Origin of the sequence: Anatilimnocola aggregata, from assembly GCF_007747655.1 — a bacterium.
GTDB classification, from domain to species: domain Bacteria; phylum Planctomycetota; class Planctomycetia; order Pirellulales; family Pirellulaceae; genus Anatilimnocola; species Anatilimnocola aggregata.
The window spans coordinates 5,592,561-5,650,231 of the sequence record NZ_CP036274.1; the positions used below are offsets into that span (position 1 = coordinate 5,592,561).

Annotated in this window: 54 protein-coding genes (2 of these 54 cut by a window edge); 38 read left to right on the top strand and 16 right to left on the bottom strand. The window is 56.7% G+C overall.

The genetic code is table 11. The annotated features are described in order from the left end of the window. Together ETAA8_RS20875 and ETAA8_RS20880 are read right to left on the bottom strand one after the other, a co-directional pair. Nucleotides 1-191, bottom strand: partial view of a PSD1 and planctomycete cytochrome C domain-containing protein gene (locus tag ETAA8_RS20875; protein WP_145092807.1) — the 5' end (the start) only. It extends 2,254 nt beyond the left edge of the window; only the first 191 of its 2,445 coding nucleotides appear in the window; the start codon lies at nt 189-191; its stop codon lies beyond the left edge, outside the window. A 69-nt stretch (nt 192-260) separates the two neighbouring features. After that, complete coding sequence (locus tag ETAA8_RS20880; protein WP_145092810.1) at nt 261-731, bottom strand: hypothetical protein; 471 nt, start codon at nt 729-731, stop codon at nt 261-263. A 371-nt stretch (nt 732-1,102) separates the two neighbouring features. Between ETAA8_RS20880 and ETAA8_RS20885 the strand changes: the two genes are divergently transcribed. Both ETAA8_RS20885 and ETAA8_RS20890 read left to right on the top strand, forming a co-directional pair. Continuing rightward, a complete protein-coding gene (locus ETAA8_RS20885) occupies nt 1,103-1,660 on the top strand; it encodes a sigma-70 family RNA polymerase sigma factor (protein ID WP_238397447.1) in 558 nt (185 codons plus the stop codon). Beyond that, complete coding sequence (locus ETAA8_RS20890) at nt 1,661-3,280, top strand: FecR domain-containing protein (RefSeq protein WP_145092813.1); 1,620 nt, start codon at nt 1,661-1,663, stop codon at nt 3,278-3,280. It abuts the gene before it with no gap. 439 nt (nt 3,281-3,719) lie between these two features. Here the strand turns inward: ETAA8_RS20890 and ETAA8_RS20895 are convergent, their stop codons facing one another. From ETAA8_RS20895 to ETAA8_RS20910, 4 genes are all read right to left on the bottom strand, one after another. After that, on the bottom strand, nt 3,720-4,784 hold the full coding sequence (locus ETAA8_RS20895) for a non-reducing end alpha-L-arabinofuranosidase family hydrolase (protein WP_145092816.1): 1,065 nt from the start codon (nt 4,782-4,784) through the stop codon (nt 3,720-3,722). A gap of 38 nt (nt 4,785-4,822) precedes the next feature. Continuing rightward, nucleotides 4,823-5,659, bottom strand: a complete 837-nt coding sequence (locus ETAA8_RS20900; RefSeq protein ID WP_145092819.1) for a linear amide C-N hydrolase — start codon at nt 5,657-5,659, stop codon at nt 4,823-4,825. A 450-nt stretch (nt 5,660-6,109) separates the two neighbouring features. Then, a complete protein-coding gene (locus ETAA8_RS20905) occupies nt 6,110-6,769 on the bottom strand; it encodes a response regulator transcription factor (RefSeq protein WP_202921139.1) in 660 nt (219 codons plus the stop codon). Continuing rightward, nucleotides 6,766-8,691: a sensor histidine kinase gene (locus tag ETAA8_RS20910; protein WP_145092825.1), complete on the bottom strand. Its 1,926-nt coding sequence runs from the start codon at nt 8,689-8,691 to the stop codon at nt 6,766-6,768. The genes ETAA8_RS20905 and ETAA8_RS20910 overlap by 4 nt, the downstream gene beginning before the upstream one ends. Nucleotides 8,692-8,960: 269 nt before the next feature. Between ETAA8_RS20910 and ETAA8_RS20915 the strand changes: the two genes are divergently transcribed. The 14 genes from ETAA8_RS20915 (at nt 8,961) to ETAA8_RS20980 (ending at nt 24,869) form a co-directional block, all read left to right on the top strand. After that, on the top strand, nt 8,961-9,380 hold the full coding sequence (locus tag ETAA8_RS20915; protein WP_145092828.1) for a response regulator: 420 nt from the start codon (nt 8,961-8,963) through the stop codon (nt 9,378-9,380). A gap of 363 nt (nt 9,381-9,743) precedes the next feature. After that, nucleotides 9,744-12,518, top strand: coding sequence for a cation-transporting P-type ATPase (locus tag ETAA8_RS20920; RefSeq protein WP_145092831.1), 2,775 nt, complete (start codon nt 9,744-9,746; stop codon nt 12,516-12,518). Continuing rightward, nucleotides 12,515-12,952: a cytochrome c gene (locus ETAA8_RS20925; protein WP_145092833.1), complete on the top strand. Its 438-nt coding sequence runs from the start codon at nt 12,515-12,517 to the stop codon at nt 12,950-12,952. The genes ETAA8_RS20920 and ETAA8_RS20925 overlap by 4 nt, the downstream gene beginning before the upstream one ends. 140 nt (nt 12,953-13,092) lie before the next feature. Beyond that, on the top strand, nt 13,093-13,899 hold the full coding sequence (locus tag ETAA8_RS20930; RefSeq protein ID WP_145092836.1) for a universal stress protein: 807 nt from the start codon (nt 13,093-13,095) through the stop codon (nt 13,897-13,899). Nucleotides 13,900-13,963: 64 nt separating this feature from the next. Next, a complete protein-coding gene (locus ETAA8_RS20935) occupies nt 13,964-14,899 on the top strand; it encodes a universal stress protein (RefSeq protein ID WP_145092839.1) in 936 nt (311 codons plus the stop codon). Between the two features lie 191 nt (nt 14,900-15,090). Next, nucleotides 15,091-15,264, top strand: coding sequence for a DUF2934 domain-containing protein (locus ETAA8_RS35955; protein WP_145100797.1), 174 nt, complete (start codon nt 15,091-15,093; stop codon nt 15,262-15,264). A 66-nt stretch (nt 15,265-15,330) separates the two neighbouring features. Next, nucleotides 15,331-15,735 carry a BON domain-containing protein gene (locus tag ETAA8_RS20945; RefSeq protein ID WP_202921141.1) on the top strand — a complete coding sequence of 135 codons (405 nt, stop codon included), beginning with the start codon at nt 15,331-15,333 and terminating at the stop codon, nt 15,733-15,735. 3 nt (nt 15,736-15,738) lie between these two features. Next, nucleotides 15,739-16,764 carry a sodium:calcium antiporter gene (locus ETAA8_RS20950; protein WP_145092844.1) on the top strand — a complete coding sequence of 342 codons (1,026 nt, stop codon included), beginning with the start codon at nt 15,739-15,741 and terminating at the stop codon, nt 16,762-16,764. A 24-nt stretch (nt 16,765-16,788) separates the two neighbouring features. Beyond that, nucleotides 16,789-17,787, top strand: coding sequence for a 2-hydroxyacid dehydrogenase (locus ETAA8_RS20955; protein ID WP_145092847.1), 999 nt, complete (start codon nt 16,789-16,791; stop codon nt 17,785-17,787). Between the two features lie 55 nt (nt 17,788-17,842). Then, nucleotides 17,843-18,841, top strand: coding sequence for an NAD(P)H-dependent glycerol-3-phosphate dehydrogenase (locus tag ETAA8_RS20960; RefSeq protein WP_202921142.1), 999 nt, complete (start codon nt 17,843-17,845; stop codon nt 18,839-18,841). Further along, nucleotides 18,838-20,427: an L-lactate permease gene (locus ETAA8_RS20965; protein WP_145092854.1), complete on the top strand. Its 1,590-nt coding sequence runs from the start codon at nt 18,838-18,840 to the stop codon at nt 20,425-20,427. The genes ETAA8_RS20960 and ETAA8_RS20965 overlap by 4 nt, the downstream gene beginning before the upstream one ends. An 88-nt stretch (nt 20,428-20,515) precedes the next feature. Further along, nucleotides 20,516-22,954 (top strand): phosphoenolpyruvate synthase, encoded by a 2,439-nt coding sequence (gene ppsA / locus ETAA8_RS20970; RefSeq protein ID WP_145092857.1) that lies wholly within the window; start codon nt 20,516-20,518, stop codon nt 22,952-22,954. Between the two features lie 49 nt (nt 22,955-23,003). Then, on the top strand, nt 23,004-23,831 hold the full coding sequence (locus tag ETAA8_RS20975) for a universal stress protein (protein ID WP_145092861.1): 828 nt from the start codon (nt 23,004-23,006) through the stop codon (nt 23,829-23,831). A gap of 60 nt (nt 23,832-23,891) precedes the next feature. After that, nucleotides 23,892-24,869, top strand: coding sequence for a universal stress protein (locus ETAA8_RS20980; RefSeq protein ID WP_202921143.1), 978 nt, complete (start codon nt 23,892-23,894; stop codon nt 24,867-24,869). A gap of 102 nt (nt 24,870-24,971) precedes the next feature. Here ETAA8_RS20980 and ETAA8_RS35730 read toward each other — a convergent pair whose 3' ends face one another. The 5 genes from ETAA8_RS35730 to ETAA8_RS21005 form a co-directional block, all read right to left on the bottom strand. Beyond that, nucleotides 24,972-25,259 (bottom strand): transposase, encoded by a 288-nt coding sequence (locus tag ETAA8_RS35730; protein ID WP_202921144.1) that lies wholly within the window; start codon nt 25,257-25,259, stop codon nt 24,972-24,974. A 1,171-nt stretch (nt 25,260-26,430) separates the two neighbouring features. After that, entirely contained in the window at nt 26,431-28,101 is a 1,671-nt protein-coding gene (locus ETAA8_RS20990; protein WP_145092871.1) for a TolC family protein, read from the bottom strand. Next, a complete protein-coding gene (locus ETAA8_RS20995; RefSeq protein ID WP_202921145.1) occupies nt 28,098-29,318 on the bottom strand; it encodes an HlyD family secretion protein in 1,221 nt (406 codons plus the stop codon). Before ETAA8_RS20995 ends, ETAA8_RS20990 begins: the two co-directional genes overlap by 4 nt. A 143-nt stretch (nt 29,319-29,461) precedes the next feature. Continuing rightward, a complete protein-coding gene (locus tag ETAA8_RS21000; RefSeq protein ID WP_238397449.1) occupies nt 29,462-31,165 on the bottom strand; it encodes a peptidase domain-containing ABC transporter in 1,704 nt (567 codons plus the stop codon). A gap of 438 nt (nt 31,166-31,603) precedes the next feature. Further along, on the bottom strand, nt 31,604-32,236 hold the full coding sequence (locus tag ETAA8_RS21005) for a response regulator (protein ID WP_145092880.1): 633 nt from the start codon (nt 32,234-32,236) through the stop codon (nt 31,604-31,606). A gap of 226 nt (nt 32,237-32,462) precedes the next feature. Here ETAA8_RS21005 and nhaR (ETAA8_RS21010) point away from each other — a divergent pair, with 226 nt between their 5' ends. Beyond that, nucleotides 32,463-33,374, top strand: a complete 912-nt coding sequence (nhaR, locus tag ETAA8_RS21010; protein WP_145092883.1) for a transcriptional activator NhaR — start codon at nt 32,463-32,465, stop codon at nt 33,372-33,374. 220 nt (nt 33,375-33,594) lie between these two features. On the opposite strand, the gene ETAA8_RS21015 is transcribed toward nhaR (ETAA8_RS21010), so the two are convergent. Then, complete coding sequence (locus ETAA8_RS21015) at nt 33,595-33,939, bottom strand: helix-turn-helix transcriptional regulator (protein ID WP_145092886.1); 345 nt, start codon at nt 33,937-33,939, stop codon at nt 33,595-33,597. A 23-nt stretch (nt 33,940-33,962) separates the two neighbouring features. Between ETAA8_RS21015 and ETAA8_RS21020 the strand changes: the two genes are divergently transcribed. The 6 genes from ETAA8_RS21020 (at nt 33,963) to cysC (ending at nt 39,235) form a co-directional block, all read left to right on the top strand. Beyond that, nucleotides 33,963-35,078 (top strand): sodium-dependent bicarbonate transport family permease, encoded by a 1,116-nt coding sequence (locus ETAA8_RS21020; protein ID WP_261343647.1) that lies wholly within the window; start codon nt 33,963-33,965, stop codon nt 35,076-35,078. 16 nt (nt 35,079-35,094) lie between these two features. After that, nucleotides 35,095-35,397, top strand: coding sequence for a P-II family nitrogen regulator (locus ETAA8_RS21025; RefSeq protein WP_145092892.1), 303 nt, complete (start codon nt 35,095-35,097; stop codon nt 35,395-35,397). After that, nucleotides 35,390-36,124 (top strand): carbonic anhydrase, encoded by a 735-nt coding sequence (locus ETAA8_RS21030; RefSeq protein WP_202921146.1) that lies wholly within the window; start codon nt 35,390-35,392, stop codon nt 36,122-36,124. The genes ETAA8_RS21025 and ETAA8_RS21030 overlap by 8 nt, the downstream gene beginning before the upstream one ends. 153 nt (nt 36,125-36,277) lie before the next feature. Continuing rightward, complete coding sequence (gene cysD, locus ETAA8_RS21035; RefSeq protein WP_145092895.1) at nt 36,278-37,237, top strand: sulfate adenylyltransferase subunit CysD; 960 nt, start codon at nt 36,278-36,280, stop codon at nt 37,235-37,237. A 24-nt stretch (nt 37,238-37,261) separates the two neighbouring features. After that, nucleotides 37,262-37,918 carry a GTP-binding protein gene (locus ETAA8_RS35370; protein WP_238397453.1) on the top strand — a complete coding sequence of 219 codons (657 nt, stop codon included), beginning with the start codon at nt 37,262-37,264 and terminating at the stop codon, nt 37,916-37,918. A 198-nt stretch (nt 37,919-38,116) separates the two neighbouring features. Next, nucleotides 38,117-39,235: an adenylyl-sulfate kinase gene (cysC, locus tag ETAA8_RS35375; protein WP_238397455.1), complete on the top strand. Its 1,119-nt coding sequence runs from the start codon at nt 38,117-38,119 to the stop codon at nt 39,233-39,235. Nucleotides 39,236-39,874: 639 nt separating this feature from the next. Here cysC and nhaR (ETAA8_RS21045) read toward each other — a convergent pair. After that, the gene (gene nhaR, locus ETAA8_RS21045; protein ID WP_145092898.1) at nt 39,875-40,771 is read right to left on the bottom strand and encodes a transcriptional activator NhaR; all 897 of its coding nucleotides are present in this window, start codon (nt 40,769-40,771) and stop codon (nt 39,875-39,877) included. A gap of 135 nt (nt 40,772-40,906) precedes the next feature. Between nhaR (ETAA8_RS21045) and ETAA8_RS21050 the strand changes: the two genes are divergently transcribed. The 9 genes from ETAA8_RS21050 (at nt 40,907) to ETAA8_RS21080 (ending at nt 48,034) form a co-directional block, all read left to right on the top strand. Then, entirely contained in the window at nt 40,907-41,242 is a 336-nt protein-coding gene (locus ETAA8_RS21050) for a hypothetical protein (protein ID WP_145092901.1), read from the top strand. A 47-nt stretch (nt 41,243-41,289) separates the two neighbouring features. Beyond that, nucleotides 41,290-42,192, top strand: coding sequence for a zinc metalloprotease HtpX (locus ETAA8_RS21055; protein WP_145092904.1), 903 nt, complete (start codon nt 41,290-41,292; stop codon nt 42,190-42,192). Nucleotides 42,193-42,196: 4 nt separating this feature from the next. After that, nucleotides 42,197-42,322, top strand: coding sequence for a hypothetical protein (locus tag ETAA8_RS35660; protein ID WP_261343576.1), 126 nt, complete (start codon nt 42,197-42,199; stop codon nt 42,320-42,322). Continuing rightward, nucleotides 42,319-42,594: a hypothetical protein gene (locus ETAA8_RS21060; RefSeq protein ID WP_145092907.1), complete on the top strand. Its 276-nt coding sequence runs from the start codon at nt 42,319-42,321 to the stop codon at nt 42,592-42,594. Before ETAA8_RS35660 ends, ETAA8_RS21060 begins: the two co-directional genes overlap by 4 nt. 55 nt (nt 42,595-42,649) lie before the next feature. Then, nucleotides 42,650-42,793: a hypothetical protein gene (locus tag ETAA8_RS34815; protein WP_202921147.1), complete on the top strand. Its 144-nt coding sequence runs from the start codon at nt 42,650-42,652 to the stop codon at nt 42,791-42,793. A gap of 98 nt (nt 42,794-42,891) precedes the next feature. Then, complete coding sequence (locus ETAA8_RS35960; RefSeq protein ID WP_145092910.1) at nt 42,892-43,173, top strand: TFIIB-type zinc ribbon-containing protein; 282 nt, start codon at nt 42,892-42,894, stop codon at nt 43,171-43,173. A gap of 63 nt (nt 43,174-43,236) precedes the next feature. After that, nucleotides 43,237-46,083 carry a cation-translocating P-type ATPase gene (locus ETAA8_RS21070; RefSeq protein WP_145092913.1) on the top strand — a complete coding sequence of 949 codons (2,847 nt, stop codon included), beginning with the start codon at nt 43,237-43,239 and terminating at the stop codon, nt 46,081-46,083. A gap of 232 nt (nt 46,084-46,315) precedes the next feature. Beyond that, nucleotides 46,316-47,569: a serine/threonine-protein kinase gene (locus ETAA8_RS21075; RefSeq protein ID WP_261343648.1), complete on the top strand. Its 1,254-nt coding sequence runs from the start codon at nt 46,316-46,318 to the stop codon at nt 47,567-47,569. Between the two features lie 132 nt (nt 47,570-47,701). Further along, nucleotides 47,702-48,034 carry a hypothetical protein gene (locus ETAA8_RS21080; protein ID WP_145092917.1) on the top strand — a complete coding sequence of 111 codons (333 nt, stop codon included), beginning with the start codon at nt 47,702-47,704 and terminating at the stop codon, nt 48,032-48,034. 50 nt (nt 48,035-48,084) lie between these two features. Here the strand turns inward: ETAA8_RS21080 and istB are convergent, their stop codons facing one another. Both istB and istA read right to left on the bottom strand, forming a co-directional pair. Then, entirely contained in the window at nt 48,085-48,906 is an 822-nt protein-coding gene (gene istB / locus ETAA8_RS21085) for an IS21-like element helper ATPase IstB (protein ID WP_145086466.1), read from the bottom strand. After that, on the bottom strand, nt 48,903-50,417 hold the full coding sequence (istA, locus tag ETAA8_RS21090; protein ID WP_145086469.1) for an IS21 family transposase: 1,515 nt from the start codon (nt 50,415-50,417) through the stop codon (nt 48,903-48,905). The genes istB and istA overlap by 4 nt, the downstream gene beginning before the upstream one ends. Nucleotides 50,418-50,563: 146 nt before the next feature. Between istA and ETAA8_RS21095 the strand changes: the two genes are divergently transcribed. Then, a complete protein-coding gene (locus tag ETAA8_RS21095; protein WP_145092920.1) occupies nt 50,564-52,372 on the top strand; it encodes a pyruvate kinase in 1,809 nt (602 codons plus the stop codon). A gap of 184 nt (nt 52,373-52,556) precedes the next feature. On the opposite strand, the gene ETAA8_RS21100 is transcribed toward ETAA8_RS21095, so the two are convergent. Further along, nucleotides 52,557-53,360, bottom strand: a complete 804-nt coding sequence (locus ETAA8_RS21100) for a heme-binding protein (RefSeq protein ID WP_202921150.1) — start codon at nt 53,358-53,360, stop codon at nt 52,557-52,559. A 525-nt stretch (nt 53,361-53,885) separates the two neighbouring features. Here ETAA8_RS21100 and ETAA8_RS21105 point away from each other — a divergent pair. The 5 genes from ETAA8_RS21105 to ETAA8_RS21125 all read left to right on the top strand — a co-directional run. After that, the gene (locus ETAA8_RS21105; protein ID WP_145092925.1) at nt 53,886-54,371 is read left to right on the top strand and encodes a fasciclin domain-containing protein; all 486 of its coding nucleotides are present in this window, start codon (nt 53,886-53,888) and stop codon (nt 54,369-54,371) included. Between the two features lie 88 nt (nt 54,372-54,459). After that, nucleotides 54,460-55,026: an RNA polymerase sigma factor gene (locus ETAA8_RS21110; protein WP_145092928.1), complete on the top strand. Its 567-nt coding sequence runs from the start codon at nt 54,460-54,462 to the stop codon at nt 55,024-55,026. After that, entirely contained in the window at nt 55,023-55,817 is a 795-nt protein-coding gene (locus tag ETAA8_RS21115) for an anti-sigma factor (protein WP_145092930.1), read from the top strand. The genes ETAA8_RS21110 and ETAA8_RS21115 overlap by 4 nt, the downstream gene beginning before the upstream one ends. 210 nt (nt 55,818-56,027) lie before the next feature. Further along, nucleotides 56,028-56,759 (top strand): SDR family NAD(P)-dependent oxidoreductase, encoded by a 732-nt coding sequence (locus tag ETAA8_RS21120; protein WP_145092933.1) that lies wholly within the window; start codon nt 56,028-56,030, stop codon nt 56,757-56,759. Between the two features lie 8 nt (nt 56,760-56,767). Next, nucleotides 56,768-57,671 carry the 5' portion of a hypothetical protein gene (locus tag ETAA8_RS21125; protein WP_145092936.1) on the top strand. Its footprint extends 17 nt past the window's final position, so 904 of the gene's 921 nt are visible here — the first part of the coding sequence; the start codon lies at nt 56,768-56,770; its stop codon lies off the right edge, out of view.

Below are 57,671 nucleotides of genomic sequence, written 5' to 3' on the forward strand. Positions count from 1 at the left end.
CGTGAGTCGACTTTCAGGCTACCCCGCGACTTGCCAGACTTTGTCGAATGGCATTCGTAACAATGAGCTACCAATGCGGGACGGATCTTTGCTTCAAAGAATTCGGTCTTTGCGCGATCGGTCTCCTGCGCACGCACGAGCGTCGGAAAAAGCAAGCAGAATGCGATGAGTATCGAGAACTTATGTTGCATGGTTTTCACCTCGTGGCGCAAACGTTCAGAATGCGAATTGCTTAAAGCAGACAGCAATGCTCGCTTCTGTTATTTCTTCTTTACCGGAGGGCGTTTCGGGCGGACTGCAATGACCGTCTGACCGCTCGCATTCGTCTGTGACTGGTTGATGTCAATCTGCGGCGTAATGACGTTGATCTCGGTGATACGGCTACTTTCCGTTACGATGCGGGCGGAAAGGGGCCCTTTCATTTCTCGGAAAATGCCGTGTTGCAAGCCGCCGGCCAACTCACCGCCGACACGAAACTCGGATGTCCGTCGCTCGCGCATCGCTGTTGTTATCTTCGCATCGGCTGGAACAGTGAGAACCGTGGTTTGGTTTGCCGCCGCGCCAGCGCCACGCCCAGCCATCGCCGCTCCCCCGCCTCGACGACCTGTTCCGCCGACATCCTTGACGACCACAATTTGATTGCCGCGCACTTGCTGGATGGTCAAGAACGTCTCTTCGGCCCAGGTGGCTCCGGGCAGGAGCAGCAGAGCGATACACAGGATGGAACGCATTTCAAATTGCCTCTGGTGGACAGGGACGATTCGCTTCAGGGCTTGACACCAGGTTTACTTACGGCGATTGCCGGATTGCCCGAAGATTTCCGTGAAATTCTTCGCGACACGTCCGTTTCGGAGGTGCGTCGCGGTTTTCTGCGGGAATCGCGAAGAATCCGATTTTTTGCCGTCTAATTTGCTGCTGAGCGTAAGAGAATGAATTGGGAAGCGGTAAACCCGGTATTCGAGGGAGTTCCGAGAGCCCGTTCGGTGACTAATGCAGAGAAGAGTCTCTGCGGGACGATAGCCGACCATCAGAATGCCAAGGCCGTCGCGCCGAAAGAAGTAGTCACGGATCGAGTCGAGAACCTCGCGGATAACATATAGGCATGCCAGACTCTCCCAACAATCGCGAATCAACGGCAAGCGACAACGCCAGCGATCTGTTTGTCGCTCAGCTCATGGAGCATCGACACCGCATCTACTCCTTCATCGCCAAGCAACTTGTTAATCCGGCCGACGCAGAGGACGTGTTTCAGAAGACGAGTATCGTGCTCTGGAAAAAGATGCAGGATTTCGACGCCGAGGGTAGTTTCTTCCACTGGGCGTGCGGCATCGCTTTCAACGAAGTGCGAAACTTTTTGACTGTGCAGCGCCGCAGCCGGCTGCACTTTGACGTGGAATTGGTCGAATTACTGGCCGAAGAAGCCAAATGCGAAGGTGAGCTAAGTGAGTCGCGGTTGTCGGCACTTCGCCATTGCATGGAAAATCTTGCGGCGCGGCAGCAGGAGATTCTTCGCCGCAGTTATATGGGAACGTCAACCATTACTGAGGTCGCAGAGGAACTCGGTCGCGAACGTGGGGCACTCTATAAACAACTCGCGAGACTGAAAGAGAAGCTGATTGACTGTATCCGTGTTCGGCTTGCCCAAGAGGGGGTCGGATAGATGAACGAAACAGAACTTCGAAAACTGATTGACCTTTGTGTTACCGGCGACATCACGCCGGAGCAGCACGAGCTCTTGCAGGTGGAACTGAAATCGAATCCCCAAGCTCGCGCCGCTTTCCGCGAGCAGCTCGACGTGGAAGCTGCGCTGCGCACCTGGGCGGCGGAGGACGAGAGTGCAGGCACCGTAACTAAGCGCCAGCATAGTGCTGCGAGCCGAAGTCTTTTGGCGCGAGTCATGCTCGCCATTGCGGCATCGGTCGCATTTATCGCTGTCGGCTGGTGGATGTGGGGACTTCGTGATGGCAATCAACCGCAGCCGATCGTCGAAGTGCCCGGCGATGCCGGTGTCAATCGCGTGGTTTATGTTGGAACCATCGGGGCACAGCACGATTGCGTCTGGCAAGACGATTCGACCGTGATTACTGGCGGCAGGTTTTCGTCGCGGAAGTTATCGCTTAACTCCGGTGTTGCGGAATTGAAGTTCGATTCCGGCACGAACGTGATTTTGGAAGGCCCGTGTGAATTTGAAATCCTTGACGTTGGCACCGCCAAGTTGTTGGCAGGAAACGTTGTCGTGCATGTCACCGAACTGTCGGATGGCTTTGTGCTCAGCACTCCCGAGGCAACCATCATCGATGAGGGAACGGAATACGCAGTATCGTTGGGTGACGAGTCCACGGAGGTTCACGTCTTCGATGGGGCCATCTTGTGGGAGCCCATATCTAACGATGATGCGACTGCGACTGAGCGAATTGAATCCGGTGAATCCCGACGTTATTCAAGATCGCAGCCCGGTCGCGGCGCAGGGATTCCTATTGGACAAAGGCTCTTTGTGCGGCAAATCGAAGCCGAGGTGCGCAATGAAGCCGGGCAGGCATTGCTCGCTTACGACGGGTTTGAAAACCTTGCCGGCCGCATCCAGCGAGATCGCAGCGGCTTCGGTTGGTCCGGCGGTTGGCAATCAGGCCGCCGCGGGCGCGGACAGCTCGGCGAGATCATTAACACCCCCAGCGACACCGTCTTCGGAATCGAGCGATCCGGGCGAAGGCTGTTGCGACTTTCCGCGGGGGAGGCGATTGTTCGCGATTTCGAGAAGCCGTTGCCACTGGACACGGGAAATGCCTATTACGTTAGCTTTCTTTTGAGGCGTTCGGCCGTCAATGAGTTGTCAGAAAGCGCAGCCAATGAATTCTTCGAATTGGCGTTGATCAACGACGGTGAGCGAACTGGTCATCGATCCCGAAAGTGGTTCACGTTTGGAATCACGTCAGCTCGGCAGCCGTTTATCAAGAGTGTTGGCACAATCGCGTCTGCTGCGCGCGTGATCGATGTTGATGAGCACTACTTTTGTATTGGCAAGATACTTGTGACTCACGATCAAGTGACAACGTCGTTTCGAATCTACGACTCATCCGAATCGCTCGACACTCACGAGCCACCGGCGTGGACAGTCGTAGGTAGCACGGGACCATGCGACTTTCGCCTAGCTGGAGTCCGGATCGGCACGGCTCAAGATGCCAAATACGACATCGACGAGTTAAAGATCGGAACGACATGGATGTCAGTAGTCGCAACTCCTTCTGATGGCAAAAAGCCGTCTGAGAATGGAATTGATTAAAAAAGCAGGAATCCCGTGAAGTTGACCACAGGCTGAGCAGGACGCTGTTCGCAAGCAACCCCAGGGCCAAGCGGCGTAAGACAACGAGACAGCAGAGACTTTGGACGAGATTTGCAGAGCGAGATGCGTCGCACTTTATTGGCCGAGATTGGCGGGGCTTGTGCTCGAAGTCTTTGATGCGACGGCCACATTGGCCGCCGCATGGTCTGATATTCGACACTCTTTTCACCTGCCTTCCACCTACAACCCGTTATGTGACTGGGTGCGAGCGATTATCAAAAGACCGAAGGCCTAAGTGAACGGCATAATTCGTTGCAGGCACGTGAATTACGGAACCACGTAGCGAGTTTACATCGTTCGTTCCGTAGCCTCTCAGCGTCATTTAATGATTTCCAGACTACCGGCGTTATTCCATGCCGTTTCAAGTGTTCGAAAAGAGCTATTGCCCCCTGCGTTGAAGAATGCCGAGACAGTCAATTGTGGCAGCCGTCTCGGAATCCTGTAGCTTGGCTTTGGCGTGGAACACAAACATCGCTGGTTCGGTTTCCAGCCTCATTCGTTCATCGCTTTCGTGACGTAACGGCTCGCCGTGAATGATTTCGCGATTCCATCGTGGGTCTGCAATGATGCAATTGCCGAATCCGACGTAGGGGATGTCCTTCTTGTCCTTTTCGGGTGTCCAAGGTCCGTCAAGTTTCTCCGCGATGTAACTCACCTGAAGCTGCTTGTGCTTTTTCGATTCCGGATCTTGAGCACTTGACGTGATCGTGGCGAAAAAGCGGGGACCCTTATCTGAGTCTTGCCGATATGTGTGGCTCGCAAGGCCGATATTGCCTTTCAGCGCCAACACCGGCGTCGACCAGCCCTGCGGAAAGCCTGCGGTCTTCGTTTCCGTCCGCCACAGCCGGCCGCCCGATGTGCCAAAAAGGTGAACCTTCTCGCTTTCGAAGATGACGTAAAAGTCCATCCACCCCGCAGCTCTCTTGTTTTCCTCGAGTGGCAGCGCGACTTGCATCGGTATGGGCTTCGACCAGCCGGCAGGGTCGCCCACCGTGTCGTTGACTGACAGCACTGGAGTGAACCACATTTTCCCGTCACCGTCCTTGTACGACTGCTGGCCGACCATGTGCCACTTCTTGCTTGCGCGGTGGTAGTAGACCTGCGGCACGCCCAGCCCAGCGGCGGAGGTCTTCCGACCGCGGATGACCGCGCCGTCGGGCTTGAAGTCGTCCAGCGGATAGTACATCACGCCGCCCGGGCCACCCGCGAACACGTGCCACTGGCCGCCGTGCTTGACTGCGCACGGGTCGAGCAGCGTCGCGGGTGCATCGGAGTCGGACTTCGCCAGCCGGAATAGCGGCGGCGACATCGTCCACTCGGGTTCCGCGTCTTCGGCCCCGGCCGCAACGGAAATCGCGAGGAGAAGCAGCACCGAAATGCCCGTGGTGCGGTTTCGGCACATAAGAAGGACTCCAGGCTGGTTGTGGCCGCCGTACCAAGCCATAGGGCTTTAACATTTCCACGACAGGATCGACTGGAGTTTTAACGCTTGTTCATGCCGAATACGAACGGCTTCGCCTTCTCCAGTTTGTCAGTCACGTCGCCACTGAGTTTGAGAATCTCTTTCTCGACCTTCAATTCCGTTTCGGGCAGACCTTTGCTGAAGTCGAGCTTGGTAATGTCGATCCAGACCACGTTGGGCGCGTACGTGCTCTCGAAGTAGTAGCGGCCGCCGGTCAGATCCTGCACGGTCCGGAAAATAGTGCTGGAGACGTTCGGCTTCTTGGGGTCAGGTTTGCCGAAGGGAACCGACACATTCCTGATGACGCTGAACGTATAGGCCGCCCCTTCGTCGCGGTTGGCGGGCTTCGGCAGGTTTTCGGCGTAGTATGCCGCCCGCACGAAACGGTCCGTCGGTGTCCGCTCGCCGGGCAGCGGCTTGTCCCCGCCGAAGGTGCGGTACTGTTTCAGGTTCTCGATCTGCTTGTCGTAGGTCGGCTCGTTGGTCATCACGGTGAACCGCTTGTCGTGGTACACCTTGGCCTTGCCGTCGATGTACTCGATCACCGCCGAGTCGCCCGACGTGTCGGCAATCGACATGTGAATCAACGTCGGGAAACCGTTCGGCAGCACCAGCGTTTCGATCTGGAACGGGATGGTCTTCGCCGCTTCGACGGCCTTGGCCACGGTCGCGTAGTTGTCCAGGTAGTACTGAGCCCACTGCATCACGCCGATCCCTTCCACCTTGGGATCGCGTTTGCCGTAGTCACACACGCCGGCGAGGTAAAGGACGTGGGCGCATAGCCCCTTCTCATTGACTCCCTCGTGGTGCCGATGTTGTAGCCGGTGACGACCAGGCTGCCGTACTTCGAAGTCCACTTGTGCGGGTTCTCGGCCACCGCGCCGGTTCGCTCAATCCCCCGCGGGTAGACGCGGAAGGCAGAGCCGGCCTTCTCCGTCCAGTCCTGGGTCCGCCCGACGAACACCTGTCCGTCCGCCGCGACCCAAAGGACGCGGGAGCACGGTAGGGCGGGAGAGGCAGTCAACAGACCGATCAGCAAAACAGACATGGGGACCATGAATTGAGGCACATCGATTCCTCAAAATTTGAGATTGTCAGCCGAACTTGTCTTCAGGCTGCATCGTTGCAGCCTTACTCGCAGAGAGCCGATCTGCGTAAACCCAATTTTAGCAATTTCCTACTTTTGTTTCGACGGGATATCCCACACGATAGGCCGTTTCAGCCTATCGCTCAGCAGTCCACTACGAGCCGACCATTAGGCTCATACGTAGGCCTGCGACTCGTGGAATGCACCGGGTCAGAAATGCTCAACCGTTCTCCAGCAACCATTGGACGGCGGCCCGAGATAGCTCGGCGGCAGTGTTGACGGCGAGTTTGCGTTTGATGTTTTCACGGTGCGTGTCGATTGTGTGCGTGCTGAGGAACAGCCGGTTAGCTATCGCGCTGGTGGTCAGGCCTTCGCCGATCATACGGAAGATTTCGAGTTCGCGGTCGGTGAGGTGTTCGATGGGCGTTTTGGTCACGTCGGACGCGCCCAACGCTTGGTTGATGAGCCGACGACTGATCTCCGGGCTGAGGAAGCGTTCACCGGCGAGTACGGTGCGGATGGCTTCAATCATCTTTTCATTGGATTCTTGTTTATTGAGATATCCCAGTGCGCCAGCTCGGAAGGCGCGCTCGGCGTAAAGTGACTCCTGAAAGCCTGAGACGACCAGCATTTTGACGGCGGGATCGAGCGACCTGATGCGTTTAATCAGCTCGATGCCGTGGCCGCTCTTCAGAGAGATATCCACCAAGACTAGGTCGGGGCCGGTTTGCTTTACAAATGCGAGTGCCTGATCTTCGGAGTCCGCTTCGCCGCACACCTCCAGATCTGAATGGAGGGAAATGCGCAACGACAGCCCATCTCGGACGGAAGGGTGGTCATCGACGATTAAGATTCTGGCAGGCGAAAGGCGTTTAGTCACTGAATCACCCTGGGGAAAAGCGAAACACATCTTACCAGCGTTCCCCCTGACTCGCGGCGTTCGATATGCAACGTGCCGCCAATCATTCCAGCGCGGTATTGCATGGTTCGCAGTCCCATGCCTCGGTCTTTGCGAACGGTGGCGACGCGGCTGTCAACGGCGTCGATGCCAACGCCGTTGTCACTAACTTCCAAGACAATCTGGTCGTCGTTTTGCCGCAGCGAAATGCAAATCTCGTCAGCCTGGCTGTGACGGAGGGCATTGTTCACCGCTTCCTGGGCGATGCGGTACAAGTGTGTCGCCGTCGTATTGTTCGCGGCCATAACCGGCAGAGGACACTCGAAACGGCAACTGACAGTTGGCGGTGTATTGGTCGATGCAGCAAGCTCATCCAGTGCCGAGCGCAACGCCTCCGCGTCGATCTGCACGGGCATGATGCCATGGGAGAGCTGATGAATGTCGCGATTTGTCTCGGAGAGTTTCCGATTGAGCTTGTTGGCGATGTCGCAAATCCGGACGAAGCCGGCTTCATCGAGTTGCCGCACTACATGGCCTTCAGTTTCCTTCGCCGGCACGGCTGCAATGAGCTTCAGTAGCGATCCGGCAATTAATGAAAGAGCGGTGAGTTCCTGTCCCGTTCCGTCGTGCAGTTCTCGGCCGATGCGGCGTTGTTCCTCGGCGGCACTTTCCAGAACATGTGCCTGCAATTCCTTGCGTTCCGAGATGTCGCGGATGATCCCGGTGAAGTATCCCGAGTGGTCGACTTGGGTTACCGACAGGTCGATCGGAAACGTCGAGCCATCTTTGCGACGTGCGACGAGTTCGCGAGGAATGTTGAGAATTCTCGCCTCACCCGTTTCGAGATAATGCCGGAGATAGCCGTCGTGCTCCTCTCGGAACGGAGATGGCATCAATATCTTAACGTTCTGACCGATCATCTCGACATTCGAGTAGCCGAACATCTTCTCGGCAGCCCGGTTGGCGGTCTCGATCCGGCCCTGGCTGTCTATCGTAATGATCGCGTCAAACGCGGAATTCCAGATGGCTTCGAGATGTTCGTGCTTCTCACGCAAAGCCTGCGTGCGGTGCGATACGACTTCTTCCAGCTCTGCATTACGGCGTTGCATCCGCGTCGTGGCCAGTTTGGAGACTGTATCGTCGAAAACATATCCCTTGATTCGCAGGAGTTCGCCCTGAGCGTTGAACGTTCCCAGTACGGTTTCGATGACATGGCGGATCGTTCCGTCACTGTGTCGGCTGGTCCTTTCGTATCGCTCTAAGGCTTTATTGTCCAAGAGGAGTTGGATAAAGCGTGGCCACGACAGGGGGGCGACATAGAGGTTCGCCAGGCTGCTCCCAACAGCTTCTTCCCGACTGTTAAAGCCGAAAATCTCCACGAAGGCCTGGTTGCAAAGCAAAATCGTTCCATCCGGCGCGGCGAGATAATCTCCTGTGAAGTCATCCTCGAATAACAGCCTAAAACGCTCTTCGCTCTCCCGAAGTGATTCAGCAGCCTGTTTGCCTGAGGTGATGTCGCGGAGAAGGCTGTCGTAGGCAATCACCTGGCCTTGAGCATCCCGGTAAGGAACGACCGTTTTCAGGATCCAGCGGAGTTGGCCGTCCTTTCGCCGGATGCGGTATTCGACCGCAGACGCCTGTTGATCCGAAAGAACTTGCGCCGTTTGCCGCTCGACGACGGAACGGTCATCCTCCAAAACAATTTCAAACCACAGTAAGGGATTGGCGATATATTCTTCCGGCTTGTATCCGGTGATGGCCTCGCAGTTCGGTCCGTGGATCTTCTCCACGACCCGCCCACCCTCGATCCGAACGTGGTACTGGTAATCGGCTACCGCAGCACGCAGGCAGCGGTAGCGACACTCCGCTTCGGCAGGTTCTTGTTTCGGTGGTTGTTTTTCCATTACGTCCCGACGTCCACACTGGTCACATTGCGGCTAATCGCTTTGCTCTGGCAGCTAACGCTTGCCCACTACCATTCTAGCGATGCCTTCGCCTACAGGCATGGCGGAATCCGCCATACGCGAATGGCTTGCGCTTCGATTTCTGGCGGCCGGCTTGCGCCGGATAATCCTGACCGCTGGCTTGGTCAAATCAGGTGCCGCCCGCATAGAAATGGCTGAACGACCGTACGGAACGCGGCCGAAAAGCCGTTACGAAAAAGGAGCGTGGTATGAGAGTGTTAATTGCTGACGGTGACGAGGTGTTTCTGGAAGTCGCCCAGCACTACTTGTCGGATAGCGGGCACGAAGTGAACATCGCCACGAACGGGCTTGATACTGTCGCCGACTTGCGACGCGAACTGCCCGATGTCGTCGTGCTCGATCGAGAACTGCTCTGGGGGGGCAGTGACGGTGTCCGGGCTCTCATGCAACAAGTTCCCAGGTGGTCGGAAATTCCTTTGATACTGACTTCGACTGACGTCCTTCCGGAAGTATCTGGCTCCGTCGCAGGCCCGCCGGTCGCAGCGAGACTTCGAAAGCCGTATCGCCTTAAAGACTTACTGGTCCATTTGCATGAGTGCAGTCTGATTGGCACACCAAGTCCGTTGTCAGTCGCTGTCCAAAGAGGATGCCATAATGGTACGCGATGATCGCCCCGATGTTCCCACAGACTCCCAGCCGGTCCGCGCGACGTGCCCACTTCGGCAGGTGCCCGTCCAAATTGGGGCACAGCAGATCTGTCAGATCTGCGCCCGTCCAGTGTGCGGGCTCGCACACGCGTGCGGTTTGGCGAGCACAGTTCATGAAAGCACATCCTTTTGAAACGCACTGTTCCCGGTGTTTTCGGCGCACCAGTTGGTGGCATTCACTTTGCTTACTCCACGTGCGATTGGCGCATCTCTCGCAGCGGTGTTAGTACGCCCAAATAGGCAAGCCCGTGTGATTGTCGTGGAGCCTTCGCTCCCATAAGTCGCAGACGACTGAATACAAAAACCAGGAGGGAAGGCTACGCAGTGGACGTACTCATCGGAGAGAATTTGCATCAGCTTCCCGCGGACGAAGTCCTGCAGCTATTGGGAACGGACGCCGAAAAGGGGCTCGACATACTAGAGCTTCAGACGCGTCAGGCCCGCTTCGGGCCCAACCTGATTCCCGCCGCGAGAGGTCTCGGACCGTGGATGCGGTTCTTGCTGCAATTCCACACACCTTTGGTGTACATCCTGCTCGCGGCGGCGGCTATCACGGCATTTTTGCATGAGTGGGTCGATTCGGGAGTAATCTTTGCCGTCGTCCTCGTGAACGCTGTCATTGGTTTTCTACAGGAGTCCAGCGCCGCGAAAGCGCTGGCGGCGCTGACCCAGACGACGTTGACGGAAGCCAGCGTCTTGCGGGCTGGTGAGATGCGGCGAATCTCCTCCACCGAGTTAGTGCCCGGTGACATCGTCTTTTTGCAGTCCGGCGACAAGGTGCCCGCGGACCTGCGACTATTCCACTGCCGCGACCTGCAAGTCGATGAATCGGCTCTGACCGGTGAATCTGTCCCTGTGAACAAACAAGTGGACGTAATGGCTGCTAATGCTTCGCTCGAGGAACGCCGCAATCTCGCCTATACATCCACTCTCGTGACCTACGGGCAGGCGCGGGGAGTGGTCTTCGCAACGGGCGCGAGTACAGAGGTGGGACACATCTCGAAGTTGATTTCCACTGCCGACGTTCTAGAGACGCCGCTGACTCTCAAGATTGCGAAGTTCAGCCGTCTGCTTTTGGTAGTGATATTGGGACTGGCATGCGTGACGTTTCTAGTGGGTTGTTTACGCGGGCAACCGGCGTTCGAGATGTTCATGGCGGCAGTGGCGCTGGCGGTCGGAGCGATTCCAGAGGGGCTGCCGGCGGCAGTCACGATCACGTTGTCGATTGGTGTCGCGCGGATGGCTCGTCGGAGAGCCATTATTCGTAAGTTGCCCGCCGTCGAGACGCTGGGAAGCACCACGATCGTTTGTTCGGACAAGACTGGCACGCTCACGGTTAATCAAATGACCGTGAGCGAAATCCTGGCGGGAGATTCGCGGTATGAAGTCTCCGGCACCGGCTATGGTCCCCTTGGCGAGATTAAGAACTTGAGCGAGCCAGGCGTCGCCTTGGCCGACAACTTCGCCGCACGGGAATGCTTACTGGCGGGCCTATTGTGCAACGATTCAGCGCTGGCCGAGAAGGCGGGGCGCTGGGAAGTTCAGGGTGATCCCACGGAAGGCGCATTGATTGCTTCGGCAGCCAAGGGCGGCCTGAACCAAAAGGAATCGTCTGCACATTTTCCGCGGATCGACGTGATCCCATTCGAAAGTCAGCATCAGTACATGGCGTCGCTCCATGAGGGAAAGTCCCCAGTGGGGCGAAAGCTGTATGTCAAAGGTGCAGCGGAGGTGGTTCTGTCGAAGTCCGTGGCGATGCTCGATGCGAGTGGTCGCAAGGTTCCGCTGGACTCTGCCGCAGTGCATCGGCAGCTTGAAAGCCTGGCCGTGAAAGGGCTGCGGGTGTTGGTATTGGCCTCTGCCGAGTTGCCCGGCGATGTGACGTCCGTCACCCATGCCGACGTGAACCAGCTAACGTTCTTGGGGCTGCAGGGGATGATCGACCCGCCGCGGCCAGAAGCGATCAGCGCGGTGCGGGCCTGCCAGTCAGCCGGAATTCACGTCAAGATGATCACGGGCGACCACGCGCTGACCGCCCAGGCCATTGCCCGACAGATTGGACTGAATGGCGGGGGGGGCACAGCTAGGCCCGAAGGCCCGCTGGTACTGACCGGCCGCGAACTGGCGGAACGATCGGATGCCCAACTGATCGACATTGCGGCTCAGGTGGCGGTATTTGCGCGCGTGACTCCCGAACAAAAACTGCGGCTAGTCCGCGCTCTCCAGGCGGGTGGCCATATCGCGGCAATGACTGGGGACGGCGTGAATGATGCCCCGGCACTTAAACAGGCCGACATCGGTGTGGCGATGGGGGTCAGTGGCACCGAAGTCGCCAAGGAAGCGGCCGACATGGTCCTGACCGACGATAACTTTGCGACCATTGAGGCGGCTGTCGAGGAAGGACGCGGAGTATTCGACAATCTGACCAAGTTCATCGTTTGGACGCTGCCTACAAACATGGGCGAAGGCTTGGTGATCCTGGCCGCGATCTTCGCCGGCACCACCCTGCCGATCCTGCCAGTGCAGATTCTGTGGATCAATATGTCCACGGGGTTATTCCTGGGATTGATGCTGGCCTTCGAACCAAAGGAACCCGACATCATGACGCGGCCTCCGCGCGATCCCAAGACGCCAATCCTAACTGGCGTTCTGATCGGTCGCATCTTGCTCGTTTCGCTGGTCATACTCGTGGGAGCGTTTGGATCGTTTGAGTGGGCGCTGGGCAAAGGGAGCGGCGACGCACACGCCCGAACCGTGGCGGTGAACGTGATCGTCATGGTGGAGCTGTTTTATCTGTTCAATTGCCGGTCGCTGACGAAATCGATGTTTCAACTGGGGGTGTTCTCGAATCTCTGGATCTGGGTCGGCGTGGGGAGCATGGTGGCGTTGCAGTTACTGTTCACCTACGCCCCTTTCATGAACTGGTTCTTCCATAGCGCACCTATTGGTTGGGACGCTTGGTGGCGAATTCTGCTGACCGCCGTGGTGGCCCATTTGATTGTGGGGATGGAGAAGTGGATTCGGCGGAAATGGACAGATCGGGCGTCTGTTGGCGTAATTGTGTTTACAGAAAATAAAGCCAGGGGACTAGAACGATGATTTCCCAAGGCAATGTCCGACTACTTGCCGCTGTATCAGGTGCATTGCTGGCGATTGTGGCAATTCTCTCGTCGGTTTTCTGGTTATGGCGAACCGTCGCCGAGATTGACCGAAAGCCGCCCCAAGGCGGACTAAAGGAACAGTTGATGCATCGCAAAACGAGCGCAATGCAAGACATTCTGGATGGAATGATCCGGGGCGACTTACGTCGCGTGGAAACGGCTGCGGATCAGATGACGGCCTATGGTAACACAATCAAAGGGTACCTTTCGACTGCCGAATATCAAAAGCACGGTGAGAGTTTCCGCGGGGCGGTGGATGACTTGAGAACCGCAGCCCGCGAGAAGGATATGGACACAGCCAAAGAGGCCGCTCTTCGTTTGGAGAGAAGTTGCCTTGAATGCCACGTTCTGATGAATCAGCGAGTTCAATGATCTCGATTAACAAATCACTGCCTGCAGCGAGCGGACGATGCTGGTTTTCAAGCACGGCGACTCACTTAAAGATATCAGCGTCTTAGGCTGCCAGCTAACAGTTGGTAAGCCCTGAAGGCTTACGAGCAAGGGGTTTGGACATGATTAAGCGCATTTTGGTGGGACTGGCGGGTACGACATACACGCCCGTAGCGATTCAACGGGGGGTCACACTCGCGCAATCCTATGACGCTGAAGTGACCGGAGTCGCCATTCTTGACAGCAGTCGCCTTCGATGTGAGCCCAATCGTGAGGCGATTCGCGCGGAGCGGATGGAGATTGCTCTTTCACAAATTCAACGGTCAATCGTCGATTTCGAGACAGCCTGCCAGAGAGCCAGTATTAAACATCGCGTGGTCGAGGAATCGGGCGATGCGTTCACGGCGCTTATCGATCGGGCAAGGTATAGCGACTTGATGGTGTTCGGACTGCGTAGCGTCTTTAAATACGACTTTCTGGCGGATGATCCTGAATCACTTTTGATTCGGTTGGTAAGTGCGGGCGTCCGTCCGCTAATTGCTGTATCGGAGAAGTACCGCCGCATTTCTCGCGTGATCATCGCCTTCAACGGCACAATGGAATCCGCCAAAGCCATGAAACGGTTCGTCCAGATGCGGCTCTGGCCGGGGGCCGAACTGAAGATTGTGACATTTCACCCGTCGGAACCTAAAGCCAACGAACTGCTGCGAGACGCCGAGGACTATTGCCGAGCGCACGGCTATAGCGTGTGCCACCAGTCCAATCCGGGCGATCCGAAGGTGTTGCTACTGGCCGCGGCGACTTTGTGGCAAGCCGACATGATTGTGATGGGCAACAGTGCTCGAAGCGTGCTTACCCGGAGAGTCCTGGGCGACACGCTGCTCGAAACGCTGCGCAATACAACCATTCCGCTATTTCTGGCGCAATAGCTTTGAGCACGACTATACCCCACTTCGCGATTTATACCCGCCGTCATCACTAGATTGACCACTCATGAAACGCTTCAAGAACATCTCGCTCATTTATGAATGCGACGATTCCACGTTACAGCGGGCCGCGTTGTTAGCTAAGGAGAACCGCGCCAGGCTGACGATCGTGCACGCGATCAAGGAAACCAATAATTCATGGGGCAGTCTGCTGATCGGGCAAAAGTCGATCAATATGCAGTCGCAGTTCCAGGAGGAGCAACAGGCTCGCTTAAAGGAGTTCGTGAGGTCGGTGAAGTCGCTCGGCGTGCGCCCCTCGACACGCGTCATGATTGGCGAACCGTTCCTGGAGATCATTCGAGATGTCATTCAGAATCGGCGCGATCTCGTCATTATGACCGCCGAGGGAAAAGGCGGCATCCGACAACGACTCTTTGGAAGCACATCGAAATGGCTCATGCGGAAATGTCCCTCTCCGGTACTGGTGCTCAAGCCTTCTCGAAAAAAGCAGTTTAGGCGGATTCTGGCGGCCATCGATCCAGAGGTTACGGGAGACGCCCATGACACGCTCAACGAACTCATCCTGCAACTGGCCACATCGCTTGCGATCCGGGAAAACGCCCAGCTCCACATTGTCCATGCTTGGTCCCTCCTGGGCGAATCGCAAATGCGACGAATGACTGGCATTCCCGACGTCGATATCGACCGCGCGCTTCGCGACGAGGCAAACCGGCGAAGAAAGCTGATTGAGAAGCTGCTCTTGAAACACTCGGTGGAACACTATCTCCTTCATTTGATCAAAGGTGATGCCGCGACGGTTATTCCCCAATTGGTGGCCAAGTTAGGCATCGACTTACTCACGATCGGCACCGTGTGTCGTATCGGAATTCCGGGGTTCATCATCGGCAATACAGCGGAACGAGTGTTGGATGCCGTCGATTGCTCGGTGTTGACGGTCAAGCCTGAAGGCTTCGTATCGCCTGTTGCGCCGGAAGTCTCGTGACTTGGAATACGACTGTAAGTGCAATTACACGGATCTTCGAATGCTGTTGGTTTGTTTCAATTACTCACAAAGAGAAAACCATGTCCTCAGCCAATCTCGAATCAGAGACGAACCGAACAACTTCGGCAGCCGCTTCCTTTACCGATCCCAATGCCACCGTAGCTTTAGCCGGCGAACTCGCGTGCGGATCGATGTGCCACTCCAATGGGCAACCGATTCATGTCGACGAGGAAACAATTCGCGCTCGTGCCCACAGCAAATGGGAATCCGCTGGATGCCCGGCGGGAGATGGAGTTGAGTTCTGGCTGGAGGCTGAGCGGGAGGTCAACGCTGAACTAGCGGGAGCACGCTCCGCTCAAGGATAAATGCTCGAAGCTAAACGGTTCAGATCGACGGATCAATCAATTGCACGAGGGGAAGGAGACGTTGAGATGGCATTAGACAATTCGCCGGACACGGCTGAAGCCGACCGCAATCTGCTGCAGCGAGTGAATGGTTTTCTCTGCCAGCGTTGTCGTTGGTCTCATCGGGCCCTAGAGGTCAGCGTCGAGCGAGGGGTCGCGGTGGTTCAAGGCCAAGTGCCTACGTTTTACTTGCGGCAGGTAGCCGTCGAATGCATCAAGCGCGTCGCGGGCGTCACTCAGGTGGTCGATTTGATCCAGGTTGCAGATGAGCCGCGTCAACGTCATCTGACCGGCAACTCGAATGACGGACAAGAGTCTTCCTTCGTCTCGAAGCAACAGCGGGCGGAAGCAGAGGGAACGGCAGGAGTGGCGAATTGCAAGCCACGCCCCCACTACGATCGTCACCACCCTGTTTCCTGCATCGAGGGATAGCGCATGATTGCTGTTTCCCTTGAGTTTTTCGCGTTGGCCGCTGTGGTCGCGCTGGCGGGAGCATACCTCGCACGGTCGGCCGACCAGATCGCAGAAATTACGCGGCTCGGCCGACTTCTGATCGGCAGTGTGTTACTTGCGGCAGCGACGTCACTGCCCGAATTGACCGTCGACTTATCGGCGGTACGACAGGGGATGCCCGAGCTAGCGGCTGGCGATCTGCTTGGCAGCAGTATAATGAATCTGTTGATTCTGGCCGTCCTGGACTTGGCTCACCGCTCCGGCGGAAAGATGCTCTCGCGCGAGGCCGCTGCCCACGCACTCTCGGCCACATTAAGCATCGCGGTCACAGCTCTCGCCGGCATGGCCATTCTAACGGCACCTCGCCTGCCGGGGTTCTCCTTCCTTGGGATCGGAATCTGGTCATGGGGAATACTCGTGGCGTACTTGCTTGGCGTCCGAATGATCTTCCTCGACCAGCGGGTTTCCGCTCGCGCTGCGGCCGACGCCGCGGAAGCGGCGGAGCCGGACGATGGCGGCAAGAAACCTGTCCAGCCCCCACTGTGGAGGCCGGTTGTCGTCTTTACGGTAGCGACCCTGGTGCTCTTTCTCGCCGGGCCACGTCTAGCCCACGTAGCCGGACAACTGGCTGATCTCTCCAGGCTGGGCAAGACCTTTGTCGGCACGACTCTTGTTGCGCTTTGTACTTCCTTGCCTGAGTTGGTGGCATCCATCACCGCGCTGAGAATGAACTCTTTTGACCTCGTAATCGGCAATGTGTTTGGCAGCAACGCGTTCAACATGATTCTGTTTGTGCCCCTGGATGCGGCACACCCTGGTTCACTCTTTGCGGACATCTCACAGTCGCATGCGGTGACGTCGTTGGCGGTGATCCTCGCGACGGCCGTTGCTGTATTGGGGCAACTTTATCACGTCGAGAAACGGCGGCGGGTTGTCGAACCCGATGCGCTATTGATGCTGCTGATCTTGGGCGGGGCCTTATTTCTCGTTTTCCAACTTTCGTCTTGACTCTGTGGTGAAAGAATTGACTCCATGATTGAAACCGCCGTTTACGATACGAAGCCTTACGATCGGGAGTACCTCGCTCGCACCGCCGGAGCTGAACGTATTTCGTGGCGATTCCACGACCTCCGGCTCAATGCTGAGACGGCTCACGATGCCAGTGGCGCGCAGGCCGTGTGCGTCTTCGTCAACGATCAAGCGGATCGCGCGTGCCTGAAGGAATTGTCGGCACTCGACGTGAAGCTGATCGCTCTCCGTTGTGCCGGCCACAACAATGTGGATCTGGTTGCGGCTCGCGAGTTCAGCCTCGTCGTGGTGCGTGTGCCGGCGTATTCGCCTCACGCGGTGGCCGAGCACACCTTCGGGCTACTGCTCACGCTTAATCGCAAAATCCATCGCGCTTACAACCGTGTTCGCGAGCTGAACTTCTCGCTCAGCGGACTCGTGGGCTTCGACATTCGTGGCAAGACCGTGGGCATCATTGGCACCGGCAAGATTGGCCGGATCGCTGCACAGATATTCCGTGGCTTTGAGGCCAACGTCATAGCCCATGATCCGTTCCCCGAGTCCGACTGGGCCAAGGCCCACGGCATCCACTACACCGACCTCGACACCCTGCTGGCGGCGAGCGACATTCTCTCGCTGCACCTGCCGCTCTCGCCGGATACGCTCCATTTGCTCAACGCGCAGACCATTGCACGGACGAAGCCTGGCGTGTTCATCGTCAATACCAGCCGCGGCAAACTGATCGACATCACTGCGCTGATCGCGGCGTTGAAGTCAGGCCACATTGGCGGCGTGGCGTTGGATGTTTACGAGGAAGAGGAAGGCATCTTCTTCCAAGATCTCTCGGGACAGGTGTTGCTCGACGACGAGCTATCGCACCTGCTCGTCTTCCCAAATGTCCTGATCACCGCACACCAAGCGTTCCTGACCCAGGAGGCACTCAGCGAAATCGCTCGCGTGACGACCGAGGACATTATCACACTCGGAACCCGCGAGCCATTCCTCGCCGGAACAACACTATGAAACCACAAGTAGTACTTGATGCATTCGACCCACAACACGCCAGATGTCCGCTCACATGACACGAATCAAGATCGCAGTACTCGGCGCGGGCAGTATAGGCACTGCAATGGCTCATGTGCTGGCTAGCAATGGCCACGATGTGGCGATTTGGGATTTTTTTCCTGAAGTCGTGGAGGACATCCGCCTGCACCGCGAAAACCGTCGCTTCTTGCCAAGCGTGCGTCTGCATGGGGGCGTCCGTGCCACGTGCTACGCAGGCGAGTGTGTCACCGATGCGGCACTTGTCGTGGTCGGCGTGCCCTCGCTTTTCGTTTCTTCGACGCTGGCTCCGGTCGTGCCCGCTTTGCTAAAGAGTGCCGTTCTCCTCAATCTCGCGAAGGGTTTCGCGCCGCGGACGAGGCAACTGCCTTCGATTCTGATGGAGCGTCTGTCGCCAGGCCATTCCTGCGTGCATTTGGCCGGACCAGCCATCGCCAACGAACTTGCACGCGGGCTTCCCGCCGCGGTCGTGCTGGCAGCGAAAGATGATCCCATTGCCAGGCGCGTCGCGAATTGGCTGGCCGGACCGGCTTTCAGCGTCACCACCACGACCGATGTGGCGGGTGCCGCGCTTGGGGGCGTCCTCAAGAACGTCTATGCCATCCTCCTGGGTTGTCTCGAAACACTGAGTGGCGGCTCGCGCAATGTCGAAGCCGCTGCATTGAATGCCAGCATCCATGAGATGGCCGCCATCGCACGCGCCCACGGCGGTCGGGCGAGCACGCTCTATGGACTGGCCGGGCTGGGTGATCTGGTGGCGACGGGATTCTCGCGCGACAGCCACAATCGCAAGTTCGGGCAAAGTCTCGCTGCGGGGAAAACGGCGGCAGAGATCGCGACGGAAATGTGCACGCTGCCGGAGGGGGCCCGAGCCGCGACTGCGGCGTGCGCTCTCGCTCGCGACGGGCAGGTGCGCGCACCTCTGGCGAAACTAGTGCGCCGCTGGATCATGGGAGCATCGCCCTCGCTCGACGATTTGATTCGCGTATTGCAAACCGCGCGGAGGACTAAATGACCGCCGCCGATCTCATCTTTGCCGCCGGGCCAGTCCTGCTACTCATCTATTGGATGACGAAGAGGGCGCCGATTCCTTCCGCCAAGGCGCTGCCGCTCGCGGCGATCATGGCCTATGGCGTCAGACTTGTTTGGTTTGGCACCGATGCCAACCTCGTGAATGCCTCGGTGATGGCAGGTTTGCTGGTGGCGCTGACGCCGATTTTCATCGTGTGGGGTGCAATCTTTTTGTTCCGCACGATGGAACACTGCGGAGCGATGGACACGATCCGCCACTGGCTAAATCATCTCTCTCGCAACCGCGTCGCGCAGGTCGTCATCATCGGCTGGTCGTTTCAATTTCTCATCGAAGGAGCGAGTGGTTTCGGAACGCCCGCTGCCCTGGCCGCGCCTTTGCTGGTGGGCGTAGGATTTCCGCCGTTGCGTGTGGCGATGGCCTGCCTCATCCTCAACAGCGTCCCGGTCTCATTCGGTGCGGTGGGCACGCCGACTTGGTTCGGATTCGCGCAACTCGGATTAACGGAGGAGGAATTTCTCGCCGTGGCATGGAAAACGGCGCTCGTCCACAGCGCTGCCGCTTGTGTTGTCCCACTGTTGGCCTTCCGCCTGTTGATAAGTTGGCAGGAGATTTGGCGCAATCTTATTTTCATTTACCTCGCGTTGGCCGCCAGCGTGGTGCCCATGTTCTTACTAGCGCTGGTGGATGATGAATTTCCCGCCGTCGCGGGCGGACTGATTGGGTTGTTGGTCACCGTATGGCTGGCGCGTCATCGAGTCGGCCTTGCTCGCGAGGATGAAGGGGAGGAAACTTCCGGCGCGACTCCGACCACACGCGCCGTGGTGAAAGCGCTCTTCCCACTATGGGCCACCGTACTTGTGTTGCTCGCCACGCGGATTCCCGCGTTCGGCTTGCGCGGTCTGCTCACCGCCGCGGTTCCGGGCTGGGATTTCCCTCTCGGCAGCCTTGGCAGCCTTTCCATCAGTCAGTCCCTGGTACTGAGTCTGCGGGGTATTTTCGGCACGGATACGGACTGGACACACCAGATTCTCTACGTCCCTTCGCTGATCCCGTTCATCCTGGTCTCAATCGTATCTTGGCGCGTCCTCTCCGCGCCCGCAGGCACAGCCAGAAGCGTGTGGCAGGAGTCCGCTGCCCAGATGCGCAATCCCATTCTCGCCCTGCTAGGCGCGCTGGTCTTCGTGCGGCTGCTCACTGTCGGTGGAGACAAGTCTTCGGTGATCTTGATCGGCAGTTCGCTGGCCGCGGCCACCGGCGATTGTTGGCAGTATTTGGCTGCCTATCTCGGAGCCCTCGGCGCCTTTTTTGCTGGTTCATGCACCATCTCGAATCTAACGTTCGGCCCGATCCAAGACTCCATCGCCACGCGGATGGGACTCGACCACACGACCATCCTTGCCCTGCAATCGGTGGGCGGCGCGATGGGCAACATGATCGCCATCCACAATATCGTCGCCGTCTGCTCAGTGCTCGGTCTAGTTAACCAAGAGGGCGAAATCCTCAAAAGGACCGTGGGCCCCATGCTGCTATATGGTGCTATCGCCGCCGCTTTGGCCGTGATTTTATGACCGATATGCTCCGCGAGATCGCTCGCATGACAACTGACAACCTGCTCGCACTCGAAACTCGCGAGCCATTCCTGGAGGGAACCACGCTATGAACCAGAGCACACAGCCCGGTCGCCAAACCCACAGCGCATCCGCCCCGCATGCCTTTATCAAGTGGTTCGCTGACATCGCCATCGGCGAAATCCCGCTCGTCGGCGGCAAGAACGCATCGCTCGGCGAGATGGTCCGCGAACTCACCGGCAAGGGCGTGAAAGTGCCCGATGGATTTGCCATCACGGCCGAAGCATTCCGCCATTTCATCCGCGAAGCACGGCTCGACGAGCGCATTCGCACTACGCTTTCCGACCTCGACACTCACGACATGGCCAACCTGAGCCAGCGGGGCCACGCTGTACGTCAAGCCATTCTCAGCGCGACACTGCCACGGGACTTGGAGTATGAGATTGCTGGAGCGTATCGTCAGTTGCAAGGTAATAACGCTGTGCCGCTCGATGTGGCCGTGCGCTCCTCAGCGACAGCCGAAGACCTGCCTGATGCGAGCTTTGCGGGTCAACAGGAAACGTATCTTAACGTGCAGGGTGTCGCAGCCCTGCTGGAGACGAGCAAACGCTGCTTCGCCTCGCTCTTCACCGACCGTGCCATCAGCTATCGCGTCGACAAAGGCTTTGATCACTTCAAGATCGCACTCAGCATCGGCGTGCAACGGATGGTGCGTTCCGACCTGGCCTGTTCCGGCGTGATGTTCACTATTGATACCGAGACCGGCTTCCGCGACGCCGTCCTCATCAGCGCCGCTTATGGCCTCGGCGAAAACGTGGTGCAAGGCTCGGTCACTCCGGACGAGTACGTCGTCTTCAAGCCCACCCTGAAGACCGGCCACCGGCCAATTCTGCAAAGAACCGTGGGCAGCAAGGAATTTAAGCTCGTGTATGACCTGGGCGGCGGGAAGATGGTCAAGAATGTCCCCGTACCACCCGCCGATCGCTCGCGGTTGTCACTGACCGACGACGAGGTGCTCGAACTCGCGCGCTGGGGCTGCCTTGTTGAGGATCATTACTCCGCCAAGCGTGGCCAACCTGCCCCGATGGACTTGGAGTGGGCCAAGGATGGGATTACCGGCGAGCTATTCATCGTGCAGGCGCGGCCCGAGACCGTGCAGTCCCGTAAGAATCTCGACGTGCTGGAGTCCTATCAATTGGGCCAGCGGAGCCCTGTGCTAATTACCGGGAGAAGCGTCGGCGAAAAGATCGCCACGGGGCGGGTGCGGGTCATCAAGAGCGCGCAGTACATCGGCCAGTTTCAGGAGGGCGAAGTGCTTGTTACCGACAAGACCGACCCCGACTGGCAACCCATCATGAAAAAAGCCGCCGCCATCGTCACGAACCGTGGTGGCCGCACGTGCCATGCCGCCATCGTCAGCCGCGAATTAGGCGTACCGGCCGTCGTCGGCACTGAGCACGGCACGGACACACTGAAGGACGGCCAGTTGGTCACCGTGAGCTGCGCCGAGGGCGACACTGGAATTGTTTACGAAGGAGTGCTGCCCTATGAGGTGAAACGCACGAGCCTCAAGTCGCTCGGTCAGCCGCGCACAAAGGTGATGATGAACCTGGCCAATCCTGAGGAAGCCTTCTCGCTGTCCTTCATCCCCAACGAAGGCGTCGGCCTCGCGCGGATGGAGTTCATCATCACGACCTACATCAAGATCCACCCGCTTGCGCTGGTTGACTTCGAGCGGCTTGACGACCGAATGGCCAAAGCCGAGATCGAGCGATTGACGACAGGCTACACCGACAAGCCGCAGTTTTTCGTGGACAGGCTGGCGCAGGGCGTCGGGATGCTTGCCGCTGCGTTTTATCCCAAGGATGTGGTTCTGCGTCTTAGCGACTTCAAGACCAATGAATACGCGAATCTCATCGGCGGCAAAACCTACGAGCCAGACGAGGAGAACCCGATGCTCGGCTTTCGGGGAGCCAGCCGGTACTACCATCCCCGCTACCAGGCGGGCTTCGCACTCGAATGTCGCGCTGTGACAAAAGTGCGTGACGAGATGGGCCTCACCAATCTTAAACTGATGATTCCATTCTGCCGCACGGTAGAGGAAGGCCGTCGAGTGCAGGCCGAAATGGCAAAGCACGGACTGCGGCGGGGAGAGAATGGGCTGGAGATTTACGTCATGTGCGAAATCCCCAGCAACGTCATCCTTGCCGACGAGTTCGCCGACCTCTTCGATGGCTTCAGCATCGGCTCGAACGACCTCACCCAACTCATTCTAGGCGTCGACCGCGACAGCGACATTGTCGCACCGCTATTCGACGAGCGCAACCCAGCGGTGAAAAAGATGATCGCCCAGGTAATCGCCACCTGCCGTGCCCGGGGTCGCAAAATTGGCATCTGCGGTCAGGCCCCCAGCGACTACCCGGAGTTCGCGCAGTTTTTGGTCGAGCAAGGTATCGACAGCATCTCGCTCAACCCTGACACCGTGCTGAAAACCATCCTGGCGATTCTGAAACAAGAGAACGCTTGAAACTCGCAAATCGTTTATTTCATTCCCTTAACTGAAAGGATTATCTGTCATGCTCAAACGCATTCTCGTGGGCCTTGGCGGCACGGAGTATACCGTGTCCGCGATCAACCAAGCCGTCGCGCTAGCGATGGCGCACGATGCCGAAGTGACCGGCGTCAGTATCATCGACGAAGGCCGCCTGACCTATTCTGGACCAGTCCCGATTGGTGGTGGTCATTACGCTCACGAACTCGCCAACGACCGCCTAGAGAAAGCAAAGGAACGCGGTGAGTGGGCCGAGCACGAGTTCACTGAAGCGTGCCGAGCGGCCGGCGTGCGGCATCAAGTGTTGCATGAGGTCGGTGAACCGTTCACGCTGCTGATTGATCAGGCACGTTACCACGACCTGATGATCTTCGGCCTGCGGAGTCTGTTCGAGTTTGATCTCGTCCCCGATCCACACAACGCCCTGGTGCGACTGGTGCAAGCGGGTGTCCGCCCACTTCTCGCCGTCTCGAAGGGTTTCTATCCGGTGAAGAAGGTGCTGATCGCCTACAGCGGCTCAATGGAGTCCGCCAAAGCCATGAAGCGGTTTGTGCAGATGCGACTGTGGCCCGAGGCCAAACTACGGATCGTGACCTTTGAGCACGCAGCCGAAAAGGCGGAGCAACTCGTGCGCGACGCGGCGGAGTACTGCCGAGCACACGGATTTGAACCGGAGGAAGCATTCGTTCCTGACTCCGCGAGGGCCCATCTGCTTCCCTATGCAGAAGAGTGGGGGGCGGACCTGACGGTTGTGGGCAATAGTGCGAAGAACCTGCTGTTGCGACGCATCTTTGGTGAGACCGCCTTGCACGCGATCCAGAACGCGAGCCGGCCGTTGTTTCTGGCGCAGTAGCATGCTGAAGTCGTGAAGTTGAACGGGTGTATCGCGGACTCGCAAATGGGAGCAGAGACGATGACCACTTCTGAGATCGGTTATAAGCAGATTCTCGTCGCAACGGATTTCTCGCCACATGCCGACGCGGCGCTCAAGCAGGCCGTGTGGCTTGCAAGACAGACCGGCGCTGGCATCGTGTTAGCGCATACGTTGCCGGACTTACGGCGGGCAGTGCATTCGTCGTCGTATAAGGCACGTCTGGATTTGCTGTATGGCGAAGGCGATCTATTCCAGCGTGAAATTCGCCAGGAGTCCGACACGAAGATGCGCCGGTCGATTGTGAATCTGAATGCGATGGATCTCGACGTGAAGTTTGAGACGCTCTTGGGCGAACCGTTCGTCGAGATCACCCATGCTGTGCAACAGGAAGGCTACGATCTCGTGCTTGCCGGCACGCGGGGTTTGGCCGCATGGGAGCAATTCTTTGTGGGAAGCACTGCCAAGCTGCTTATTCGGAAGTGCCCAGCGAGTGTGTGGATCGCGAAGGAAGAGCATGACGGCCCGCCGAAAGTTGTGTTGGCGTCGACCGACTTCTCCGAGGTGAGCTTCAAAGCTGTAAAGCAGGCGCTTTGGGTAGCCCAGCAGGCGGAGGCCGAATTCCACCTGCTGCACGTCGTTGATTCAATGGATGTACCCGAAGACGTCATCTCAAAGATTCCAGAGGGGAGTTCGCTTCGAAATGAAATCAATGCGGAAGCTCAAAAGCGGCTTGAGTCGTTCGTCGATTCGGTGGCGACCGATCGTAGTCGCATTCGCCTTCACTTGGATTGGGGAACGCCCTGGAAAGACATTTGCCGAACTGCTCGGAACGTGCGCGCCGACCTGATTGCGTTGGGGACAGTCGGCCGGAGCGGCATCAATGGGTTATTGCTCGGCAATACGGCGGAAAAGGTGCTTAACACTTGCGATTGCAGCGTTCTGACCGTCAAGCCCGATAGTTTTGTGTCGCCGATCGCTCCTGCGTGTTGGCCATTACATCCTGAACCCCTTGCCTAAGAGGCTGTCTGAAAATCAAGCTTTTGCTTTGCGTTTGCCTGCTCTGCGGAGCATGAGCCAGATCATGCTGACTTAGATCATCGCTTCACTAGTTTCGGGAAGCTATTCGTAGTCGCGGCTGTGGCGACGATATTGGCTCAGCCAAGCGAAGGTACGTTCGACGATCCAGCGTTTGGGGAGAAGTTGAAATCCGGCCGCAGCGGTTGGCTTTACGATTTCCAAGTTCCAACGGACCGAATCCCAAAACCAGTCGACCAGCTGGCCTGCGTAGCCGCCGTCGGCGAACACGGTTCGCAAGCGAGGAAGCGTGCTGTGCGCCAAGACATTTGGGACTTTCGTCGCGAGTTCGCCAATCGGATGGCTACCCTCCTCTGTCCCGTTGAGTTTCACACCGACGTGTTCTCGGTGATTATTGAGGGATGACCTCAACCACCCGGACCCAGCGCCGGTATGATCATCGCCTGCGAGAGATGGTCTGCAACAGCAAGAACATCGCCGCGGCAGTCGGGTTCGGAGTACCCCGATCTACAGCGCGAGGCTGGCTCGCGCCGAGGGCGATGTTCGTGTCCTGGTGGCGCGTTCTCAAACATCAGTAGCTGTACCTGAACACGGTCGACACATTGGCAACGGTAGGGAAGCTGGTCGCGTTTTACGTGGACCAGTGCAATTCTCATCTTCCGCACGCCGCGTTTCATGGCCAGACACCAGACGAGATGTACTTTGGCACGGGGCCGAAGTTCCGAAACGACTCCAGGCGGCCAGAGCCGCAGCACGGCATGCTCGCTTAGCCGCCAATCGTGCCCTGCGTTGCCAAAGCTGCAGCCAGTCCGTTGCCGCCATTGACTGATGTCGGTCGAGTGAGGAATCTGCCCAAACCATTCGCAGGATTTGCACGGACCGCAAGGACTGCTGGTTGTCGAAGGTATCGAAAATCCCTCCGTCCAGGCGTCCCCACGGAATTCCGAAATGCTGTACATGTCCAATGCTTGGCTCCCGCGTCTTCGGTGGCGAGAACTCGCGGGAAAAGTCCCGAATGTCGTGACACTCAGCACGGCTCGAAATCCCGCTTATTGGTTCGTCGGCAAAGCCGATCTTTACGTGCCCCACCATGCCGCACGCCCAGCACTCGACGCATGGCAGCATGGCCACCACCCAGGTGCAAGCATTGCCGATCGGCAAATTGCGAATCAGCCTCGTCGAAGCACATCCGGGCTGTCGTACACACTACAGCACACTCAATGCGCCTGCGGCCGAGCATGCACGAGCAACTGCTTCAGCTCCCGTTCGACGTTCGTGATCTGATAGCCATGTAACCCAAGAATCTGATACAAAGCCTGATGGGACATGTCGGTGCTCCAAGAGAAGGTGTGGAAACCCCTTTGAGAGAAACGCATGTCCCGCTACTTTGACACCCCCCGCCAGGTACCTCACCCACCCCAGCGCCACGCTTTTCAACCGCCGCGCGCTGCACTATTCGACCGTCGTTTACACCTTGGCAGGAGTACCGGTCGAGGCAATTGAAGGCGATCACTGCAAACCGGTGGCAATCTAACTGTCGGTACTAGGGGATTGCTACGGCAGCCTCATACTGTGCAAGGGCTTGGAAATAGTCGAGAAGAGCTTCGATTTCGAGGTAGCGTGCGTCGAGCTCGGCGCTTTCCTGGATCGCGATTCGTAACACATCACTGTTACCGAGTTCGAAGCTTCGGTACTCGGCTTTGACCAGTTTCCGAGCCAGCTCCACGCTTTGACGGGTCCGCCCAATCCGCTCGTAGGCTGCAATCATGGCGGAGTGGGCGTCTTGAACTTCGGAGACAATCTTATTGACAGTGAATTCTCGCTTGAGCGACAACTGCGACAGTTTTCCCTGGGCAGATTGAATCTTGCCGTAAGCTTTGTTCCTTTGCAGCGGAACATCGAAAAGAAGCCCGGCTTCTAGCTCAAAAGGGGTTTTGTCTCCTTTGGTGCTGGCCGGGCCGCCGACGTCCTTGGAAGCTTCCATGACAGCGGTCAAGTTGGGCAGCAGTTCATTTTCGGATTGTTGCAAGTCGACGGCGACGATCTCTCGGATGACTGTTAATTCCCGTAGTTCGGGACGTTGATCAACGGCTCGGCTGATGTCGGAGTCCAAATCAAAACCGCTCGGATCGGTTGGCTCCGGAAATCGAGTGGGAAGTTCGCGGGTCGAGGGAAGGATGGGATCGCCGGCATCATCTCGGAGGAACAGCGAAAGTTTAATCGCCGAGCTCTGCAGCTTACGGTTGGCTTCGATCAACTTGGCTTGCCGCGATGCGATCAAACGCTCGTTTTGTTGCAGTTCCGTTTGAGGAAGATTGCCGAGTTCCACCTGTCGGCGTATCGCCCGGTCACGCTCCTCCGCGACATCGAGCAATTCCTGAGTCACGAGATACGCTTGTCCGGCAGCTACCCAGGACCAATAGACATAGGCCGCAATCTGCACAGATTCGAGAATCTGCCGTTCAACTTGCGGAGTAACCACGGCGGCTTGGAGATCGGCGCGAGCTATCTCGGCTCGCCGTTCATCAATGGCTCGTCCGCGCAAGAGCGGAGCGGCCAGGCCCAATTTGAACTCACCTCCATCGTTTGTTTCGCGTTCGCCGTACCAGGGCTGAAAATCGCCATTGCCGATGCGGTACTGTCCATAGATCGCTCCGCCCATCCATGTCGCTTGTTCTGCCTTCACCGCGTGCCGATAGTTCTTGTAATAGCCCTGCGGCATGTTCAGCGATTCGGCAACCAACTTTACGTCGAAAACGCCCCGTGCCGACTGCTGTTTGCCAGCCGCGATCCGCGCCTCCTCCATGACACTCTGAATCAGAGGGAACTTCTCCACGACCGAAGTCTTCACCCGCTCCAGTTGCAGCAGCGGGGGTGCAAGTGTTTGATCTTGGCTAAAGCTGGGGACAATCGCGTCGAGCCGCTGGCGAGGTGTCGCCTCGGGGCTCAAGTTGGGGGCGACGAGTTGGTTCCGCTCCGGCGGAATCGCCTCCCGGGGCAGGTCGTCTTGCTTGGGAGGCGGAAGTTCCTGGGGGGTAGCGTCGGACTGGGTCGCTTGAGCCACGGTCTCAACCGGCGTGTTTTTCGGATTGGATTTCTCTGCGGGGCTCTTGCTCATCTCCAGGATTTCATTTGCCGCGCCGTCCTTAAACACCTGGCAGCCGCCCGCACAGATCAGGCTCAAGACCAGGAAAATATCCGACATCCGTGTCATTTCGGCAGCTTCACTTTCTGCTTGTCTTTATCCCCGCCTGCAGACTTGGGCTCATCGGTGGAAATAACGGGCGGAAAGCCGTTTAGTTGCCGCCACAGTTCGTACCCCAGCGAGACCTCGTTGAGCAAAATCCAGCCGTTGGCACGGGCCCCTTGTCGCAGAAATTGCTCGTCCGGCCAAGGGTGTTCGGTCGTAGGCCGGACCAGGACCCTGAATTTTCCTTTGCCGTCATCGGTTGCATCAATGGCAATAACTTCACCCCCAAACGTTCCCACAGCCACGCTCGGCCACCCAGCAAATTGCACTGCTGGCCAGCCCTCGAACTGCAGGCGGACCTCGCGCTGAAGGCGGACGAGCGGTACGTCGTTGCCATTGATCCATAGTTCGACTGCCTGTTCCGATGTTTCGGGGACAATGGTGAAGAGGGGATCACCTTCCTTCAGCATTTGCGCGTAGTCGGAAACATGGATGCGATAGAGGATCCCATCGCGTGGGGCAGTTACTTGCCGACGACCAAATTGGGCTGTTTTTCCCTGGATTTCGGCGAGTTCTTTCCGCGAAAGTGCTTCTTCACCTTGGGCCTGCTGATGTTTAGCCTCGGCTTCTTGAATTTTAGTCGTCGCTTCGCGCGTCTTCGCTTCACCCTCGGCTTGCTTGGCCTTCTGCTCGCTTTTGCTAGCAGCGACGTAGTTTTCCGCGGCCCGCCGTTTCGCGACTGCCTGTTCGTATTTGGTCTGGGCCTCTTGTGCTTTCAAGTTGCCGACGATCCCCTCCTTGGCGAGCGTACTCTGCCGCTGATGATCGAGTTCAAGCTGCCACTCAGCTGTTTTGGCCGCAGATAAATCTGCTTCGGCAGCTTGAATTTTCTGCTCCGCAACAGCGAGCAACTGCTGATACGACTCGGTAATCAGAGTACGGGACTGGCGATACTCTTCAATCTGCGAGAAATATGACTTGACCTTCTCGACGGCAAACGAAAGCTTCTGCTCGGTCGCGGTCACTTGCTGATTGAGTCGAAATGCCCGTTCAGCATCATTGTCATCGATTTCTAAGATTAGCTGGCCTTTGGTAACCATCGCCCCTTCGACGATGTTCTCGCCCCAACGGGCGACACGCCCATAGACGGGTGCTTCGACGGTTTGGGGACGTTCGGTCGGATGGTAGGCGATGACTCGGCCCGCGCCGCGTGACGTTTGCTGCCACGGCAGAAAGAGCATGCCGAAGATCGAAGCGACTAGGGCAATTGACAGTAGAACCGCCAGTGTTCGCGCACCAATAGATGGACGGACGAGTTGCATTGATCGAAGATGGGCGAAGGAGTTAACCCTGGGATTTGTAATCGCAGTCATTGTTTGGATCGTTAAAGGGAAACAAGATTAAGGCGGGGCAACGACTGCGGAGCCGACAACAGATTGTTGTTAGCGAGTGAATTGGGATCTTTTGCTGGCTGAAGTGGAATCGTACGGTCACAGAGTTCAAACAGACTCTCGCGGCTGGTGACGAGAATCACCGTGCACGAACGATCGGGTGTCGCAATTGCGTCAAACACAAATCGCAGATGGATTTCGGAAAGTTGATCCAGAATCGAATCAATGAGGATCAACCTCGGCCGGCCCGCGATCGCCCGCGCTAGCATCAGCCGAATTGCCTGACTGTTCGAAATCGTCCCACCACCCAGCGGCACGCGAGCTTCAAGTCCCCCTTCAAGAGCCATGATCTCATTCCACAAGCCGACCGCTTCTAGTGCACTGCGAACCTGCTGGTGGTTAACGCTGTCGCGGTGTAAGTGGATGTTTTCAGCAATGGTTCCTTCAAGAATTTCGATGGAGTGTACGAGCGCGACCTGCTCTCGCAACCTTTGCGGGGCGACGGATCGCAAATCCAGAGAATCGAATTCCACGTATCCATGCGATGGTTCCTGCGAGGCGTAAAGCATTTCGAGGATCGAACTCTTGCCGCTTCCCGCGGGGCCGGTAATGGCCACACGCTCACCCGCTTCGATGGTCATGGTTAACGCTGGAGAGCATTGAGCCTTACCGAGTTCGAGTTCTACGCCATGCAATTGCACTCTCGCTCCCAAGCGGTGCCGGGGTGGCGTAATTCCCTCGCTACGTTCGGTGGGAAGATCGAACAAATGCCCTAGCTTGTCGCAGGCAGCGAGCAGGTCATAGTAACTCTCCATGTGCTTTCCCAACTTGGCAAACGAACCCACAACGACTGCCACGATCAATTCGGACGCCACGAGTTGTCCCAGCGTCAATTGCCCATTGATTACGAGGAAGCCGCCGATGCCCAACAAGCAGGCCGCAGCAATCGCCTGCAATCCGAGGGTGAAAATAATCTGTCGAAACAAAACGTGAAAATGGGACTGACGTGCTTCGAGATAAGCAACCGTGAGCTCGTCAGCCTTCTCCATTGCCTGTGGCAAACCGCCCCCCAGTTTGAACGTCGTCGGATACAACGCGAGCTGCTGTAACCACGCAGCAACGGCGTACTTTTTGTACGACTCCTCGATGGCAGAGCTAACTGCACCACGACCGAGAGCAAAGACAGCGAAGAGCACTGCAGCCACCAACACCAGGTTGAATCCCAGTAAGAAGGGATGGTAAAACGCCAGCACAATCATGCCGATAAAGGCGGTGATCACGATCGTGATTCCGTCGAGCACCAACAGGGCTCCCGACTTCTGCACTGTGATCACTTCAAAAAAGCGATTCAACAGTTCCGGACCGTGTCCCTTGGCAAAGGCATCGCGATTGACGCGGGGTATCCGTTCGGCCAAATAAGCGACAACCCGGACAAAAATCCGCCTCTGAATCACTTCCGAGATGTAGGTCTGCAGTCCTTTCAGAATCGCCGCAAAGCCCAGAAACGTGAACAGCATCATTGCCAGGATGAACAGTGGTTGCAGGTAGCGTCCAAACGCGACGGTGTTGACCAGCGCTTCCACGGTGATCGGCATGGCGAGAGACAGAATGCCGACTACGACAGAAAAGAGAACCACAACGGCGATGTCCGTCGCCTCGGGACGAAGCAACGAAATCAGACGTTGAAGTGGGGTCAAGTGGTGTGCTTGTGATGACACTGGCGAGCCCATGATCGGCCAATCCCTATCTGAGTTTCCCCAACCGCATACTTCTTAAGAAAAACCAAATCAGCCTGAATAAACCGGCCGACCCGCCCGAGATTCAGTGCTTTCTTCGGACAGAACCCCCTGAGGCGCACTATACAATCTTCGGTCAAACCACATGATTAGGCAAACAGATAAAACACGTGCTGAAACATCGAAAATATCGATGTTTCGACCTGGCGACTCAGTTACGTTGGTCCGTCAGGATTGAAGGGATGTTTGTGCAGGCGAATTTTCTGGGTCAAGGAAGACTTGGTTCGCGTCCCACGAACTGCATTTCTGTTGAGAGTTATGGCACCTCTTTCGCAAGAGAAACATCTCCACACTTTACGAATCCCCAGAATGCACCTTTTCTTGCGAACGGGTGCTGGATTAAACCAAACCCTTTTTCACAGCCCAAACAGCAGCTTCGGTTCGGTCGCCCGCGTCGAGCTTTCGCAAGGTATTTTGCACATGCTCTTTCACGGTTTCAATGCTGATTTCCAGCGATTTTCCAATTTCGCGATTGCTGAGACCTAGCGCCACGTGCCGCAAAACTTGCACTTCGCGGTTAGTAAGCGGGATATCTTCTTCATAAGTCGGGCGGCGACGAGCCATTTTATCCCGCATGCGTCCAAGTAAGCTTTCAGGGACAGGTGGCAAGCCGGTATGAGCTCGATCGATTGCCCCGATCACGATATCACGTGACGAATCCTTCAGAAGATAACCGGCCGCTCCAAGCGCGACAGCACGAGCTATGTACGTTGAATTGTCATGGCCGGTGAACATCACCACTTTGGTTCGCGGGCTTCGATCGATGATCCGTTCGAGAGTTTGCAGACCATCGCTTTCCGGCATGCGTACATCAAGGAGTACGACATCCGGGCGATGCTTGACCACCTGCTCAACTGCCTGGTTACCGCCGCAAACCTCGGCGATCACTTGGATATTGGAGCCCTCAAGCATCGATTTGACGCCCGCGCGAATTACCTCGTGATCGTCGGCAATCAGCAAACGAATCGTCATAATCTCCCCTTTCATACGAGCCAACACAAGAGCGACCGAGCGGAGCACTACCGCTTGAACTTGGGAAGCACACTACTTTGCACTTAACGGTGATTTGCAGATTACCGTTAAGCTGGTGAATCAGATCTAGAGCTGAAACAGACGTTCACGGCACTTGCGATCTTCAATCGCCGACTATAATTTGACAAACAGATAAAACTTTACTCGATTCATTGAAAATACAAATATGTCGTCGGAATGGCTCAACTACCATCACTTGCATTATTTCTGGGTCGTGGCGCGGGAAGGGAGTATCGTACGCGCCTGCGAGGTACTTCACCTTTCGCAGCCGACGATTTCGACGCAGTTGCAGCAACTCGAGCGGAGCCTGGGCGGTGAACTCTTCGAACGAAAAGGGCGTGGACTGCAACTGACCGATCTGGGCCGAACGATCAAGCGCTATGCGGATGAGATTTTTACGCTGGGTAACGAGCTTACCGAAGTTGCTCGAGGCAGACCTGCCGGGCCTCACCGGCTATCCGTCGGAATCTCGGACGTAGTCGCCAAACTGATGGTCTACCGCCTTCTGTTGCCGGCACTCAAGCTTCCTGAGCCAGTCAAGCTAGTTTGTCGTGAAGGGCATTTAGAGGATTTATTGAAGGGGTTGGTCGCATTTGAGCTCGACGTCATCCTCAGCGATGCGCCGCTCAGTGCGGGTAGCCCAATCAAAGCATTTAGTCACTTGCTGGGCGAATGCGGGGTGAGTATTTTTGGCACAGCGAAGTTGCGCCAAGCGTACAAGAAAGGTTTTCCCCAGTCTCTGAATGGCGCGCCGTTGCTGCTGCCCGGGTCACAGACATTGACACGTCGCGCGCTGGATCAGTGGCTGGACGAGCAGCAGATCCATCCCCTTGTCACCGGTGAGTTTCAGGACACCGCGCTGATGAAGGTATTCGGGCAGGAAGGCATTGGCCTATTTCCAGGACCATCCGCAATCGAAGCGGAAGTCTGTCGGCAATATTCCGTGAAAGTTGTCGGTCGTATCGATCAGGTCCGCGAGCGCTACTATGCCATTTCAGTCGAACGCCGCTTGAAGAACTCGGCTGTGCTGGAGATCTCGCATGCGGCAAAGTCGCACGTCTTTCACATAGAAAAGTGAAGTCCTTGCGGAGACGTTTTCGAGCGAGGGAATTCCACGAAAAAAGTGAGCCCCAAAGAGGACGCTCCGGCAGAACTCGCACTTCCGGCTTCTTTGGCAGCTGGAAGCTATCGTTGGTGACGTTTTTATTTTTCGCCGGTGAAATGCTCGATTGCATTCAGGTTGGCGACGCTCATGAGTCGCGGTATCTGCTCAAAAACCGCGAGTGGCGATCCGGCACTCAGCCCCGCGAATTTCGTTTGGATTGATGAAGCAGTTCGAGGATCTGGCCCACTGAGCAGTGAGCCTCAAGTGGATGTCGCAAGGGCTGCTCGACCTGCAGATGATAGACGTTTCGTCGACCTTTTTTTTCGACCTTAAGGCATCGCGCCTCGGCAAGTTCCGCCACGATTTTCTGCACCATTCGCTCGGTAATTCCTACGCGGTCTGCTACGTCTCGAAGACGAATCTCCGGCTCTTGATAAATGCACCACAGTACGTGGGTGTGATTCGTCAAAAACGTCCACGGCGCAGCAACGGTTCCGATGGAAGAGGATGAGGCGGCGGTTTTCTTGTTTTTCTTCATGAGCGGGCCTTGTGGCAACCGAGATGACTGGATACAAGATTCACGAAACACATTTCGCGAATCATAATACCGAGGATGCCGGGGTGGTCGAAACGCTTTTACAGAACTTGAGGTCACCGTTTACGCTGGCATTCGCTCTGGGCATCCTGGCGCGACTCGTGAAGAGCGAGCTGAGCATGCCACGCGACATCTACGCTGCGATTTCAATTTACTTGCTGCTGGCCCTAGGCCTCAAGGGACGCGTTGAACTGTCGCATAGCTCGTTCGACACACTACTTTGGCCGATCCTGGTGACGCTTGCCCTCGGTTGCATCACCCCAATCATTGCCTATCTTGTGCTTCGTCGAATCGGCAAGTTCGGCATTGCCGACGCAGCGGGAATCGCTGCCCACTATGGCTCCGTTTCGGCGGTCACTTTCATCGCCGCTCAGCAGTTTGTCGCCGCGGCTGGCACGCCTGCGGAAGGCTTCATGCCAACACTCCTCACCTTGCTGGAAAGCCCGGGTATTCACATTGCGATTGGCATCGGAGCCTTACAGCTAGCTCGGGAGTCAGCAGCAAAGTCACAGGCAACTGTCCGTTCCGCGCGGACCAGTCGCGCTGAAACTTCGAGTGCGGGGCCCCAAAACTCCGAACACAGTGAGCCTCGGCCCATGTCTCACGTGTTGCACGAAGTGCTCACTTCACGGTCGATGATTCTGCTGGTCGGAGGCCTGGTCGTGGGCTTCTGCATGGGAGGCAAGGGCTATGAACCTATTAAGCCTTTCTTCGAAGGGATGTTCAAAGGCGCGCTGGTCCTGTTTCTGCTGGAAATGGGGATTGTCGCGGGCTCTCGACTGGGCGACCTGCGACGTGCCGGCCCCTTTCTGCTGGCCTTTGGAATTCTGCTGCCCATCGTCCACGGCACTCTCGGGGTCCTGCTTGGACACTGGGCGGGCTTGTCGATTGGTGGCACCGCAGTGCTGGGGACCATGGCGGCGAGCGCTTCCTATATCGCGGCTCCGCCTGCTGTGCGGATGACGCTGCCACAAGCGAACCCTACTTTCTCCCTGACCGCTGCGCTCGCCATCACCTTTCCCTTCAATCTGCTGGCGGGCATTCCTTTGTATTACTTTCTGGCTCAGCAACTGCATGGCTAACTCTGGAGATTTCGCAATGGAAACGCATGCTTTACCGCTACTAACCATCATCGGCGAAGCGGTCCTCCGCGAACGGCTCATCGAAGAAATTACGCGGGCCGGTGCCAAGGGCTACACCATTTCAGCCGCCGAGGGAGAAGGTCCCCGGCACATTCGCTCGGGCGATATGCCAGGCGAAAATATCCGGATTGAAACCATCACAACGCCGCAGATTGCCGACGATCTCCTTTCGCGGCTTGCCGCGGACTACTTTCCCCACTACGCCATTATCGCCTTTGTTTCCCAAGTCCGAATCATCCGAGGAGATCACTATGTTTAGGCGCTGGTCACAACAACCCGTTGTTCAACCGCTGCCATCGGAACTGGCATCGCGTTGTAATTTTGGGCTGGCTGCGGCTGGCGTTTGCACAGCCGTGGCAGCTTGGAGCGGCATTTCGGATCGCCCCGTTCAGGCGGCTGAACAGCCCATGCAGGAATCGCCACAAGCGGCGCTTGAGATGTTGTACGGAGGCAATCAGCGCTTTGCCGACGGCAAATCACTCGCCGCGCATCGTGACATCGAACGAGTCCGGGCGGTGGCACCGCGTCAGGCACCCTATGCGGCATTTCTCGGATGCGCCGATTCTCGAGTTCCGATTGAAATCGTCTTCGATCAGGGCTTCGGCGATTTGTTTGTGACCCGCATCGCCGGCAATGTCGCCTCCAGCGAAATCATCGGCAGTTTGGAATTCGGCACGTTAGTGCTCGGTGCGAAGGTGCTCTACGTGCTTGGACACACGAACTGCGGCGCTGTCTCCGCTACGCTCCAAGCGGAAGAAGTCCCAGGGCAGATCAGCGGACTCTTTCAGCACATTCGTCCTGCCGTGAAAGCCGGCAAAGGCGATTTGCGGCGCTCGATTGAAGAGAACGTTCGCAATCAGGCTCAACTCATCGCCGAGTCGTCGCCCGTAATTGGACGCCTGCTGCGGGACAAAAAGCTGCAGGTGGCTGGCGGAGTCTATGACTTGGGAAGCGGAATAGTCACTCCGGTGCGGATTGAATTGTGAGATAAATGATGGTTCGACGCACCCTTCGCTTCGCGCGTACCCCCCCCCAACTACTTTATCTTCGATTGTGCCGGCAAGGTCCAGAAGGTTAAAGTCGCTGGCCTTGACAAAAACTTGCCGATGACAGGAATTACAACTCGCAGGAATTTGCTTATGAACTCGATTGTCAACCAACCTGAATCAGTCTTAGTCGACTCCGACACCTTGTCGGAACGCATGACCCATCTGCGTCAACTGGAAGCCGAAAGCATTTACATCTTGCGTGAAGTGGCGGAGTCGTTCGAACGTCCGGTGTTGCTCTATTCCATTGGCAAGGACTCCAGCGTGATGCTGCATTTAGCCAGGAAGGCTTTTTTTCCGGACAAGCCTCCGTTTCCGCTGCTGCACATCGATTCTACTTGGGAGTTTCGCGAAATGATCGAACTTCGCGAATCGTACGTTCGTCGAGAACTGGGGCTTGATCTTATTGTTCACCTGAATGAGGACGGTATCCGAGACGGTGTCAACCCCTTCGATTTCAGCAGTCCGGTTTACACCGATATCATGCGCACTCAGCCGCTCAAACAGGCCCTCGACAAGTATCAGTTTGACGCGGCGATTGGTGGCGGGCGACGAGATGAGGAACGATCGCGTGCCAAGGAACGCATCTTCTCATTCCGGGATCAGCAGCACCGCTGGGATCCAAAAAACCAACGGCCGGAGCTCTGGGACCTGTACAACACCTGGGTTCATCGCAGCCAGGGCATTCGCGTCTTCCCGCTCTCGAACTGGACCGAACTGGATGTTTGGCAATACATCGAACTCGAGAGTATTCCGATCGTCCCGCTCTATTTTGCCAAATCCCGGCCGATCGTCGAGCGTGACGGTAACTTGATCATGGTCGATGACGACCGGATGAGGTTGGTGGAAAGTGAAAAGCCAGAATTGAAACAAGTGCGATTCCGCACGTTGGGCTGTTATCCGGTGACGGGCGCGGTTGTCTCACAAGCTACGAATGTGCTTGAAATTGTTCACGAACTCTTGACCACGCGGCTGTCCGAACGCCAAGGACGCACGATTGATCGAGATGAAAACGCCGCCATGGAACGCAAAAAACGTGAAGGTTACTTCTAGACCACGAAGGAAAGCTCATTTGCCATGATCGAAACTCAGCCCCTGGAAACGATAGGTGATACTCGCGACTTCCTCGAAGCGCATCGCGTCAAGCAACTATTGCGGTTCATGACTTGCGGAAGTGTTGATGATGGTAAGAGTACGCTGATCGGGCGGTTGTTGCTTGAGACAGGTGCCGTCTACGACGACCAGTTGGTGGCCTTGCAGCAGGACACCGCAAAGCATGGAACCACCAAGTTTCCATTTGATCCGGCATTGTTGCTTGATGGTCTTGAGGACGAGCGTCAGCAGGGGATTACCATTGATGTAGCGTATCGATATTGCCATACCGCAAAGCGAAAATTCATCATTGCGGACGCGCCCGGCCATGAACAATATACGCGTAACATGGCGACGGCGGCCTCAACCGCCGATCTGGCGATTATTCTCGTCGACGCCCGCAAAGGTTTGTTAACCCAGACTCGGCGACATAGCTTTATCGTGGCGTTGCTCGGCGTGCCGCACGTGATCCTCGCCGTCAATAAGATGGATCTCGTCTATTTTCGACGGGAAGTTTTCGACAGCATTTGCCTTGCTTATCGTGAATTTTCCCAAGAATTAAAGATTCCCGAAATTCAGTTCGTGCCTCTCTCCGGCTTGCTCGGCGATAACGTAACCAAACTAAGTCCGAACATGCCGTGATACGCTGGGAACCCACTGTTGCAAATCCTGGAAAACACCCAACTTCACGCAAGCAAGGCCTGTCAGGATTTGCGATTCCCAGTGCAGCGAGTCAACCGACCGGACTCAAGTTTTCGCGGTTATAGCGGCACAGTAGTTTCAGGCAGCGTGCGGGTCGGCGACGAAGTGATTGTGTTACCCGCCCAGAAACGGAGCCGCGTGCACTCCATTGTTACTTTCGATGGTGAACTTCTGCGAGCCGTCACCGGTTCGGCGGTGACGTTGACTCTGGAGGATGAGATCGATGTGTCGCGAGGGGATATGATTGTGCATCCCGGCAACTTACCACGCGTCGGCAGGCAACTCGAAGCACAGCTGGTGTGGATGTCGGAGCAATCGCTGTTGCCAGGTAAGTCCTACTGGTTCAAGCAGACGACTCGCCGGTCTCGTGCCGAGGTTCAAGTGGTGTCCCACCGTATTGACGTAAACTCGCTTCAGAAAGTCGGAGCAGCGACACTCAAGCTTAACGAAATCGGCCGCTGCCAACTTGCTGTTCATGATCCGGTGATGCACGACCCTTATCAGGAGAATCGGAAGACTGGCGCATTCGTGCTCGTTGATCGTGTATCCCACGAAACGGTTGCGGCCGGAATGATTCTCGATCCTGCCACGGACTCGCATCGATCCGATGCCTGGTCAAGCAGACTACGGAGCAATCGGTTGGAGTTTGCGCCCAGCCAAGTCTCCGCTGACTCGCGTCGCGAGCGATTCGGCCATTCACCTCTTACCGTCTTAATCACGGGCTTAAGCGGTTCCGGGAAAACGACCATTGCTTGCGCGTTAGAAAAGCAACTGTTCGCGGCTGGGCGCGCGGTCATGGTTCTCGATGGGCAGAATCTAAGACACGGGATCAGCCGTGACTTAGGATTTTCCACGGAAGAACGATCCGAAAACCTACGCCGTGCTGCAGAAATTGCGCGGCTCGTGAATGAAGCAGGCTTGATCTGTATCGCCGCCTTTGTGGCTCCTGATGCCACGATTCGAGCCAAGGCCAAGCAGGTGATCGGCACCGACCGCCTGTTTCACGTTCATTTGACGGCTCCGCTGGAAGTTTGTCGCGTACGTGACGCATCGGGCCGCTACGGGGCTGCCGATCGTGGCGAAATCGTCAGTTTTCCGGGTGTCACCTCACCTTACGAAATCCCTGTGGATGCCGACCTCATTATTCCAAGCCATGAATGGCCACTAGAGCAATGCGTAGCAGAGATTGAGCAATGCTTGCAACGTGGGCTCGGAGGTGGCTCTGCTTCACCGTCACAGCATCAGAGGTTGGGCTAGTCTGTTCAATCCAAATTACCGATAAACGAAAATGAATGATAAAAGGGCAGGAACGATGAAGAAACCACAAGATCTCTCGCGAGGCCGACTGTTTTGTATTCCTCGCCACTACTGCCGCAATTCTGCGGCTGTCACGCAGGCACGCAGTCTTTGGCTCGTATGGTCGGATGTTGCAATGAATCGCGCAATCGCCAGGATTCAAAAGATCGACTCGGCCGTCATTCTCCCTATGCCTGCCGGCTTATGGAAAGGGGAACGCGAACTCGAACTCAGTACGAGCAGTGATTTGGAGAATACGATCATCCGCTGGCGCGCTCGCGACCTTGTGATTTGTGGCCACTCGGCAAGGAGGGAAGGCGAACGGACAGTTGGCAAGCAGGCATTGCTGGATCGCGTGCGACGCTCAATTGGGCTGAACCAGCTCTGCAGGACTGCATTGTTGAACCAACTGCAAATCCTCCGAGAGGAGCCTTCTCGATCGCCAGATCGAGAACGGCGAATTGACACTTCACGGGCTGTTCTACAATGTCGAAAGCGATACTTTTTCACGTTACAACGAGGAAACGGGCGAGTTCCAAGCACTCGATGCAGTTTAGAAGTGGATCAAATGGGATAGGAAGTCCCCGAGTTCACTGCCCTTTACTGCAACCTCTTGCGAGCAGCCTCAGAAATAGCCACGACGCCCGGATGCTTTAGCTTGCGCTCGGCTGAGATCGCATAGAACCGCTCTTTGATAGAGGGAATCTTGCCGATCAGTTCGACCCCATACATCGTTTCTACTTCGCTACGAATAGCTGCAGCGACCGCAAATACACCGACACCTGCTTTGCCCGCGATTTTCAGCATCGCACTATCCTCGAACTCCCCCCGGATTACCGGATGAAAATTGTGGTCGGCAAACCACAGATCAAGCGACCGGCGAAGCACGTTGTTATCCGTCGGCAATAACCAGGGTGCACGATCAAGTGAGTCGGGGAAATTCTCTTTAAGCCGCTGCGCAAGCTTTCGTTCTCCCAATATGACCACCTCAGATTCTCCCAGCAAATGCGAGAACGCCCGGACCTTCAAATTTGGATCGAGTGGTGTGTCCGAGAGAACCACGTCTAATCGGTGCACGGCCAAGTCGGCCACGAGCCCTGAAAAGTCCCCCTCCCGACAAACTAAACGCACTTGCTCCGGCATGTTGAGCGTGGGTTCGATCAGCTTGTAGGCGACAACTTTAGGCATCACGTCTTTGATGCCAACGCGAAACAGCAACGGTTGGCCCAACGGTCTCCCCCGCACCATATCGATGAGCTCCCGCCCCATCGCGAAGATTTCGCTTGCATATCGGTACACGGCCTCGCCCATCTCGGTAAGCACCAGTCCCCGCCCGGCCTTGCGAAACAAACGAACCCCCAAGGCCTTCTCCAACTCACGGATTTGGATGCTTACAGTCGCCGGCGTTACGTGCATAACTTCGCTGGCGCGGCTCACGCTGCCTTCGTGCGCGACGACCCAAAAGTAGAGTAAATGGTGGTAATTCAGCCAGTCCATCGCAACCTCGCGAGCATGGCAACAGTTTGAAAAACTCAACGCTTTCGCATTGTAGTTTCAATCTTTATCGAGCGGCAGCAGCCGTATTATCTGAAAGAGACGAGTCGTCGTTTAACTCACCAAAGGGAATTGAAAATGAAAGTCTTCGTTTACTCGAATGGCCTGGAACTTTCGGAGAACTACCGTTTGACGCTCCACTCGCGCCTGGAGTCAGTCCTAAGTCACTTTGGCCGCAGCATCAATCGCGTGAACGTGTATTTGCAAGACGCCAACGGTCAGAAGGGCGGAGTTGACAAGGTCTGTCGGCTGGTAGTCCATCTACGGCGACAACCCAGTGTAGTGATCGAGGACCGCGATGCGGAGTTGGCTCCACTAATCGGCCGAGTGTTAGAGCGAGCCAGTCAAGTCACGCAGCGTAAATTCACCAGAAGGCGTTCTCGCAGCGGCGCTGGCAGCATGTCCGGCGGGTAATCCTTCGCAAGTGAACATCAGCGCTCAGAACTCCGGGGATCATTAGCATGGTTAATCAAATCAAGACTATTCTGCTGCTCGGCCTGTTGTCTGCGATGCTCATCGCCATTGGTTTCGCGTTAGGGCCGGTATGGCTGATCGGTCTATCAATTGTGGCGATTGCGATCAACGTCGGCAGCTACTACTTCTCTGATCGTATCATCCTTGCGATGCATGGAGCAAAAGAGGTTGCTCGCGAAGAGTTTCCAGTGCTTCATCGCATTGTTGACGATGTCTCGCAACGAGCAGGCATTCCGAAGCCACGGGTCTGTTTGATCCAAGGTTCCTATGCGAACGCCTTTGCCACTGGTCGAAATCCCGAGAAGGGAGTGGTCGCCGTTACCGAAGGGTTGCTCCGCGTACTCAGTGGACGTGAGCTGCGAGGCGTCATCGCACACGAAATTGCTCACATTCGAAATCGTGACATCCTAATCGCTTCGGTGGCTGCAACACTTACCGCCGCAATTGGCTATGTCGCCCACGGACTGCAGTTCACTGCCTTCTTCAATTTGAGCAACAGTGATGACAAAGAACGGTCCTCGCCGTGGAACTGCTTGATGTTTGCGTTCTACGCACCGCTTGGGGCGACGTTAGTGCAGCTCGGGATCTCGCGCTCGCGAGAATATGTCGCGGATACAATAGCTGCCGAAATCACGGGGGACCCGGAAGGTCTCGCTAGGGCTTTAGAAAAACTTTCTTTGGCTAGCGGGCAAACCAGTCGTGTTGAACCCGAACTCTCTCTGGCCACCGCGAGTCTATTCATCGTCAATCCAATGATAGGTCGCGGGGCGGTCAGTTGGTTCTCCACGCATCCGCCCACTCAGGACCGTATTCGTCGCTTGCGGACGAATGATGGATTGATCCAGGTGCTATATGAACCCCATACAACATTACCCTCTGTCAGGAGCTAACCCAATGAAATGTCCTGCATCCAATTCCTTGTTGCTCATCAATGAAACACACGAGTTGGTCGATAGCCACGGCGGCGAAGAGAATTCACTTCACGTGCCGTCGCTTGATCAGCTGGACCTGTCGCCATGAATCAGCCGGCAATAGACGGGCGACAAGATGAAGACGAGCGAGTGTCCGTCAAGCAGCTTGAAGCTTGCTTGCAATCACGCCTGAACGGACGTGTTCGTGATTTGCGGCTGGTCTCTACAAATGCGGGTATCGTGCTGCACGGTTTTGCCGCTTCGTATTACGCCAAACAGCTGGCCCAACATGAGTTCATGAATTTGTCGGTGTGCCCGCTCCTAGCCAATGAGATTGTCGTGCGGTGGCATGAGATTTCCCTGTCAGACATGATCGAATAACAATCCGCAAGCCTTCACATCACTAGATTTCTCGACAACGGAAAGGCCGAACTGAATGAAGAATGACTTTCGCACGCTGGGCATGCAGATTTTGGCCAACGGAAAGATTGAGGGGCATGAAGTGAAGTCAATAAAAGAGCTTATTTCTGCTGATGGAACGATCGATCGCCAAGAGGCAGAGTTCTTGCTCGACCTTTAAGCGAACGGGGCAGATCACTCCTGCCTTTGAAAATAAGTGCGACAACTTAACTCCACGACTGTGACGGTTGGTGTCAAAACGTGAATAAGGACTGAATTATGAAGTGCCCAAACTGTGCAACTGAGCTTCGAATGAGTGAACGAAAGGAAGTGGAGATCGATTACTGCCCAAGCTGTCGAGGTATATGGCTTGACCGAGGCGAGTTGGACAAGCTTTTAGAGCATGCAAGCCGTGAACAGGGTTCACGCGAACGCCATGACGACGACGATTACAGGCCTCGCGAAAACCGTACGGCGCCGCATGATTCACCGCCCAAACACTCGGAGAACTACCCCAAAAGACGCGAGTCCTTTTGGAGCGAACTATTTGACTTCGGATAGTTGATAGGCGCGGTTGCACGAGCTCGGATACTGATCGAAACAGGAATTCGGAAAACTTCGCAAATGTCAACAACGTCCATCGCTCCAGCCACTACTTTCGAGACCTCACACTCCCAATCTGCTGTTGAGGTTCTATCCATTCTGGGTAGCGATGCGCGGTTAGGGCTTACCGAAAGCGAGGTGAAACAGCGGCAAGACATATATGGCCCGAACGCGCTGACCGACAGGCCAGCGGTACCTCTCTGGCGGCAGTTCGTGGCACAGTTGCAAGAGATCGTGGTGGGACTTCTCTTGGTAGCCGCGGTCATTGCAGCACTACTTGGCGAGTGGATCGATACCGGGGCGATACTGGCAATTGTGGTGTTGAACTCGGTGCTGGGGGTTTTTCAACAACGCAAGGCAGAGCGTGCTCTCGGCGCGTTGCAAAAGCTATCCGCGCCAACGGCGAAAGTGTTCCGCGACGGTCAACTTTGCAACGTGGCTGCGCGTGACCTAGTCCCCGGCGATCGCATCGAAGTGGAAGCGGGGGATCATGTTCCGGCAGATGCCCGGCTCGTGGATGGATTCGGTTTGCAATCATCGGAAGCAGCACTAACGGGCGAGTCGACGCCTATCGACAAAGATCCTTCCGCAGTTCTAGCCCCGGAGACACCGCTTGGTGACCGTCGCAACATGCTTTTTCAAGGATCGGTGATCGCTACTGGGAAGGCCGGAGCGGTGGTGGTAGCGACGGGTATGGAGACGGAACTCGGTCGCATCGCTCAACTGCTCGCACGACAGAACACGGAACAGACTCCGCTGCAAAGGAGACTAGCTGCACTCGGCCGTGGGCTGGTGCTGCTCTGTGTGGCGCTGGTCGGCATCATCTTCGCATTACAACTGGCACGAGGCGGCCAGTTTTTGGAGACGCTGCATCTAGCGGTCAGCTTAGCGGTGGCTGCCATACCAGAAGGTCTTCCGGCGGCGGTAACGATTACGCTGGCGGTGGGGCTGGAACGCTTGGTGCGTCGCAATGCAATTATCCGCAAACTGGCGAGCGTAGAAACTCTCGGTTCTGTAAATGTCATTTGTTCGGACAAGACGGGAACGCTTACTCGCAATGAAATGACAGTCCGCGAGGTTCATACATCGGCCACTGGCTATGCTGTTTCGGGAGCCGGTTACGGTCCAACTGGCGAATTTAGCTCTTTGCGAACAGCGCGGTCGATCGCTCCCGAAAACCAACCTGACTTGCTGCGAGCCTTGGAAGTGGCGGCTTGGTGCAATCACGCCCGCGTTGTGCCGGCTTCCGATGCCAGTGATCGCTGGCATGTGGTTGGCGACCCGACCGAGGCGGCGCTCGTCGTTTTGGCTCGGAAAGCGGGTCTGGAATCGTCCAGTCGAGGAGAGCTACTCCACGAAATCCCTTTTGATTCCGACCGCAAGGCGATGTCAGTTGTTGTCGCTCCGCCCAATCGCCCTCGGTTGATCTGCCTGAAAGGTGCTCCGGAAGTCGTTCTCGACAAATGCATCGAGATTCAGCGAAACGGACAAACCGCTCCATTCACTGCGGCTGATCGTCGACAATTGCTCGAGATCGCCGACGAAATGGCAGCCCGAGCGTTGCGTGTACTGGCGGTCGCTTATCGCGAAGACGTGGATGCGACCAAAGGTGTAGAAGTAGAACGTGACTTAGTGTTTGCCGGCTTCGTCGGCATGATTGACCCGCCGCGGGATGAGGTGCGCGTCGCCGTCGCTCATTGTCGCTCCGCCGGCATCCGCCCGATCATGATCACAGGCGATCATCCTTCCACGGCGTTGGCCATCGCGCGGGAGCTTGGCATCGCACGCGAAGACCAGAAGGCGATCACCGGGCGCGAGCTGGATCAATTGTCGGATGATCGACTGGCAGCCCAGCTTGCAAAAGTCGCGGTGTTTGCCCGCGTGACTGCGGAGCATAAGCTGAGACTTGTCCGGCTGCTCCGGTCGCAAGGAAATATAGTGGCCATGACCGGTGACGGCGTCAACGATGCGCCCGCGGTAAAGGCGTCGGATATCGGGATCGCGATGGGAATGACAGGGACGGACGTGACTAAAGAGGCCTCTACAATGGTCTTGGCTGACGACAATTTCGCCACCATTGTCAATGCGGTGGAGGAAGGTCGAGGCATTTTTGACAACATTCAGAAGTTCATTCATTACCTCTTGGCCGGCAACGCGGGCAAGATCATCTTTATGTTCGTCGCCGCCGTGTTGGGCTGGCCCAACCCGCTGTTGGCCGTGCAGTTGCTCTGGTTGAATCTTGTTACCGATGGGTTGCCTGCGCTGGGTCTGGGCGTGGAACCGCCCGAACGCGGCACCATGGATCATCAACCTCGCGCTGCATCCGCTCCCCTCATCGACTGGAGGCAAGGACTATTGCTCCTCGCGCATGGCGGACTCTCCGCCCTGTCCGCTTTGGCGGGTTTTTGGATTGTCTATCAGGGAGACGCCGCCAAACTAGCCGACTCGCGGGTGGTTGCTTTCTGCATCCTCGCCTTCGCGCAATTAAGCTACTCGCTGTCGTGCCGCAGTTGGCACGTACCGCTCCTGACGCTGGGTTTCGCGTCAAACCCGACGCTGCTGGCGGCGATCGGCGTCTCTTTCGTGCTGCAAATCGGTATCGTTCTCGTTCCCTTTCTACATCCCGTGTTCGGCATTGAGGCCTATCCAACGGGGAGCGAGTGGCTGGTAATCGTAGGTTTGTCCTGTGTGCCGATGTTTTGTGTCGAATTGTCGAAACTATTTTTTGGCCGCCGCGATGCTGGGCACGAGAAGCGGATGGAACTCACGAGATCTCGGTCCCTTCCCACGCCTGAAGAGGGAGGAATCCCGAACGATGAACAACCGGAGACCGTTGCGAACGAGATGGCAAAGAACTCTTCATTTTGATTCCTTCAAATTAGATACCAATTTCAGTGTGAGCAATGCTCATTCTAGGCGTAGAAGACGAGAGGCGATCTTGAGTAACCTGGAGCGTTATTGCCCACAATGCAGGAGGATCGTTTTCGCAACTGTTGTTGATCACGCTTGCCCAGGTTGTGGCCGGCCAATATCAGGCGAGCACTCCGCACCAACCTTGGACCTGACTGATCTATCTTCAATTGGCGACTGTGTAGCTCGCATGCCTGGCGCCGAGGGGTTCCCCGAACGTTTACTTGGCCGAAGCATCGGACTTTACGATATCGAATCGCTCTTGGGGAAAGGGGGCATGGCTTGGGTGTTTCTGGCCCGGCACAACACTTTGCACCGTCCCTGTGCGATTAAGGTGCTTTGCCCAGAACTTCTAGGTCGCCAAGCCGATTCGTTGGACTTGTTCATGGCGGAAGCCCGTGCCGCCGCATCCCTGGTGCACCCCCACATCGTCGCGATCCACAATGTGGGCGAGTTGGAATCACACCACTTCATCGAGATGGAATACGTACCAGGCTGCTCGTTGGAGCAACTCATTTCAGAACAATCTTCACTGCCGCTCATGGAAGTGACCAGGTATTTCCTGCAATCCTGTTCGGCCTTGGCTGCTGCGCACCGCCAGGGTCTGGCGCATCGTGATTTTAAGCCCGCCAATATTTTGGTACGGTCGGATGGGACCGCAAAGCTTGCCGACTTTGGTCTCGCTAAGAAGCTTTCCAGAGAACCTGCGACGCGAGACGGCAGTTTGACGGGTACGCCCCAATTCATGGCACCAGAACTTTTCAAAGGGGAGCACGCCAACCAGCAGAGCGATGTTTATGCGGTCGGCGTTTCTTACTTCTACGCCTTAACGGGCCGTTTTCCATTTATCCACGAAACGATTGCGGGACTGGCCCAATCGCATGCCGATCAACCGATTCCAGATCCACGATTATTTCGCAAAGACATTCCCGCAGAGGTGGTGGCGATAACCGCCCAGTGCCTAGCCAAGAACCCGCAGGATCGGTTCCAAGACAGTGTTGCCCTGTTGAGCGAAATGCAGCGAGTGTTCAGTGGAATGCGCGACTTTCCCACTCTTGTTACCAAGGCGCTGGCCGAACTAAGCGTGGATTTTACGTCCAGTGACCGCCTCATCGTGGCAACGATGCGACTCGCGGAGGGCCGCAGCCAACGCGTCCACATCGAAGTCTGTCCCGCACAGTTGGGCGAGTCGCGATTGATTCGCATTTACAGTGTTTGCGCGCCGATCGACGAGACCTATTTCCGGCGCGCATTGGAGTTCAATGCCACGATGCCGCATGGATCACTAGCGATTCAGGACATCGACGGCGAGCCCCATTTTGTGATGCTCAACAGCTATTTGCAGGCCACTTGCGAGCCGGAAGACATTCGCCGCAGTGTTCAGGAAGTTGCTCGGTGGGCTGATGATGTGGAGCAGATGTTGACCGGCAGAGATGACCGTTAGCTGTGGCTGTGGTGCATCGCGAATGCCGTGAGTTTTCCGGTCGTGCCGGCCGTGGAACTACACAAGTGATGGTAGGCAAAGCGAACAAGTCCATGCGCGACTTGAACTATGAAACGCTAAAGGAGAAAGACCATGACTAACGAAAATCCTAAAGACGAAACGAACCGACCCAGTTCGGTGGATTTCTCCCGTTCCGCCCCAAATGCGACCGTAACGCTGTTCAAAGAACAGGGATGCGAAGCTGTGTGCCCGTCGAACCGGCAACCGTCGGTGCAACAATCTATGGCAGGTGCCGCGGTGACTCATCAAACGCCCGAACCCGAAAGTCTGATCCATGAACTCAGCGCGATCCGCCAGCAAATTGTAAACGACGGTCGAATAGTGCAGCGCGCGGCGGTTGAAAAGTGTGGCGCTGAGGTGGGGAAGGGTCTCAGTCTAAATCAGGGTGTTGGGGCATTCCAGTAAGAATCCTTCCTCCTCCGGAGGAGGAAGGATTGCGACGGTTGTAACGACGGCTAGGATTCTGCCGTTTCATCGGCGGGTGACAAGGATGAGGTCGCCGGTTTCGGGCGCGATCCTTTGCGGCGGCGCCGCGCGTCTTGCAAGCGATAACTTTCGCCGGTCGATTCGAGGATGTGGCAGCGGTGTGTCAGCCGATCGAGCACGGCGCCGGTCAGGCGCTCGCTGCCCAGGACTTCGGTCCATTGCTCGAACGGCAGATTGGTGGTCACGATCAACGATTGGCGTTCGTAAGCGCTACTGATGACCTCGAAGAGCAACTCCGCGCCCAGCTTACTGGCGGGGACGTAACCCAGCTCATCGAGGATCAGCAGATCGAACTTGGCTAGTGACGACTTCATCCGCAGCAGCGTCCGTTCTTCTCGGGCTTCCATAAGTTGCGTGATCAGTTCCGTCACGCGGCAGAAGCGGACCCGTTTGCCCCGCTGACAGGCGGCAATGCCAAGCGCGATGGCCAGGTGCGTCTTCCCCGTGCCCGGATGCCCGAGAAAGATCACCGACTCGCGGCGTTCCACGAACTCGCACCGCAGTAGTTCTGCCACCAGCACGCGATTGAGCGAGGGCTGGGCGGCGAAGTCGAAATCACCAGGCGATTTCAGGTTGGGAAAGCGCGCTGACTTGAGCCGCCGCTCGCTGGCACGCTTCTCACGGTTGAGTAACTCCAGCTCACACAGTTGCAGCAGAAAGCCCAGATGATCGACGTTCTCCGTCGCACACCGCTGGGCCGTTTTCTCGCAGCCCTCCAGGAACGACGGCAACCGTAGGGCCTTCAAGTGATGCTTGAGCAGCACCGTGCTTTTGGTTTCGAGAGATTTCATAACACACCTCCCGTCGTCAGCGCGCAGGTCAGTTCACGGTAAGACAGGAGATTGGGAGGAGGGATCGAGTGCGACTGCAGATGCGGATGATTGTCCAGCCGAAACCACCGCGTCGGCTCTTCCAGTCCCTGCTGCACGAGCAGCCGAATCGCATCGACGGCCAGAACGTCGATCTCCAGTGCCCGCTCAATCGCCGCAGTTAATGCAGCCAGCGAGATAGTCTCCAGCAGCCGCAAGGTTTTGATGAACTCCCGGCGGCCGTGTGCGCCGCCATCTGCTTCCAGACGCCGCCGGAGGAGATCGAAACAGTCCGGCAAGCCCCAGTTTTCCAGGGGTTTCGCGAAGTCCAAGCCCCCTGGCTTCCGCTCCAAGAGTGCCAGGTAATGCAGCGGGTTGTAATGGACCTGCTCCTTCGACCAGTCGCGTGGATGCTGGGCAACCAACTTGTCGTTAACGACCAGCCGAACTTCCTCCAGGCCGCCAATTGCGGTCACTTTCTGATGAGCATACTGCGTCGGCACCGAGTAATCGTTGCCGTCGAAGCGAACCAAGGAAAGAGAGTTGGCCTGGGCCGGTTCGACTCGCCGCGCTTCAAAGCCCGACTTCGGCAGCGGCAACAACGCAGCCTGCTCCTCTGCCAACAACGTGGCTTTGTTCGCCGGTTGTCCGCGTAACTGGCGTTCCAGATCTTCACAGCACTGCCGCTCGAGTTCGGCATTCAGCACTTCCAGGCTGCCGGTCCGTGGTACCGGCACCAGGAAGTTCCGCCGCGCGAAACCGATGAGGTTCTCCGTATGCCCCTTCTCCATCGGCCGTCGCACCAGGCAGAAGTGATGCTCAAACAGATAATGACTCTGCAGCCGTAGGAACTCACGCGTCGGCGTGTCACCCCGTTTCCCCACGAACCGGGCCACAGCAATCCGGCTGTTGTCGTAGCTGATCCGGCGGGGCACGCCGCCGAAGAACTCAAAGGCCCGCTGATGGCCCGCTTGAAACGTCTCGGTGCATTCGCGAGGAAAGACCTGCACGAAGAACGCGTCGCTGTACGGCAACGACATGACGCAGTACGCGACTTTCGTCGGCATGCCTTGCAGCACCACCTCCGCTTCGCCGAAGTCGAACTGGGCTTCGCCCGGTTGATGCGACAAGGGTAAGAACACCTCCGCCGTGGTCGTTCGCCACTCCCGCACGACCTCGCCGACCACCGTGATCCCGCCGGTGTAGCCATGCTCGGCACGCAGGCGGTCGAAGATCCGTTTAGTGGTGTGGCGCTGCTTGCGGGGCGCCGTTTTGTCCTGCTCCAGGATCTCGTGGATGATCGGCAGGAACGGATCGAGTTTGGGCCGCTCCCGGGGCAGACGTTGTCGATAACCGGGCGGCTCAGGGTGCTGCAGGATCTTTTCGAGGGTCTGCCAGTGAAGGGAAAATTCCCTGCAAACCGCTCGTTTGGATTTCTTCTCGGTCAGGACAAGACGACGGATTTCGGTCCAGTTATGCATATCTCGCAGCATGGGCTACGCTCGCGGATCGTAAGGCTTGAGACGCTGGGAAGCCTCAAATCTGCCTTACGGATTCTCACGAGCAGGGCTAGCGCTGCACTTTTCGACCGACCATCGGCTCCGCCGCGCGCTGCACTATTCGACCGTCGTTTACACAAATGCTCGATCTGGAGGCACTGGGGCTTCAGAAAGCTGCACGCATTCATTCGGCGTACCTACAGAGTGCACGCAACTTATTTCACTACCTTGCACTGCGACGTCGTGAAATGCGTCCCATTCAGGAACGACTTTCCGCCCTTGGGCTTTCGTCGCTGGGACGAACGGAGTCGCACGTACTGACCAGCGTCAACAAGGTGCTGGAGGCCTTGCATCGATTAGCTCAGATACCCGTGCCTGAGTGCAAAGCCCCGGCCCCGATCAACGGCTTCGAAGAGGGTAGGATGCTGCTGAAGCAGCACACCGAAGCCCTGCTAGGACCTCCGCCAGCGAAGCGAAATGCTCGAATCATGGTGACCATGCCGACTGAAGCGGCCGACGATCCTAGGCTAGTCGAGCAATTGTTGGCAAACGGCATGGACTGCATGCGAATCAACTGTGCCCACGACGATGCTTCCGCATGGAAACGCATGATCGGACATCTGCGTGACGCGGAGCAATCCTTTGGCCGGAAATGTCGCGTACTGATGGATCTCGCTGACCCCAAATTACGGACGGGACCCATTGAACCTGGAGATCAAGTCATCAAGTGGAGCCCTCGACGAAATCTACTCGGCCAGGTAACGGCTCCTGCAAGAATTTGGATGTTTCCTGAAAAACAGGCGTCCGCCGCCCCCTCACCGGCAGACGCCTGCTTGCCGGTCCAAGTCTCCTGGCTGGACCGATTGACTGTCGGTGATCGGATCGTCTTTGACGACCAGCGAGGATTACGCTGCGAGATTCGTGTTGTTGAGTCAGTCGGTCAATGTCGTTGGGCGGAGGCGGTTCGCACGGCCTACGTCACACCTGGAACGACACTTCGGCAAAGGGTGGGCAAGAAAAAGCAACGAGATACCAAAGGATGCCGAAAAACAAAATTGGGGCCGCTACCGTCACAGGAGCAGGTTTTGATTCTCAATGTTGGCGACACACTAATCCTGACACACGATAAGGTCGCCGGGCGGCCGGCGCAATTGGATGTCGACAACAAAGAAATTATGCCCGCCCAAATTGGCCGTACGCTGCCGACCATCTTTGCGGATGTTCGGGCAGGGGAGACCATCTGGTTCAATGACGGAAAAATTGGAGGTGTTATCGAGCTGGTGGAGTCACAGCAAGTAACTGTCCGAATCACCCAGGCACGGGAGTGCGGGGAGAAACTGAGGGCAGACAAGGGAATCAATTTGCCGGACAGCACCCTGCGACTGCCTGCCTTGACCGAGAAGGACATCAGAGATCTTCCATTTGTCGCCGCTCATGCTGATATCGTTGGATATTCGTTTGTGCGGGACGCTGATGATGTCGATGAATTGGAGGCGCGACTTCATGTATTGGGTGGGGAGCACCTTGGCATCGTCCTAAAGATTGAAACTCGTGGAGCGTTCGAACAGCTTCCATCCTTATTGGTGGCATCGATGCGCACTCCATGTGACGGTGTGATGATCGCTCGCGGCGACCTGGCTATCGAGTGCGGATTCGAGCGGTTGGCAGAGGTTCAGGAACAGATTCTTTGGATTTGCGAGGCTGCTCATGTGCAGGTGATTTGGGCCACCCAGGTTCTGGAGGGCGTTGCAAAAGACGGACTGGCGTCCCGCGCCGAAGTCTCCGATGCAGTGACTAGCCAGCGCGCAGAGTGCGTGATGCTGAACAAAGGGGAACACATTGTGAAGGCATTGCAAACCTTGGACAATATTCTCCAACGGATGCAATCGCATCAGCACAAGAAGCGCTCAATGCTGCGCCCGCTTGAGCTTGCGAGCCGCTTCCCGTAATTGTAAACCGGATGGCATTACCCTCTTGACTGAATTTCAACGCATGCTGAACCGCTTGCTTGCTAGTTCGGTGACTGGCAGGGCATTCATCGGCATTCCCTTTACCGAATTTCAGGAGTTGTCAGCGATCTAGTCCGTCCCCCACTGCTTTTCCGAACGGATATCCGGTTGAAAATCGAGATATTCACTTCATTTTGATCGGCAGCTCGACTTCATAATAGCGTGAGTCGGGCGACACTTGAGGGCTGTTGTAACCCAGCACACGTAAATTTCCCGCCCGTTCATGATCAGTTGCGTGCTGCGCCAGCCAGCGCTCTAGCCGTCGTTCAACTTCAGATAGCTTCACGCGATCGTTGTCCCCTTTTAATCCGATGGAAACTGTCGTCAAAGCGGGAATGTCTTGTACCGTCACGCCCCCCAATTTGTCTCCCGTTTTGCCTAACTTCGTATCGCCATAGATGAACGCCATATCGATTTGCTCCAGTACCTGCTTGTCATTGGCACGATACGTCATTTCCACCGGGGCAGTCATTTCGATACGGTTCAACGTGATATGGGCAAAGAGCTTGAAAAACCCAGAGTTCTTTTCTGATGCCGTCCGCGCCAGGCGGTACGCGGGATACTGTTTCAATTCGATCTCTCCCACTGGCGTCGGCTCGGGAAACCCCGCGGGCAGGTCAGCCTCTTTCTTCATTTTGAACGTCAGCAGATCATATGACGCGCTGAGGGCTGTCTCCAAAGTTTCACCGCTCGTGGCGGCTTGCAGTTGCTCCGCGATCAACACATTCTTGGCGCACTTTTCTTGAACGACTTTGGCGACGGCCTGGAATGTCTGCAGGCGTTCGGCGGCCGGCTGATCTTTCGCCTTTGCAAAGCCGTCCGCAATCAATTTCGCCGATTGAGAATTCATCGAATCTTCAACTATAGCCGGCTCGTCACTGAGCGAAACTTCCAACAGTCCAGTCAGCGAAGCGAACAGCAGCAACATTAGCATCCGTAACATTAATTGTACTCCTCGATGAAAAACTGTCCGATCTTCACGGCACCGCGTCAGGTGCGACGGGCAAATGCTGGATAAACGCCCACTTCGAATGCCGTCAATAAACCAACCCAGTAATCGGTATTCGTTGGAAGTTCGCTGGCGGATTCATCTTTTCAGGAAAAAAAGCTCCTTACCGTTTCAGGTAGCACCACCTCTACGGATCGGAAGCGATCCAGTTTCCTTTGGTGCCCGATAACTCTGTGCACCTAACGCCGGATGCGCCCACACATCAGGTAACAGCTACTGTTCGGAACCACAAACGGCCGATCCGTTTGCGAGTTATACCGATCTACCAGCGCGACCGAAGCTGGAGTCACTGTCATTCGATCCGCAGTTCGCACTCGATTTTCAACCTTATTTTGAATCCGCTGGCGAGGTCTGAGCGAACGCTAGGGAGAGCAGCTCACGTTTGTCGACAAAATCGTTTTTTAGCCTGGAAAATTCCGAACCATTCGCAAAGGGAATCTGAACATGAAGTCGTTTGTAGCTCGTATGTTGGCGCTTGCAGTCGTGTTGGGTGCCTCGGCAATTGCCGGTGCTGAAGAGAAGAAAGACATTGTGGACACGGCGGTTGGTGCCGGCAGTTTTAAGACGCTGGTGGCGGCCGTAAAAGCTGCCGACCTCGTCGAAACGTTGAAGGGCAAGGGTCCGTTCACAGTGTTCGCTCCAACGGACGAAGCGTTTGCCAAGCTGCCGGCAGGCACGGTTGAATCGTTGTTGAAGCCGGAAAACAAGAAGAAGCTGATTGCCGTCCTGACCTATCACGTCGTACCGGGTAAAGTGATGGCAAAGGACGTCGTCAAGCTTACCGAGGCCAAAACCGTGCAAGGATCTGCCGTTAAGATCGTTGTCAAAGAGGGCAAAGTGAGTGTCGACGACGCGAATGTTGTCACGACAGACATTGAGACCAGCAACGGCGTGATTCACGTGATCGACGCGGTCATCCTGCCGAAGTAGTTCGCAGCACGATCGATGATCCAACGTCGACGAGGTCGGTAGTGCTACCGGCCTCGTCGCATTGCTGGCCCTGCAAGGGGAGGTTGATTTGCAAGTTCCGCTTTTGCCTCGCATCGCGAGCGGCGATTCAAGCGCCGTCGACGAATGCATCGAGAGATATGGTGGCCTCGTGTGGTCGCTGGCCCGACGACTCTCGCCCTCCGTAGCCGACGCCGAAGACGCTGTTCAGGAGATCTTCGTTGACTTGTGGAAAAATGCGGATCGGTTTCGCGAGGAGGTCGCCGGCGAAACAACCTTCGTAGCCATGCTGGCTCGTCGTCGTTTAATCGATCGGCTCCGCAAATCTCGCCGCGAATTAGAATCACATCCCATCGATGAGATGGCCTTGCAATATGCAGGTCCGCCCCAGACGCCGGCTGCCGAGTTGGCGGAAGAAGGTTCACGTGCCACGGCGTGCCTCGAGCATTTGCGGAGCGACGAACGAAGAGTTCTGGAACTTTCGATTTATCATGGCTTGCCTCAGTCACGGATTGCCGAACAGACGGGGTTGCCCCTGGGCACGGTCAAGACCCACGCGCGACGTGGCTTGTTGCAGCTCCGAGATTGCATGCAAGTGCGCGGCCAGCGGCGTCCGCAAGGAGTGGAAGTGCTATGAGCAAACACTCAACCACCGACCCCAATCGCTGGGAAGAACTGCAGGTGGCACGACTGCTGTTCGGCCTGACCGCGGAGGAGCAGGCGGAATACGACGACTCGGCCCGTCAGATGCCTGCCGAAGAACTTGATCCGTTCGACACTGTGGTCGCTAACCTGGATGTGGTCTGGTCGAACATGCCATCGGAACCCTTGCCGGAACATCTGCGTCGAGCGATTCGAGTTCGAGCCGAACAAGAGTTGGCTACCAAGCCTATTGTTTCGGTGGCCAAGCCCACGATCAATGCGACAGCTACGATTGGTGTAAGCCAATATCTACCCTGGCTAGTTTCCGCCGCATGCTTAATGCTCGCGGTGTTCACCTGGGTCTCTAACCGACCGGCAGAGAACGCAGGCCCAGACGTCGCCCAATTGAGGGCCGAATTGATTGCAGCCAAAGAAGGACTTGTACAGGCGAATTGGTCGGCGGGAACCACGCCCATCGGGAATGCGACGGGCGATGTGGTCTGGAGTGGTCCGCGGCAACAGGGTTTTATGCGTTTTCGTGGGTTGCCGGTTAACACTCCTACGAAAGAGCAGTACCAATTGTGGATCTTCGACAAAAATCAAAGCGACAAGACGCCGATCGATGGTGGGGTGTTTGACATCGCAACTTCAGAAGAAGTGATCATCCCGATCCACGCTAAGCTGCGAGTTCAGGACGCCTTCATGTTTGCGGTCACAATCGAAAAACCTGGTGGAGTGGTGGTGTCGTCTCGCGAACGATTGCCACTCCTGGCCAAGGTCGAGTGACGACAACTAAGCCGTCAGCCCGATCCCCTTCATGAACGACTTGCCAAGGATTTCACAAACCCCTGATCGGGTTAATGGTGCGTTTCAATTCGGTCGGAACTCGGGGTTGGTCTACCCGAGCCATTTCTCGCCTGAATCCTCTGTCACGGAGCCCCACTTAGTGGGTGATCGGCACGTGCTCCTTTGCCCTTTCGTGTCGAGGAAAGCCATATGGACCGCATCGCAATTCTCGGAGCTACGGGCAGCATCGGCGGCGCGCTTGCACGTCGATTGGTGAGACATGGTCGCAACGTGCTGCTGATCGGTCGGAATGGGGAAAAACTCGAACAGCTCGGCACTGAACTGAGCCAGCCGTTCGCTGCAGCCGACCTCAGCAGTTCTCAGTCGCTGGAAGACGCCCTGATGTCTGCTTTGGCAACGAACGACGGTCTCGGTGGCATGGTGAACTGCGTTGGCTCGGTCTTGCTCAAGCCCGCGCATGCCACCAGCGACGACGAGTTCCGCCAGGTCCTGGAAACCAATTTGTTCAGCGCCTTTGCAGCAGTGCGTGCCGGGGCCAGGCTCCTGCGAGAGCGCGGGGGAGCGATTGTGCTGTTTGCATCGGCGGCTGCGGAGGTGGGGATTCAGAATCACGAAGCCATCGCCGCCGCCAAAGCGGGCGTCATCGGTATGGCTCGCTCAGCAGCAGCCACCTATGCTCACCACAATATCCGCGTCAACGTTGTCAGCCCGGGACTCATTCGCACCCCGATGACGCGCCGCATTTGGGAGAATCCAGCCGCCGCCGCAGCGTCCACCGCTCTGCATGCGTTGGGGCGGCTGGGCGAAACCGAACAGGTGGCCTCGCTGGTGGCCTGGTTGCTCGATCCCGAAAACCACTGGATCACCGGCCAGGTGATTGGGATCGATGGCGGACTGGGGCACGTATTGCCGCGCCGATAGAGTTCTGCATGGCAAAGCCTGCGGTGCCTTTATCAGCGGAATTCGTTCGCGAACATCACTGGACGGCATTTCAACCGGTCCTGTGGATGGGCGCTCTGCTCCTCGGCAGCGGTACTTTTCACCTGGCGTGGATGGCGTTGACCGGAGCGGATTGGAACGGCCCGTTGTCGCTCCGCAAACCTGGACTCTTTGGCGTTTCCGCAGGATTGACGGCCTGGTCCATCGCTTGGGTCATGACCAAACTTCATCCACATCGGCTGGACCGCTGGCTTGCCTGCGGGTTGGCCGGCGGCTTGCTGCTTGAAGTCGGACTGATCACCGTGCAGCAGTGGCGGGGAGTCCCCTCGCACTTCAATCGCACGACGACCTTCGATGCCGCCGTCGAAGTAGTGATGCTCGGGCTGGTCTTGCTGGTCACGGCTGGCATCGTGTGGCTGACCTTGCGGACCTGCTGGCTCCCGGCGATGGACCATGCGACCGCGATCGCACTGCGCGGAGGGATGTGGCTGCTCACCCTCTCCTGCGGACTGGGAATCATGATCACGATTCTAGGAGAGCGGAACCTGGCGGCGGGCAAGCTGCCCGAGGTCTGGGGGCCTGCGGGCGTTTTGAAGTACCCGCACGGAGCTGCTCTGCACGCCATTCAAACGTTGCCGATTCTCGCTTGGCTGCTGCACCAGCTGCACGTGCCAAGGTCAGCTGGGCTCATTCATGCGGCACTCTGGTCTCAAGTTCTCTTCCTGGTCCACGCACTGTGGCAAACGATTCACGGACGCGCGCGTTTCGACTTGGATTGGGTCGGCGGAGCCATTTTCCTTGTCGCTGCACTGCTGATCTGTGCGCCCGTGGCCGTAATCGTGCAAGCGCTCTTCTCGTTCGCCGGCGCTTTGCGGTGGCGCAGTGCCTCACGAA

Excerpts from the sequence above, each read along its gene's own strand:
- ETAA8_RS21015 (WP_145092886.1), bottom strand. The coding sequence starts at position 33,939 with ATGAAGAAAAACAAGAAAACCGCCGCCTCATCCTCTTCCATCGGAACC.
- ETAA8_RS35960 (WP_145092910.1), top strand. The coding sequence starts at position 42,892 with ATGAAGTGCCCAAACTGTGCAACTGAGCTTCGAATGAGTGAACGAAAG.
- ETAA8_RS20950 (WP_145092844.1), top strand. The coding sequence starts at position 15,739 with ATGATTGCTGTTTCCCTTGAGTTTTTCGCGTTGGCCGCTGTGGTCGCG.
- ETAA8_RS21025 (WP_145092892.1), top strand. The coding sequence starts at position 35,095 with ATGGAAACGCATGCTTTACCGCTACTAACCATCATCGGCGAAGCGGTC.
- ETAA8_RS21020 (WP_261343647.1), top strand. The coding sequence starts at position 33,963 with ATGACTGGATACAAGATTCACGAAACACATTTCGCGAATCATAATACC.
- istB (WP_145086466.1), bottom strand. The coding sequence starts at position 48,906 with ATGAAATCTCTCGAAACCAAAAGCACGGTGCTGCTCAAGCATCACTTG.
- cysD (WP_145092895.1), top strand. The coding sequence starts at position 36,278 with ATGAACTCGATTGTCAACCAACCTGAATCAGTCTTAGTCGACTCCGAC.
- ETAA8_RS21060 (WP_145092907.1), top strand. The coding sequence starts at position 42,319 with ATGAATCAGCCGGCAATAGACGGGCGACAAGATGAAGACGAGCGAGTG.
- ETAA8_RS21030 (WP_202921146.1), top strand. The coding sequence starts at position 35,390 with ATGTTTAGGCGCTGGTCACAACAACCCGTTGTTCAACCGCTGCCATCG.
- ETAA8_RS21005 (WP_145092880.1), bottom strand. The coding sequence starts at position 32,236 with ATGACGATTCGTTTGCTGATTGCCGACGATCACGAGGTAATTCGCGCG.
- ETAA8_RS20955 (WP_145092847.1), top strand. The coding sequence starts at position 16,789 with ATGATTGAAACCGCCGTTTACGATACGAAGCCTTACGATCGGGAGTAC.
- ETAA8_RS21070 (WP_145092913.1), top strand. The coding sequence starts at position 43,237 with ATGTCAACAACGTCCATCGCTCCAGCCACTACTTTCGAGACCTCACAC.
- ETAA8_RS20885 (WP_238397447.1), top strand. The coding sequence starts at position 1,103 with ATGCCAGACTCTCCCAACAATCGCGAATCAACGGCAAGCGACAACGCC.
- ETAA8_RS21055 (WP_145092904.1), top strand. The coding sequence starts at position 41,290 with ATGGTTAATCAAATCAAGACTATTCTGCTGCTCGGCCTGTTGTCTGCG.
- ETAA8_RS21075 (WP_261343648.1), top strand. The coding sequence starts at position 46,316 with ATGCCTGGCGCCGAGGGGTTCCCCGAACGTTTACTTGGCCGAAGCATC.
- ETAA8_RS20895 (WP_145092816.1), bottom strand. The coding sequence starts at position 4,784 with ATGGCTTGGTACGGCGGCCACAACCAGCCTGGAGTCCTTCTTATGTGC.
- ETAA8_RS21100 (WP_202921150.1), bottom strand. The coding sequence starts at position 53,360 with ATGTTGCTGCTGTTCGCTTCGCTGACTGGACTGTTGGAAGTTTCGCTC.
- ETAA8_RS20960 (WP_202921142.1), top strand. The coding sequence starts at position 17,843 with ATGACACGAATCAAGATCGCAGTACTCGGCGCGGGCAGTATAGGCACT.
- ETAA8_RS20915 (WP_145092828.1), top strand. The coding sequence starts at position 8,961 with ATGAGAGTGTTAATTGCTGACGGTGACGAGGTGTTTCTGGAAGTCGCC.
- ETAA8_RS21080 (WP_145092917.1), top strand. The coding sequence starts at position 47,702 with ATGACTAACGAAAATCCTAAAGACGAAACGAACCGACCCAGTTCGGTG.
- ETAA8_RS20965 (WP_145092854.1), top strand. The coding sequence starts at position 18,838 with ATGACCGCCGCCGATCTCATCTTTGCCGCCGGGCCAGTCCTGCTACTC.
- ETAA8_RS35660 (WP_261343576.1), top strand. The coding sequence starts at position 42,197 with ATGAAATGTCCTGCATCCAATTCCTTGTTGCTCATCAATGAAACACAC.
- ETAA8_RS21105 (WP_145092925.1), top strand. The coding sequence starts at position 53,886 with ATGAAGTCGTTTGTAGCTCGTATGTTGGCGCTTGCAGTCGTGTTGGGT.
- ETAA8_RS20975 (WP_145092861.1), top strand. The coding sequence starts at position 23,004 with ATGCTCAAACGCATTCTCGTGGGCCTTGGCGGCACGGAGTATACCGTG.
- ETAA8_RS21120 (WP_145092933.1), top strand. The coding sequence starts at position 56,028 with ATGGACCGCATCGCAATTCTCGGAGCTACGGGCAGCATCGGCGGCGCG.
- ETAA8_RS21050 (WP_145092901.1), top strand. The coding sequence starts at position 40,907 with ATGAAAGTCTTCGTTTACTCGAATGGCCTGGAACTTTCGGAGAACTAC.
- istA (WP_145086469.1), bottom strand. The coding sequence starts at position 50,417 with ATGCTGCGAGATATGCATAACTGGACCGAAATCCGTCGTCTTGTCCTG.
- ETAA8_RS20890 (WP_145092813.1), top strand. The coding sequence starts at position 1,661 with ATGAACGAAACAGAACTTCGAAAACTGATTGACCTTTGTGTTACCGGC.
- ETAA8_RS20935 (WP_145092839.1), top strand. The coding sequence starts at position 13,964 with ATGAAACGCTTCAAGAACATCTCGCTCATTTATGAATGCGACGATTCC.
- ETAA8_RS20995 (WP_202921145.1), bottom strand. The coding sequence starts at position 29,318 with ATGCTCTTTCTGCCGTGGCAGCAAACGTCACGCGGCGCGGGCCGAGTC.
- ETAA8_RS35955 (WP_145100797.1), top strand. The coding sequence starts at position 15,091 with ATGTGCCACTCCAATGGGCAACCGATTCATGTCGACGAGGAAACAATT.
- ETAA8_RS21095 (WP_145092920.1), top strand. The coding sequence starts at position 50,564 with ATGCTCGATCTGGAGGCACTGGGGCTTCAGAAAGCTGCACGCATTCAT.
- ETAA8_RS35370 (WP_238397453.1), top strand. The coding sequence starts at position 37,262 with ATGATCGAAACTCAGCCCCTGGAAACGATAGGTGATACTCGCGACTTC.
- ETAA8_RS20910 (WP_145092825.1), bottom strand. The coding sequence starts at position 8,691 with ATGGAAAAACAACCACCGAAACAAGAACCTGCCGAAGCGGAGTGTCGC.
- ppsA (WP_145092857.1), top strand. The coding sequence starts at position 20,516 with ATGAACCAGAGCACACAGCCCGGTCGCCAAACCCACAGCGCATCCGCC.
- ETAA8_RS20880 (WP_145092810.1), bottom strand. The coding sequence starts at position 731 with ATGCGTTCCATCCTGTGTATCGCTCTGCTGCTCCTGCCCGGAGCCACC.
- ETAA8_RS20930 (WP_145092836.1), top strand. The coding sequence starts at position 13,093 with ATGATTAAGCGCATTTTGGTGGGACTGGCGGGTACGACATACACGCCC.
- ETAA8_RS20990 (WP_145092871.1), bottom strand. The coding sequence starts at position 28,101 with ATGACACGGATGTCGGATATTTTCCTGGTCTTGAGCCTGATCTGTGCG.
- nhaR (WP_145092898.1), bottom strand. The coding sequence starts at position 40,771 with ATGGACTGGCTGAATTACCACCATTTACTCTACTTTTGGGTCGTCGCG.
- ETAA8_RS21115 (WP_145092930.1), top strand. The coding sequence starts at position 55,023 with ATGAGCAAACACTCAACCACCGACCCCAATCGCTGGGAAGAACTGCAG.
- ETAA8_RS34815 (WP_202921147.1), top strand. The coding sequence starts at position 42,650 with ATGAAGAATGACTTTCGCACGCTGGGCATGCAGATTTTGGCCAACGGA.
- ETAA8_RS20925 (WP_145092833.1), top strand. The coding sequence starts at position 12,515 with ATGATTTCCCAAGGCAATGTCCGACTACTTGCCGCTGTATCAGGTGCA.
- nhaR (WP_145092883.1), top strand. The coding sequence starts at position 32,463 with ATGTCGTCGGAATGGCTCAACTACCATCACTTGCATTATTTCTGGGTC.
- ETAA8_RS20980 (WP_202921143.1), top strand. The coding sequence starts at position 23,892 with ATGACCACTTCTGAGATCGGTTATAAGCAGATTCTCGTCGCAACGGAT.
- ETAA8_RS20945 (WP_202921141.1), top strand. The coding sequence starts at position 15,331 with ATGGCATTAGACAATTCGCCGGACACGGCTGAAGCCGACCGCAATCTG.